The 57394-nt window shown below is 62.0% G+C and carries 50 protein-coding genes and 1 pseudogene (2 of these 51 running past the window's edge); 23 read left to right on the plus strand and 28 right to left on the minus strand.

The genetic code is table 11. The features are described 5' to 3' along the window. The 3 genes in view from DJ563_RS04055 to DJ563_RS04065 are tightly spaced (at most 10 nt apart) and all read right to left on the minus strand, a layout consistent with a single transcriptional unit that may run on beyond the window. Positions 1–592 carry the 5' end (the start) of an aldehyde dehydrogenase family protein gene (locus DJ563_RS04055; RefSeq protein WP_434518864.1) on the minus strand. The gene continues 860 nt to the left of window position 1, outside the view, so 592 of the gene's 1452 nt are visible here — the first part of the coding sequence; it begins with the start codon at positions 590–592; its stop codon lies off the left edge, out of view. After that, positions 589–1557: an NAD(P)-dependent oxidoreductase gene (locus DJ563_RS04060; RefSeq protein WP_434518865.1), complete on the minus strand. Its 969-nt coding sequence runs from the start codon at positions 1555–1557 to the stop codon at positions 589–591. Before DJ563_RS04060 ends, DJ563_RS04055 begins: the two co-directional genes overlap by 4 nt. A 10-nt stretch (positions 1558–1567) precedes the next feature. Further along, positions 1568–2959 (minus strand): NAD(P)/FAD-dependent oxidoreductase, encoded by a 1392-nt coding sequence (locus DJ563_RS04065; RefSeq protein ID WP_186661248.1) that lies wholly within the window; start codon positions 2957–2959, stop codon positions 1568–1570. A gap of 286 nt (positions 2960–3245) precedes the next feature. Here DJ563_RS04065 and DJ563_RS04070 point away from each other — a divergent pair, with 286 nt between their 5' ends. Next, complete coding sequence (locus DJ563_RS04070) at positions 3246–4307, plus strand: GlxA family transcriptional regulator (protein ID WP_434518866.1); 1062 nt, start codon at positions 3246–3248, stop codon at positions 4305–4307. Positions 4308–4413: 106 nt separating this feature from the next. On the opposite strand, the gene DJ563_RS04075 is transcribed toward DJ563_RS04070, so the two are convergent. Both DJ563_RS04075 and DJ563_RS04080 read right to left on the minus strand, forming a co-directional pair. Further along, positions 4414–4764 carry a cupin domain-containing protein gene (locus DJ563_RS04075; protein WP_033698785.1) on the minus strand — a complete coding sequence of 117 codons (351 nt, stop codon included), beginning with the start codon at positions 4762–4764 and terminating at the stop codon, positions 4414–4416. Between the two features lie 12 nt (positions 4765–4776). Continuing rightward, positions 4777–6156 carry an MFS transporter gene (locus DJ563_RS04080; RefSeq protein ID WP_274100611.1) on the minus strand — a complete coding sequence of 460 codons (1380 nt, stop codon included), beginning with the start codon at positions 6154–6156 and terminating at the stop codon, positions 4777–4779. Between the two features lie 456 nt (positions 6157–6612). On the opposite strand from DJ563_RS04080, the gene tnpB reads away from it, so the two are divergent. Next, positions 6613–6972, plus strand: a complete 360-nt coding sequence (gene tnpB / locus DJ563_RS04085; RefSeq protein ID WP_434518867.1) for an IS66 family insertion sequence element accessory protein TnpB — start codon at positions 6613–6615, stop codon at positions 6970–6972. An 18-nt stretch (positions 6973–6990) separates the two neighbouring features. Then, positions 6991–8547, plus strand: coding sequence for an IS66 family transposase (gene tnpC / locus DJ563_RS04090; RefSeq protein ID WP_434518868.1), 1557 nt, complete (start codon positions 6991–6993; stop codon positions 8545–8547). A gap of 183 nt (positions 8548–8730) precedes the next feature. Here tnpC and DJ563_RS04095 read toward each other — a convergent pair whose 3' ends face one another. The 15 genes and pseudogenes from DJ563_RS04095 to tssB form a co-directional block, all read right to left on the minus strand. Beyond that, on the minus strand, positions 8731–9015 hold the full coding sequence (locus tag DJ563_RS04095; RefSeq protein WP_434518869.1) for a hypothetical protein: 285 nt from the start codon (positions 9013–9015) through the stop codon (positions 8731–8733). After that, complete coding sequence (locus DJ563_RS04100; RefSeq protein WP_434518870.1) at positions 9015–10133, minus strand: hypothetical protein; 1119 nt, start codon at positions 10131–10133, stop codon at positions 9015–9017. Before DJ563_RS04100 ends, DJ563_RS04095 begins: the two co-directional genes overlap by 1 nt. 4 nt (positions 10134–10137) lie before the next feature. Beyond that, a complete protein-coding gene (locus DJ563_RS04105; RefSeq protein ID WP_274100690.1) occupies positions 10138–10494 on the minus strand; it encodes a DUF4150 domain-containing protein in 357 nt (118 codons plus the stop codon). Position 10495: 1 nt separating this feature from the next. Then, on the minus strand, positions 10496–11851 hold the full coding sequence (locus tag DJ563_RS04110) for a DUF2169 family type VI secretion system accessory protein (RefSeq protein ID WP_434518871.1): 1356 nt from the start codon (positions 11849–11851) through the stop codon (positions 10496–10498). A 14-nt stretch (positions 11852–11865) separates the two neighbouring features. Further along, entirely contained in the window at positions 11866–13836 is a 1971-nt protein-coding gene (locus DJ563_RS04115) for a type VI secretion system Vgr family protein (protein ID WP_434518872.1), read from the minus strand. A gap of 73 nt (positions 13837–13909) precedes the next feature. Then, positions 13910–14425 (minus strand): Hcp family type VI secretion system effector, encoded by a 516-nt coding sequence (locus DJ563_RS04120; protein WP_274097962.1) that lies wholly within the window; start codon positions 14423–14425, stop codon positions 13910–13912. A 133-nt stretch (positions 14426–14558) separates the two neighbouring features. Next, positions 14559–15275 (minus strand): annotated as a pseudogene (gene icmH / locus DJ563_RS04125) (type IVB secretion system protein IcmH/DotU); the annotation flags it as partial. 173 nt (positions 15276–15448) lie between these two features. Further along, a complete protein-coding gene (tssK, locus tag DJ563_RS04130; RefSeq protein ID WP_274097961.1) occupies positions 15449–16792 on the minus strand; it encodes a type VI secretion system baseplate subunit TssK in 1344 nt (447 codons plus the stop codon). A gap of 46 nt (positions 16793–16838) precedes the next feature. Further along, positions 16839–17633, minus strand: a complete 795-nt coding sequence (tssJ, locus tag DJ563_RS04135; protein ID WP_274097960.1) for a type VI secretion system lipoprotein TssJ — start codon at positions 17631–17633, stop codon at positions 16839–16841. Then, positions 17630–18187, minus strand: coding sequence for an FHA domain-containing protein (locus DJ563_RS04140; RefSeq protein WP_434518873.1), 558 nt, complete (start codon positions 18185–18187; stop codon positions 17630–17632). Before DJ563_RS04140 ends, tssJ begins: the two co-directional genes overlap by 4 nt. After that, positions 18184–19200, minus strand: a complete 1017-nt coding sequence (gene tssG, locus DJ563_RS04145) for a type VI secretion system baseplate subunit TssG (RefSeq protein ID WP_274097958.1) — start codon at positions 19198–19200, stop codon at positions 18184–18186. Before tssG ends, DJ563_RS04140 begins: the two co-directional genes overlap by 4 nt. Continuing rightward, a complete protein-coding gene (tssF, locus tag DJ563_RS04150; RefSeq protein WP_274097957.1) occupies positions 19164–20930 on the minus strand; it encodes a type VI secretion system baseplate subunit TssF in 1767 nt (588 codons plus the stop codon). The genes tssG and tssF overlap by 37 nt, the downstream gene beginning before the upstream one ends. Positions 20931–20933: 3 nt before the next feature. After that, positions 20934–21344 carry a type VI secretion system baseplate subunit TssE gene (gene tssE, locus DJ563_RS04155; RefSeq protein WP_033697204.1) on the minus strand — a complete coding sequence of 137 codons (411 nt, stop codon included), beginning with the start codon at positions 21342–21344 and terminating at the stop codon, positions 20934–20936. Then, positions 21341–22831, minus strand: a complete 1491-nt coding sequence (gene tssC / locus DJ563_RS04160; protein WP_274097956.1) for a type VI secretion system contractile sheath large subunit — start codon at positions 22829–22831, stop codon at positions 21341–21343. Before tssC ends, tssE begins: the two co-directional genes overlap by 4 nt. A 17-nt stretch (positions 22832–22848) precedes the next feature. Further along, positions 22849–23352, minus strand: coding sequence for a type VI secretion system contractile sheath small subunit (gene tssB / locus DJ563_RS04165; RefSeq protein WP_274097955.1), 504 nt, complete (start codon positions 23350–23352; stop codon positions 22849–22851). 342 nt (positions 23353–23694) lie between these two features. Here tssB and vasI point away from each other — a divergent pair, with 342 nt between their 5' ends. The 3 genes from vasI to tssM are packed head-to-tail and all read left to right on the plus strand — an operon-like array spanning position 23695 to position 29398. Beyond that, entirely contained in the window at positions 23695–24345 is a 651-nt protein-coding gene (vasI, locus tag DJ563_RS04170; RefSeq protein ID WP_274097954.1) for a type VI secretion system-associated protein VasI, read from the plus strand. Further along, on the plus strand, positions 24333–25802 hold the full coding sequence (tssA, locus tag DJ563_RS04175) for a type VI secretion system protein TssA (protein ID WP_274097953.1): 1470 nt from the start codon (positions 24333–24335) through the stop codon (positions 25800–25802). The genes vasI and tssA overlap by 13 nt, the downstream gene beginning before the upstream one ends. Then, a complete protein-coding gene (gene tssM, locus DJ563_RS04180; protein ID WP_434518874.1) occupies positions 25799–29398 on the plus strand; it encodes a type VI secretion system membrane subunit TssM in 3600 nt (1199 codons plus the stop codon). The genes tssA and tssM overlap by 4 nt, the downstream gene beginning before the upstream one ends. 7 nt (positions 29399–29405) lie before the next feature. On the opposite strand, the gene DJ563_RS04185 is transcribed toward tssM, so the two are convergent. Both DJ563_RS04185 and DJ563_RS04190 read right to left on the minus strand, forming a co-directional pair. Next, positions 29406–30176, minus strand: a complete 771-nt coding sequence (locus DJ563_RS04185) for an NAD(P)-binding domain-containing protein (protein ID WP_274097951.1) — start codon at positions 30174–30176, stop codon at positions 29406–29408. 12 nt (positions 30177–30188) lie between these two features. Then, complete coding sequence (locus DJ563_RS04190) at positions 30189–31508, minus strand: NAD(P)/FAD-dependent oxidoreductase (protein WP_274097950.1); 1320 nt, start codon at positions 31506–31508, stop codon at positions 30189–30191. A gap of 191 nt (positions 31509–31699) precedes the next feature. Here DJ563_RS04190 and DJ563_RS04195 point away from each other — a divergent pair, with 191 nt between their 5' ends. Beyond that, positions 31700–32329: a glutathione S-transferase family protein gene (locus DJ563_RS04195; protein ID WP_274097949.1), complete on the plus strand. Its 630-nt coding sequence runs from the start codon at positions 31700–31702 to the stop codon at positions 32327–32329. A 258-nt stretch (positions 32330–32587) separates the two neighbouring features. Here the strand turns inward: DJ563_RS04195 and DJ563_RS04200 are convergent, their stop codons facing one another. From DJ563_RS04200 to DJ563_RS04210, 3 genes are all read right to left on the minus strand, one after another. Continuing rightward, positions 32588–32809: a hypothetical protein gene (locus DJ563_RS04200; RefSeq protein ID WP_434518875.1), complete on the minus strand. Its 222-nt coding sequence runs from the start codon at positions 32807–32809 to the stop codon at positions 32588–32590. A 27-nt stretch (positions 32810–32836) separates the two neighbouring features. Continuing rightward, positions 32837–32983 carry a hypothetical protein gene (locus DJ563_RS04205; RefSeq protein ID WP_274097978.1) on the minus strand — a complete coding sequence of 49 codons (147 nt, stop codon included), beginning with the start codon at positions 32981–32983 and terminating at the stop codon, positions 32837–32839. Positions 32984–33181: 198 nt separating this feature from the next. Beyond that, the gene (locus tag DJ563_RS04210) at positions 33182–33790 is read right to left on the minus strand and encodes a TetR/AcrR family transcriptional regulator (protein WP_274097948.1); all 609 of its coding nucleotides are present in this window, start codon (positions 33788–33790) and stop codon (positions 33182–33184) included. A gap of 84 nt (positions 33791–33874) precedes the next feature. Between DJ563_RS04210 and DJ563_RS04215 the strand changes: the two genes are divergently transcribed. The 9 genes from DJ563_RS04215 (at position 33875) to DJ563_RS04255 (ending at position 45813) form a co-directional block, all read left to right on the plus strand. Then, the gene (locus tag DJ563_RS04215) at positions 33875–34624 is read left to right on the plus strand and encodes an SDR family NAD(P)-dependent oxidoreductase (RefSeq protein ID WP_274097947.1); all 750 of its coding nucleotides are present in this window, start codon (positions 33875–33877) and stop codon (positions 34622–34624) included. Continuing rightward, positions 34617–35372: an SDR family oxidoreductase gene (locus DJ563_RS04220; protein WP_274097946.1), complete on the plus strand. Its 756-nt coding sequence runs from the start codon at positions 34617–34619 to the stop codon at positions 35370–35372. The genes DJ563_RS04215 and DJ563_RS04220 overlap by 8 nt, the downstream gene beginning before the upstream one ends. A 187-nt stretch (positions 35373–35559) precedes the next feature. Further along, complete coding sequence (locus tag DJ563_RS04225; protein WP_434518876.1) at positions 35560–37635, plus strand: hydantoinase/oxoprolinase family protein; 2076 nt, start codon at positions 35560–35562, stop codon at positions 37633–37635. Positions 37636–37659: 24 nt separating this feature from the next. Then, positions 37660–39324, plus strand: coding sequence for a hydantoinase B/oxoprolinase family protein (locus tag DJ563_RS04230; RefSeq protein ID WP_274097944.1), 1665 nt, complete (start codon positions 37660–37662; stop codon positions 39322–39324). A 3-nt stretch (positions 39325–39327) separates the two neighbouring features. Beyond that, on the plus strand, positions 39328–40530 hold the full coding sequence (locus tag DJ563_RS04235; RefSeq protein ID WP_434518877.1) for a pyridoxal phosphate-dependent aminotransferase: 1203 nt from the start codon (positions 39328–39330) through the stop codon (positions 40528–40530). Between the two features lie 25 nt (positions 40531–40555). Further along, positions 40556–41368, plus strand: a complete 813-nt coding sequence (locus DJ563_RS04240) for an NAD-dependent epimerase/dehydratase family protein (protein WP_274100596.1) — start codon at positions 40556–40558, stop codon at positions 41366–41368. Positions 41369–41394: 26 nt separating this feature from the next. Next, positions 41395–42591, plus strand: coding sequence for an NAD(P)/FAD-dependent oxidoreductase (locus DJ563_RS04245; protein WP_274100595.1), 1197 nt, complete (start codon positions 41395–41397; stop codon positions 42589–42591). Between the two features lie 24 nt (positions 42592–42615). Next, on the plus strand, positions 42616–44301 hold the full coding sequence (locus DJ563_RS04250; protein WP_434518878.1) for a thiamine pyrophosphate-binding protein: 1686 nt from the start codon (positions 42616–42618) through the stop codon (positions 44299–44301). Between the two features lie 63 nt (positions 44302–44364). Then, the gene (locus tag DJ563_RS04255; protein ID WP_434518879.1) at positions 44365–45813 is read left to right on the plus strand and encodes an NAD-dependent succinate-semialdehyde dehydrogenase; all 1449 of its coding nucleotides are present in this window, start codon (positions 44365–44367) and stop codon (positions 45811–45813) included. A 79-nt stretch (positions 45814–45892) separates the two neighbouring features. On the opposite strand, the gene DJ563_RS04260 is transcribed toward DJ563_RS04255, so the two are convergent. Beyond that, positions 45893–46615: a FadR/GntR family transcriptional regulator gene (locus DJ563_RS04260; RefSeq protein ID WP_274100319.1), complete on the minus strand. Its 723-nt coding sequence runs from the start codon at positions 46613–46615 to the stop codon at positions 45893–45895. A gap of 330 nt (positions 46616–46945) precedes the next feature. On the opposite strand from DJ563_RS04260, the gene DJ563_RS04265 reads away from it, so the two are divergent. The 5 genes from DJ563_RS04265 to DJ563_RS04285 all read left to right on the plus strand — a co-directional run bounded on the left by DJ563_RS04265 (position 46946) and on the right by DJ563_RS04285 (position 51917). After that, positions 46946–48094, plus strand: a complete 1149-nt coding sequence (locus DJ563_RS04265; protein WP_274100318.1) for a branched-chain amino acid ABC transporter substrate-binding protein — start codon at positions 46946–46948, stop codon at positions 48092–48094. A 140-nt stretch (positions 48095–48234) separates the two neighbouring features. After that, on the plus strand, positions 48235–49173 hold the full coding sequence (locus tag DJ563_RS04270) for a branched-chain amino acid ABC transporter permease (RefSeq protein WP_274100317.1): 939 nt from the start codon (positions 48235–48237) through the stop codon (positions 49171–49173). 13 nt (positions 49174–49186) lie between these two features. After that, on the plus strand, positions 49187–50434 hold the full coding sequence (locus DJ563_RS04275) for an ABC transporter permease subunit (RefSeq protein WP_274100316.1): 1248 nt from the start codon (positions 49187–49189) through the stop codon (positions 50432–50434). Next, entirely contained in the window at positions 50431–51204 is a 774-nt protein-coding gene (locus DJ563_RS04280) for an ABC transporter ATP-binding protein (RefSeq protein WP_274100315.1), read from the plus strand. The genes DJ563_RS04275 and DJ563_RS04280 overlap by 4 nt, the downstream gene beginning before the upstream one ends. Then, positions 51201–51917, plus strand: a complete 717-nt coding sequence (locus DJ563_RS04285; RefSeq protein ID WP_274100314.1) for an ABC transporter ATP-binding protein — start codon at positions 51201–51203, stop codon at positions 51915–51917. Before DJ563_RS04280 ends, DJ563_RS04285 begins: the two co-directional genes overlap by 4 nt. A gap of 121 nt (positions 51918–52038) precedes the next feature. Here DJ563_RS04285 and mrdA read toward each other — a convergent pair whose 3' ends face one another. Further along, positions 52039–53931 (minus strand): penicillin-binding protein 2, encoded by a 1893-nt coding sequence (gene mrdA / locus DJ563_RS04290; RefSeq protein WP_434518880.1) that lies wholly within the window; start codon positions 53929–53931, stop codon positions 52039–52041. Between the two features lie 564 nt (positions 53932–54495). Here mrdA and DJ563_RS04295 point away from each other — a divergent pair. Continuing rightward, positions 54496–55827, plus strand: coding sequence for an MFS transporter (locus tag DJ563_RS04295; RefSeq protein ID WP_434518881.1), 1332 nt, complete (start codon positions 54496–54498; stop codon positions 55825–55827). On the opposite strand, the gene DJ563_RS04300 is transcribed toward DJ563_RS04295, so the two are convergent. Next, a complete protein-coding gene (locus tag DJ563_RS04300) occupies positions 55824–56720 on the minus strand; it encodes a LysR family transcriptional regulator (protein ID WP_186659959.1) in 897 nt (298 codons plus the stop codon). The genes DJ563_RS04295 and DJ563_RS04300 overlap by 4 nt on opposite strands. A gap of 126 nt (positions 56721–56846) precedes the next feature. Between DJ563_RS04300 and mdlC the strand changes: the two genes are divergently transcribed. Further along, on the plus strand, positions 56847–57394 hold the 5' end (the start) of the coding sequence (mdlC, locus tag DJ563_RS04305) for a benzoylformate decarboxylase (protein WP_434518882.1). Its footprint extends 1039 nt past the window's final position; the window shows 548 of its 1587 coding nt (coding positions 1–548); its start codon is at positions 56847–56849; its stop codon lies beyond the right edge, outside the window.

A 57394-nucleotide genomic window follows, 5' to 3' on the forward strand; every position in this document is an offset into this window, starting at 1 on the left:
AGCCGGCCCGCGAGATGATCTCGGCCAGCGCCCAGGCCGAGGAGGGCACCCGTTCGGCCGGCTTGAACACCACGCAGTTACCGAAACACAGCGCCGGGGCGATCTTCCACGCGGGGATGGCGATCGGAAAGTTCCACGGGGCGATGATGCCGACCACGCCCAGTGGCTGGGTGAACACATCGATGCCCACGTCCTGGCGCACCGATGGGTACTTTTCGCCTTCGGCACGCAGGGCTTCCTGGGCGTAGAACTTGAACGAACGGCCGGCCCGGTCGACCTCGCCCACTGCCTCACGCAAGACCTTGCCTTCCTCGCGCGACAGCAGCATGGCCAGTTCTTCGCGGCGGGCAAGTATTTCTGTGCCGATGAAGTCCAGCGCGTCGGCGCGTTGCTGCGGGTTGCTGCGGGCCCAGACGGGCGCGGCGCGGCGGGCAGCCAGCAGGGCCCGCTCGGTCAGCGCCTGGTCGGCACGCACGAAACGCTCGACCACCTCGCTGGGGTTGGACGGGTTGCGGTTTTCCAGCACATCATTGCTGCTGTCCAGCGCGACGAAGGCGCCATCGACATAGTTGCTCTTGGTGACCAGGGTCATGCGCTTCGGATCCTTTTTGCGTTGGCTTGGCGTGCGACAAAATCGCTGATGTTGTCCACGGCGCTGTCCATCAACTGCTGCATGGCATCTTCACTGCTCCAGGCGATGTGCGGGTTGAGCAAAAAGTCGTCGCGGTCGATCAACTGGAACAGTGGGTTGCTTGGGTGCAGCGGCTCCTGCTCGACCACGTCCAGTGCCACGCCGCCCAGGCGGCCTGCCTGCAGCGCCTGAATCAGCGCAGCCTCGTTGACCACGCCGCCACGGCCGGTGTTGACCACCACGGCATCGGGCTTCATCAGCGCCAACTGCGCCGCATCGATCAGGTTGTAGGTGGCCGGCGTCAGTGGGCAGTTGATCGACAGCACGTCGCAGCTGCGCAGCAATTCGGCCAGCGGCCGGCAGTCCGGGCCCTGACGCATGCCGCCGCGGTCTTCGAACAGCACCTGCATGCCGAAGGCTCGCGCCAGGTGCGCCAGGCGCAGGGCGATCGGGCCGCTGCCGATGATCGCCAGCTGCTTGTCGCGCACATCGCGAATGCGGTGGTTGAAGTAGATGTTCTGGTACGGTTTTTCGCCGGCATGCACCTGACGCATCAGCCGGGTGAACGCGGCCGGGCGGCGGAACAGTTCGAGGATCATCGCCAGGCTGTGCTCGGCCACGGTGTTGGCGGCATAGCCCGGCACGCTGGCGACCTCGATGCCATGGGCGTCGCAGTAATCGACGTCGACGATATCGCGGCCAGTGAGGGCCAGCGAGATCATCTTCAGCTTCGGCAACTGGCGCAGGTGTTCCTCACGCAGCGGCACGCTGCAGGTGAACGCGATGGTCGCGTCCTGCAGGTGGTCGAGCATCTGCTCGGGGCCGGTGTAGGCAAACTGCTGCCAGGTGTGCGCGCAGTCGGGGCGCTTGAGGCGGGTGGAGGGCGCCAGGCCCTCGTCGTCGAGCAGTACGATATGTTCGCTCACGGTCCGTTCCTTATTTTTTCTGGGCTGGCACGTAGCCGGCGGGGGCCATGGCCACCAGGCGGCGGGTGACGAAACCGGCATCCTGATCATGGTCTTCGAGGGTTTCCTTGCGAACCAGGGCGTCACGCACCAAGTGCGCGCCAAAGAAACGCAACGGCTCTGGCGGCAGCATTTTCATCTTCTGGTTGACCAAGCCACAGTTGGCCCATTCGTCATTGGCGTGCTCGACCAGCGACTTGATGATGCGGCTGGCAAACACGGTGGTCGCCACGCCGTTGCCGGAAAAACCAATGCCGTAGCTGATGTTCTGGTGGTGGTCGAGGTAGCCGAAGTTCGGCAAACCCTTCATGGCCCGGTCGATGGGGCCGGTCCAGCTGCTGACCACCGGCACGTCTTGCAGTTGCGGGTACAGGCGGCGCAGTTCGGCTGCGACCTTGTCGGCCGCCGGCGAGGGCTTTTCATACAGGTTGCCGATGCGCCCGGCGTAGGCGAACTGGCCCAGTGGCTTGCCGAACACCACGCGCCCGTCGGGGGTGTTGCGCCAGTAGTTGAGTACGGTGCGCGAGTCGGTCATGCATTCGCCGCCACTGAAGCCGATGGCATCGAGCTTGGCCTTGACCGGTGCCGTCGCCACCATGTCGCTGGACATGATCGCGATCATCCGGCGCAGCTCCGGGAACTGCGCGCCCCAGGCGTTGAGTGCCAGTACCACCTGTTTGGCTTTTACCTGGCCCTTGGCGGTGTGCACCACGGGGTTGGCGCCGCGCTGCAGGTGGGTGAACGGTGACTTCTCGAATATCTGCACGCCCAGCTTCAGCGCCACCCGGCGCAGGCCACGGGCGAGCATGGCGGGCTGCACGGTGGCGGCGTTGGGGTCGTAGATGCCGCCCAGCACCAGCGGCGAGCCGACCCGCCCGCGAATGGTCTGGCGGTCCAGTTCCTGGAAGGGGTTGACGTCGAGCTTCTGCAGGCCGTCGGTCAGCACTCGCCACGAATTCATCTGGCGCGGGTTGGTGGCAGTCCACAGCCAGCCGTCCTTGCGGTACTGGGCATCGATGCCGTGTTCCTGGCAGAAGCTGCCGATTTCGTCGATGGCCGACTCGGCGGCCTCGCAGATGCGCCTGGCTTCGGCGTCGCCGCAGATGGTGCGCACCGACAGGTACTTGCCCCACCAGTTGGTGGCAACGCCGCCGTTGCGTCCGCTGGCACCCGAGCCACAGCGGTCACGCTCGACGATGACGATGGTTTGTTCCGGGTGGGCCTGCTTCAGGCGGATAGCCGACCACAAGCCAAGGAAGCCGCCGCCGACGATACACACGTCGGCTTGAATCGAGTCCTGCAGGGCAGGGGCGAGGTCGTTGTCCAGGTCAAGCGCCTGGGCATACCAGAATCCACGGTACATGAGGGGTGCCTCTGAGCATGTTTGTCTTGTGCATACATGATGCTCAGCGCGGCCAGGGGGCGATATTACAGTCATGACAATTGATAGGAAGTAGGCGTTCGCTCAGCGAGGGACTGGCACCCTTGTCAGAGTAAGGAAGAGCGAGGCCTTGGCGGGGTATCTCGGCAGACAACCGTAGCGTCCTGCCTTGTCTGAGATCTTCTATTTATAGTGCTGAATATGATAGGGCGGACGCCGGTGTACGCTTAGAATGGCATTCACTTCGGATGTGATGAGAGCAGCGTCCATGGTCGCCGAACAATACCTACAACAACCGCAGGCCGCCGAAACCGTCTCGCAGATCAAGCCTGAACTGCGGGTCGGTTTCCTCCTTCTCAATCAGTTCACCTTGGTGCCCGTCGCCGGGCTGGTCGACTCGCTGCGTTTCGCCGCCGACAAGTCGTTCCGCAGCCAGCAGGTGTACTGCCAATGGGACTGGATGACCCTCGACGACCAGCCGATCACCGCCAGCTGTGGCATGCCCATTTCGCCAACCAAGCCGCTGAACCTGTTTGCCCAGTACGACTACATCGTGCTGGCGGGCGGGCTGTTGAGCGAAACGCGCAACCCGCCAGGCTGGCTGCTCGATGCGCTGCGTGAGGTGCATGCCGCGAACATCCCGATCATTGCCCTGTGTTCGGCGGCGTTCGTGCTGGGCAAGGCAGGCCTGCTCGACGGCCGGCGTTGCGCGTTGCATTTCACCTTGCGCGACGAGTTCAAGGAGCGCTTCCCGCTGTCCACCGCAGTGATCGACAAGAGCTATGTGGATGACCGTGGCATCATCACCTGCCCGGGCGGCACGGCGATCGACCTGGCGGCCAACCTGATCCGCAGGCATTGCGGTGCGGTGCGGGCACAGAAAGGGCTGGAGTACCTGCTGGTGGACGAGCGCGCCGACCAGCAGGAAGGCCAGGCCGCCAGTGATTCGGTGTATCAGAACGACCGCGTGCAGCGCGCCATTGCCTTCATGCGCGCCAACCTGGATGCATCGATGACGCTCAAGGCCGTGGCCGAGGCGGTGGGCACCCACCCTCGCCAGTTGCACCGCGAGTTCGTCGCCAACACCCAGGAACCACCGGCCAACTATTGGCGCAAGCTGCGCCTGGACCATGCGCGGCGGTTGCTGGTGAATACCAGCCAGAACATCACCACCATTGCCCTGGCGTGCGGGTTTTCCGATGCGTCGCACTTCATCTTGTGGTTCCGCAAGCAGTATGGCGAGACGCCGTACAGCTTCCGCAAGCGGCGCCACGAGGTGGAGCGGTTCGATTGGCATGGGGACAAGGTAGGGCTGGACCCGGAGTTGTAGGGTGTTGCTCAAGCTTTTTTGGGGCCGCAAACGGCCCCAAAATCTCAGTCAGATGCACTGTCAAAACCAGCCAAACGCCTGAGTCTCGATCCCAACTGTCTTACGCCTAGAACAACACGTAAGTCTTGCGCAGGGTCTCGTGGATGTCCCACACGCCTTCGCAGTTCTCCGGGAACAATACCGCGTCGCCCGCCCGCAGCTCGACCGGCTCGCCGCCGTCCGGGGTGAAGGTGCAGCTGCCGCTGACGATGTGGCTGAACTCACGGTTTTTCAGGTAGCGGCGGAACACCCCCGGGCTGCTTTCCCAGACGCCGATGCTGGCGCCGACCGCTTCATCGGTCTGCTCCTGCGCCGTGGCGGCCTGGGCAATCGGTTCGCCGATCGGCAGGCGGGCAGGGGCGGGTGCGCCCAAGGGCGAAGCAGCGGCATTGCGTACAACGGTAAGTACTTGAGTCATGGAAGGGCTCCTTCAGGCTTTACGAGCGACAGTTTTGTGAGACGGAGACGGTGCAGTACGGGTGCTGCCCAGCGCGGCGGCCTGTTGCAGGTCGAGCTTGCTGGTCTCTGGTGCCAGCCACCACGAGATCAGTGCACCGAACAGCGAGATCAAGGCGGCGGCGAACATGGTGTTGGCAATGCCGTAGGACACCAGCGAGATCGGCACCAGGTAGGTACCCACGGCCGCGCCAACACGCGACAGCGAAGTGGCCAGGCCCACGGCGGAGGCGCGGATTTCGGTGGGGAACAGTTCGTTGGGGTAGACGTATTCCAGCACCTGAGCACCGCCAATCAGCACCGCGTAGGCACCAAACAGCACCAGCACGGTGGTGGGTGATGCATCGGGGAACAGGCCCAGCAGCAACAGCGACATGCCCGACCAGAGGAAGCTGTGGATCAGCATCTTGCGCCGCCCCAGGCGGTTGATCAGCTTGGTGGCCACCAGGCAGCCCAGGGTGAACAGCAAGGTGATGGCGATCGAGCCATAGGCCGCCCAGTCACCGGTGAGTTTCAGCGCCTGCAGCACTTTCGGGGCGAACGCGTAGATGGCGAACAGCGGCACGATGGCGCACGTCCAGAACAGCGTGACGAAGGCCATGCGCTTGCCGTAGCCGGAGTGGAACAGCGACCACACCGATACGGGTTTGTCGCTGACTTGCTCCGGCAGGTCGGCAATGGAGTAGTCCGGGCCATAAACCCGCTTGATCACTGCATCCGCCTCGGCAGTGCGGCCTTTGCTCAGCAGCCAGCGTGGTGATTCCGGCGTGCCGCTACGGGCAATCAGGAACAAGGCACCCGGCACCAACGCACTGGCCAGTACCCAGCGCCAGCCGTCGTCGCCGCCGACACGCAGCAACAGCTCACCGACCATGTAGGCAGCGGCGGCCCCGGCGAACCACATCAGCACCATCGCGGCCAGCAGCGGCCCGCGTTGCTTGCGTGGCAGGAACTCGGCCAGCAGCGAGGTGGCGATGGGGTAGTCGGCGCCCACCGCGATACCGATCAACAGCCGCCAGGCAAACAACGCCCAGGCCGACTCCACCCAGAACTGCGCCACCGAAAACCCGACAATGGCGATCAGGTCGACCAGGTACAGCACCTTGCGCCCGTACTTGTCGGTGAACCACCCCCCCAGAAACCCCCCAAGGAACACCCCGATCAGCGCCGAGGCAGCAATCAGCCCCTCCCAGAAGGCGGACAGTTGCAGGGCATTGGTGATCTGCAGCATGGCCACGCCGATGATGCTCAGCACATAGCCGTCGAGGAACGGCCCGCCAGCGGAATAGACCGTCAGCTTGCGGTGGAACGCATTGAGTGGCGCATCTTCGACGGAGCGTTTCGATACGGACATTGGACTTACCTCTTGTTGTTATTCGACGCAGTAGCGCCGCCGCACTATCGCACCGGGCCGTAGAGGTTCCATATAACGGTTGGGACGGGTCATGGCATGCCCTTGCCGGGTGGCTTGGCACCTGCCGCTACGGCACTTCTTGAATTTCGTTGGCGCGCAGGACGGCGGCCACGCCTGTGCGGGTGTCCAGTTCAGTGGATGGAGCGCTATTCCTACCGCGACCCATTGACCCCGCGCGCCTGTTTTTTCTGTTAGGAACAACAGGGCATCCACTTGGTGTTTGCTTAGTCCGAATTTTCTTGAGCCTGATCCATTAAGATATTCTATTTTCCTAAGCTGCGAATTGCTAAGATGGCTGAGATCTTTGTAACGTATCCGCTCCATGAAGCCCACATTCCAAGCGACTACCTGAAACCCGATGCTGCGCTCCCGATTTCTTTCTGAAGCCGGTCCGCCATGATGCGTCCCGACAGCAAAGTCGAAAAGGTTTACCTCTACCCCAAGCCTGTGGATTTTCGAAAATCCATCGACGGCCTCACCGCCCTAGTCGAGCTGGACATCAAAGTCGCCGTGTTCGACCCCGTACTTTTCGTCTTCCTCAATAAAGCCCGTAACCGCATCAAGGTGTTGTACTGGGAGCGCAACGGCTTCTGCCTTTGGCTCAAGCGCCTCGAAGCCGAACGTTTCAAAACTTCCCCCGACGCCACCGACGAAGCCATCGTCCTGACCGTCCAGGAACTTAACTGGTTACTCGACGGCTTCGACCTCTGGCGCAACCCTCCACATCAGGTTCTGACACCCCGTTTCGTTGCCTGACCCGGTATAATCCGGGGCATGATTTCCTTGCCCGCCAACCTTCCAGACGATCCCGTACTACTCAAGCAGATGCTGCTTGAGGCCTACGAAGCACGCTTGCGCGAGCAGGAAGTCAACGAAGCCTATGCCACCCACATCGTCGACCTGAAAGAACAGATCAAGCTGCTGCGTGATCGCCTGTTCAACCGCAAATCCGAGCAGACGGTCGATCCCAATACACCGCAACTGGCAATGTTCAACGAGCCGGAAAGCGAGCCGTTGCTGGCCGTGGTTGAGGATGCGGACGAAGAAGTCGTTGCCCCAGTCAAACGTCGTGGCAAGCGCACACCGTTGTCGGCTGAACTGCCACGTGTCGAAGTCATCCACGACTTGCCCGAGCACGAGCTGACCTGTGCCTGCGGTTGCCGCAAGCATGTGGTTGGCGAGGAAACCAGCGAGCAGCTCGATATCGTGCCGATGCAGATCCGTGTGCTCAAACATGTGCGCAAGGTCTACGGCTGCCGTGGGTGTGAAAGCGCGCCATTCACAGCCGACAAGCCAGCCCAGTTGATCGAAAAGAGCATGGCCAGCCCCAGCGTACTGGCCATGCTGCTGACCACCAAGTATGTCGATGGTCTGCTGCTACACCGTTTTGAAAGCGTACTGTCCCGGCATGGCATCGAAATCCCCCGGAAAACCTTGGCCCGCTGGGTAATCCAGTGCAGCGAACACTTCCAGCCGCTGCTGAACCTGATGCGTGAGCGGTTGTTGGAAAACCCAGTGATTCACTGCGATGAAACGCGGGTGCAGGTGCTCAAGGAACCGGATCGCGACCCGACCAGCCAGTCCTGGATGTGGGTGCAGGCCAGCGGCCCACCTGATCGACAAGTCGTGTTGTTCGACTACACCACCAGCCGTGCGCAGGAGGTACCGTTGCGCCTGCTGGAGGGCTATCGCGGTTATGTCATGACCGATGATTACGCCGGTTACAACGCGTTGGCATTACAGCCCGGTGTCGAACGGTTGGCGTGCATGGTTCATGCACGCCGCAAGTTTGTCGAGGCGCAGCAGGTGCAGCCCAAAGGCAAGACGGGACGTGCCGATGTGGCGCTGGCGATGATCAACAAGCTGTATGGCATCGAGCGTGAACTCAAGGATGTCAGCGATGACCAGCGGTTCATCGGTCGCCAGGAAAGAAGCCTGCCGATCCTCGGCCAGTTGAAAAGCTGGCTGGACAAGACGCAGTCCCAAGTCACACCGCAAAGCGTGCTGGGTAAGGCGGTGCATTACCTGGCGAGCAACTGGAACCGGCTGGAACGCTATGTCGAGGCCGGCCATTTGCCGATCGACAATAACCTGGCAGAGCGTGCGATAAAGCCGTTTGTCATCGGGCGCAAGGCCTGGTTGTTCAGCGACACGCCCAAGGGTGCTACGGCCAGTGCACAGATCTACAGCCTGGTCGAGACCGCGAAGGCCAACGGCCAAGAGCCCTATACGTGGCTGCGCCACGTACTGGAGCGGTTGACGCATGCCTCGTCGGTAGAGGACTACGAAGCGCTGCTGCCGTGGAACTGCTCACCGGAAATGCAACGGTAAATCGAAGCTCCATCTGGCGGTAGGTGGGGGTCATGGATCGCACTCGATCTACCGGCTGATCATCATCGTAGGTAAGCAGATAAAACAACACCGGCGCGAGGCCGGTGCAATTCCAATCACTTTTACAGAAAATGCCAGTGCGAGTTCTGCTATCGGGGCCAAGCAAAATATCTGAATACCAAGTTATGGATATATGCCGAGCCGCTCAAGCTCAGAGAAAAAATATTCCATGCCTTTCCGTATGCTATCTGTATCTTTTCTTATTACAACATCGTTACTTGTCGACATATTTAAAATAAAAGTATAAATATTACGCTCTCTTTCACCATCCACCTTAAAGATGAAAAAACCCTTACTTTTCATCGCCACCAACTCTAGTATTTGAATAAACTCCTCTAGCCCGACGCTATTCATGCTTGGCGAACCGAAACGAGCCGCATACTTTTCAGAAAGCTCATTGAAAGACATTAATCCAGTCCTCTTAATGCTTTTGAAATGTCTTGGACATTAGTTAGCTTTCCCGTCGCAACCTTATCCACAATATTCCAGATAATTTGTTTTGGCGGACCATCCACGCCGTTTTTTATAATCAACTGCTCAACCACCTCAACAGCAGTCCGCTTGTTCCCATTATCAAACAGATGCCCGCCTGCAATATCCCTGATCAATGAGCCAGCCTTATTATAAAAACCATCATAATTAGCGGCATTTGCAATAGCCGTATCTACTTCTCTGAATGAAGCCGAACCGCCAAACTTTGAATTTATAGCAGTGATATCGTCTGCACTTAAGCCGACCTTGAAACCACCAAGACCTGTTCCACCAGTTACTTTTGCTCCATCCTTGCTTTTGGATGCCACATCATCTGCGCGTTTTATAGCATGTTTGGAGCCTTCCTTGGCTGTCTTTTCAGCGGCTTCCTTAGCGGCTCGATCTGCCATCTGCTTGGCAGCCTTGGTCGAAGCTTCCGCGGCTGCCTTAGCGCTATACCGACCGACTTTGCCTGCTGTGCCGAGATAGCCCACGAAAGGGATCGCCGAAAGCAACGATAAGGCCGCTCCAGCATAGTCTCCACGTGCAAGGCTGATGCCGGCGTTGGCTACGTCGGCGAACTCGCCAAACACCGGGATCAGACCCACAACGTCCAATCCTAGCTGAAGGCCATCCAGTATTTCATCGCCTGTAATACCTTCTGCCGGTGTTTCGCTTTCTACCTCCGGGTTGGAGTAATCCGCAGCATCACCGGTCGCCGGCGTTTCACCGTTGACGCGTCCCAAAGTGTTGCCATTCGGCGTGGTGATCGCGCCGCTGTTCTTCGATGATGGATAGAGTTGAGTGTAGGACGGTATGTCCTCCAAGTCAGCCAGTTCCCTGCGGAACGCTTCCTGGCGCAACCCCTCGTACTCGGCTTCATTCAACTCAAGGGGCTTGCCCCATTCGTCCAGGCCATCGGCAAAGTCGACAAGCACGTTGCCGGTGCCATCGGTCTGCACGAATATCCTGTCCGGGCCGCCAGGCACCTTGCGTAACGGCACTTCATGAACCTGCACCACAAGCGTGTCCAGTTGAACGGGCTGCTCGCTCATGGCATCAACTTCCATTCATCCAGAACAGGTCCCCATGGCGAACCAGGTGACGGCCTTCCGCACGCACAGAACTGCTGTGCTCCAACGGGTGGCATTTGCCCTCGACGGTACCGCTCTTGACGCCTTTGGCTTGGCCGGCGGCGTCACCGACGGTCTTGGGTGTGAAGCTGCGCTTGTAGACGACTACCGGATGGCCATTAGCGCGCACGCTTTTCGCCACACCGGTGCTGGTATCCAGCTCTGCCGTGACCGGATAGGGCACGGGTGGCATGCTGCTGCCCATCGGCGTTTTGCAAACATCGGGCGCGATGCTGATGACCGTCCATTTCGTCTGTTGCCGAGCCATTACGTTATCGGCCATATCAAGCGTGCTCCCTGCTGCGGAGCGGGGCGCGACGAATGATGGGAGCGTCGGGATTGGTTTCGAAACGCGCTTCGAGCACGCGAATATCAAGCGAATTGGGCAGGCTGATGCGGTGCGTCATCGACAGGGTCATGGCATCGGTGTCGATGCGCAATGTATCGGTGAGCATCGGCAGCGGCAGCATCACGCCGTTGGCCATGCGCATGAGCACGAACGGCCGGTGGCCTGGAAGCTGGACTTCACATTGCCCATCTTGGCTCAGGGATGGATCAGTCAGGTTGAACAGCGCAATGTGTGCATCTGGTGTAGGAAAAGCAGTCTGCTGGTCAACCGGGGCTCCATTCCAATAACCAAAATCAAAGTCCTGCGGCAGACCTGGCCACTGGTTGTCCTCCCAGCTTTCGTCATAAGTGCCCGCCAGCGCCAGGCGCGGTGCCCAAGCTCGGCCAACGATGCTGAAGCCGGCCGGTCTGCAGCCATAGGAGGCCGCCACCTCCGCCATAGCAGGGGCATTGAGTGGGCCATCTGGATGTCGCGAGCGCAGCAAGCGCTCGATGGGCTCGTGCAGATGCTCGATCTGAGGCGCAGGCAGGCAAGCGAGCTTTTCGCCGCTCTGCTGGTAGTGCAGTTTTTCATGGCGGTGCTCCAACCAGCCACAGCCCAGTGGATTACTGAAGCAGACTTCGTTGAGGAGGAACTCGGGAGCGTCAGGGTGATGCCCATATTCGGGATTGGCGAACTGGCTGGCGCCTCCGAAAGCATGTTCCCAGCGCAGAGGAGCACGTGTGGCCGGCTCAGGGTCGGTGAGATACCAGCCGAAGAAGTTGCGATGAAACGCTCGTGGGCCGGTGAAGCGAAGGGCCTTGTCCAGCAGCAGTAGCGGCGTGCGCTGTTCACGGGCGCGGCGCCGGGCTTCCTGCACCTGGGCCTGGTGCGCGTACAGTTCATCGGCGGTCAGGCAAACACCGGGTGCTCGCTTGGGCGGCGGCGGATCAACAATCTCCAGCCTTGGACGGGTGGAGGTGATCCGCAGGCCGGCTTCCCAGGAGCGTGCGGGTTGCCCGGCAGGTGCATGGGCATGGCCGACAACAATGACATCGCAGCGTGGCTTGAATGGAGCGAGGTCGCTTTCTTCGAGTAGGGAGCCGTTACCGGGCTCACCAAAGTAGGTATCGGCCATACACAGCGGCAGTGGGTCTTTATCGATGACGACGGCTCGACACTGGCCGGGACGGTCCCGGATCGGTTCGAGCCGGTAGCCAACCTTCATGGCGATGACAGGATGTTCCTGGCCGTCGGGCGCGACAGCACTGAAGCACATGACGTCAAATGGCGTCAGGTTGCGAAATTCCATCTTGGGTTACCCCTTCAGTTGAGATCGACATCCTTGCCGCTGATTTGCACAGGCCCTGTGGCACTGAAGTCAAAGTTGCTGCCGTTGATCAGCACGGTGCCGTCGGCCTTCATCACCAGCGTGGATTTGCCCACCGTGATGCTCAGTTCATCGCCGGCCGTGATGCTGAACCGGTTGCCGACTATCACCGACTTGTGAATGCCCACCTGCTCGCTTTGGCTGAGCCCGACGGTGGTATTCATTGCCGCGCCGACGCTGGTCTGGTACCCGGCCCCAATGGTCAGGGCCTTGGCCAGCGTGATGGTTTCCGTCTTGTTGGCGCCGATACTGATGGACTCGTTGTGGTCGACCCGTTCGCTGCGGTCATTGCCGACGAAGGTGGTCTCGTTATGCTTGACGACGTTGTTCTGGTCTTTCTCGGCGTGGATGAACACCTCTTGCCGCCCCAGCTCATCCTCAAACCGCAGCTCGTTGAACCCATCCCCCTTGTGGGTCTGGCTTTTGATGGTCATGCGGGTCTTGTGGTCGGGCAGGTCGTAGGGCGGCAGCTGGTTGCCGCAGTAGGTTCGCCCGGTGATCATCGGTTGGTCGGGGTCGCCGTTGACGTACTGGATGATCACGTCCTGGCCGATGCGCGGGATGGCCATCGCGCCCCAACTGCCGCCGGCCCAGCCTTGCGACACGCGTACCCAGCAGGAACTGAACTCATTGTTCAGGCTTTCGCGGTCCCAGGGAAAGCTGACTTTCACCCGGCCCCACTCATCGCAATAGATCTCTTCTCCCTTCGGGCCGACCACGGTAGCCATGTGTGGGCCGTCAACGCGTGGTTTTGGCAGTGGGGTAGGGCGCCATTCAGTGCGACCGGGGATCAGCACTGCGGTCTGTTCGTAGCGCGTGCTTACATCGGAGCCGGTAGCTTCTTCCTGCAGGCTGGTGAACTGGCTCCCTTTATGGGTAACGGTGTTCACCCGCCAATGCGCATTGAGGTCGTCTCGGGGGTGTCCGGTCAGCGTGAAGCTCAGCCCTGGTTGTAGGCGAACATCGTCACCCTCAACTTCGGCGACTCGCACATCGTGGCGCAGCGCGGTGATGCGGTTTTCAGTGAACGGCTTGCCCACGGCATCGCGTTTATAGCGGCCGGGGTAATCGAAATATTCGTATTCTTTGGACTGATGTTCCAAGAAAGGCCCGGCGGCTCTGTGCTCTTGGCGATAGGCTGGGTTGGTGAAGGTGTAGTCGCGTTGCACCTGGCGTGCAGTGCGCACCTGCTCGCTGTAGTTCAAGCGGCGCAAACAAGGCTTTGGCTGGTCGCCGCCACTGTTTGACTGGTACAGGACGGTGTTGGGATCTACCGGCTGATCATCATCGTAGAAACCCTCGTCCTCATCCTCGGCCTTGATGGCCCCATGGCTGATCAGCCCGAATGATTGCAGCCGATCGGTGATGATCAGCTTGTGCAGCTTTTTACTATATGCAAAGCGGTAGACGAAACCTTCTTCAGCAGCCAGGCGCGCGATGAACGCCAGGTCCGTCTCGCCGGCCTGTACGCAGAACTCGCGGACCTGATGGTCCATGCTGGCGCGCAGTTCGTACTGGTCGATGTCTTGTCGCTTGAGCATCAGCTCAAGAATCTGCGGCACGGTCTTCTGCTGGAAGATGCGCCAGTTCGAGCGCAGGCCGGCACGGGCCAGCTGTGGCTCGACCAGCGCGTGGTAGTAGGTGCGGTAGAAGCCACTTTCCGCCTGGCTGAAACGACTGACCAGACCGTGCACGTAGCGCACTGGGCGTTCGCCATCCCAGATGGTGAACAGCACGGGCTTGTCGAGCAGATGACCGAAGTCGATATCATTTTCGAAGCTGATCAGTGTCAGCTCCAATTCGAAGGGCATGCTGATCCCCTCACGGAGTTCGAACGACACCACTTCGAATTCAGCTTGGCCAACCAGGGGTTGGAAGCTGTAACGCAAGTCAGATTGGCTAGGCATGAGAAGTCCTTGTCCGCCGTCTGAGGTGACACAAAGTCCGGGCAGGTAACCCCGCCCGGAGCATTCGCAACTGTCAGGCGGCTGGTGCGCGCCAGTCATCCGAGCCAGCGGTACCGGCTACACCGTGTTCCCACATGATCTTCCTGTAGGCCAGTGCCACCTCGATCAGCTGCGTATAGTTTTCGTTCTCCTTGTCTTGAGCGTGGGGCAGGACGGTATTGATGCTAACGATGGTTGCATCCTCAAGCTTTGTCGTGAAAAAGTGCTCTTGTTTGCCTTCCGTCGAGGTGCGGTACCAATTGACTTCGACGGTCGGCAGCATTTCGCCGGTGGCCAGCGCTTGATACATCAGCGGCGTGGCTTTGTTGAGCGAACTGGTGAACTTGAACGGCTTGTGTACGCGCTGACCGCTGGGTTGGCCGCTTTGTGGATCCGTGGGCGTAGTGACCTCATGATTGATTTCCTGCACGAGGATTTCATCCTCATGGCCTTGTTGGTAAACATTACCAACGGAGTCGGCGGTGAATGCGCCAGCGGTAATGTTGCCTTGAGTTTGGCCAATGATCTTGATGTAAGCGGGTGTTGGCATGGCAGTCTCTCCTGCGTCCATGTGGATAAATCACGCGCACTCGGGGTGGCGTGGCCATCGGGAACGATGGGCTTGTCAACGAAGCAAATGCCTCGTCAATTCGTTGAATTCAATTGCATCGGTTGCCGGCTGTTTACTGCTGCAAAATGCCGTTGAGCGACTCCAGCACTTCGGTGGTAATCAGGTGCAGGCGGTAGCTGTAGATGCCGTAGGCCACCGCCAGGGCAATGGCGGAAATCACCAGCGGGCTCCACCACGGCCATTGCCGGTTCATGCGGAAATTGCGTGGGGCGACGTTGGTGTAGGGATCGCCGACCGATTCCGGCACTGGGCCGCGCAGTTCGCGGATGATCCCGTGAAGTTGGTGAATAAGCCCATTCAGTGACTCTTCGCCTTTCGGCGCGATGGCGTACTTGCCCTTCAGGCCCAGGCATAACGCGAAGTACATGAACTCCAGCACGTCCTGGTAACGCTTGGGCTCCTGCATCAGGCGCGAGAGCACCGTGAAGATCTTCTCCCCACCCCAGGTTTCGTCGTGGAAGATGCTGAGCAGCGGTACCTGGCTCCAGCAGCTGGCCTTGCCCCAGGGCCTGTCCATGACTGCTTCATCGATGAACAGACACAGGCCGTAGGAATAGGCCAGCAACTGAGTGGGTTCGTAACCGTGCTGGCGTATCTCCTCGCGAATGATGTCGATCTGGTTGCGTACCTGTTGGTGCACGTCCTTGATGTTGGGCAACGCGTCCAGGGTACGTAGGCGCATCACCAGGCCGAACAAAGGGGCTGCAGCATCCAGCATCAGGTTTGCAAAGCCGCCTCGCAGCTGGAAGTCTGGGTCGGCCGCATACCCTAGAAATTCGTTCTTTCCATTGCTGGCATTCTCATTGGCTTCCTCGTTTCTCCTCCCACTTTCTTCTGACTCAGAATGAGTGCGTGCTTGCGCTTCCTGAGCCTTGCTCTTGGCTCGTCGAATCGACGCCACGATGTTTTGACTGATATCGTCCTCATTGGCGTGGCCCTCTATCATTTTTGTTCCCCTCTAATTGCCCAGAACTGCAGCTCAAGCCCAGGGAACTCACCCGCAACATGGATACCGAAGCCATTGGAGGTCTTCATGCCTGCCCAGGTCGGGTCACGACGGTCCAGCTCGAAGTAGATGAAGCCTGCATGGAAAGGCAGGTCCCGCGGCGCCACAGGCAGCGGCACCAGCGGAATACCTGGCAGTTGCAGCGGCACGGCCTCGTTCAACGATTCCAGCGCAACGATCTTGCCCTTCTGCACGAACATCTGGCGCAACGTTTGCGGTGGCAGATTGGCGCGCACGGCCAGGATGAAATCGGCTTGGTCGATCAGGCGACGGTCTTCCAGTGTGGTCGTCATCACCCCGTACTCCAGCGTCTCCAGTGGCAGCGAAACGGCGCGGGGTTGCAGGACCGTGCTCAGTGCCCGGCGCAGGGTGTCTTCCAACGGCTTGAACGACGTGCGCAACGCCGTGTGGTGATAGGCAGGGTATTCCTGCGCCAGCCGGCTTTCGTCGGTAAACGTCACGAACTCGCCACAGGCTTGACTCATGCACAGATAAAGCTGCTCGGGGTGCGTTTGCCCCTGCCTGGCCAGGTGCTGGAAGCACGGCCACCAGCGGTTCATGGCCTGCAGCAGGTTGAAGTCGCGGATGTCGGCGATGCCGGATTGTCCTGAGGCGCCAATCCGGGCGGCGAGGTTGCGCGCCCGCTCGCGCAGGGAGTTGGTGATCTCCTCCAGAAAGCGTTGCAGCGCCGGCACGGCACGCACTGAAACACTGGTGGGATAAAACCCTTCATCCAGCTGCAAGCTGCCATCGGGGCGGCGCTCCAATATGCGTGCCATGGCCAGCCGTGTGTAAGCGCTGCTATCGTCAGCCTTGCGTTTGAGCTGCAGGTTTGGCACTGCCAAGTCAACCTGCACCAGGTCGCCGTCGGCGCTGTGAGTGTCCTTGATTTCCTCTGCGTGTGCGCGGTAACGGAAGTTGGCGGCATTGTCGGGCCAGCTCACCTCGCGGCCACCTTCGGTACGCAGCGGCAGGCACAGGAAAATCTCGCTGTCTTTGGCGCCGTCGTCCTCGATTTCCAGCGGTGGAGGGGGCGGCAGGTCAGCAGGAATATCAAACACCGTGCCGTCCGGCATGATGCCCCGCGCACGGGTGATGGCGATCTTGCCCAGGCTCAGGTACTCGTCATTCAACTGCAGTTCGCTGAAACCGTAAAAGGCGGCATTCAGGCTACCGAGGCGTTGGTGCAGGGCCGCTTCGCTGGCTCTGGCTGCTTGTTGGAAATGCTGCGGTTTGACGAACAGGCCTTCAGGCCACAAAACGGGATTACGTGAACTCATGAGCGCTCCGTGTCAGCGTGAGTAAGTGAGAAGGACTGGGTTGCCATCAGTCTTCTTCCTTGAGCAGGACCTGCGTGTCGTTGAGCAACACCGACAGGATGATCTGGTGGCCGCGAGGTGGTATGCGCAGCACCTGGCTCCAGGTGGCGTTTTCCTGGGTGCGGTAGTCGGCGATCACCGCAACGAAGCGCGTTTCGGGCTCGAGGGGCGCAAAGGGGATGAACTTGAACTGGCCAGGTCGCAGCAGGTAGTCGTCATCGCGGATGTAGGTGCTGCGCAGCGCCTTCGCCGGGTCCTTGTCCAGCAGTGCGTAGACGCTGTTGCGCAGCAGGGAGTCGTCGCGCAGCTGCAGGATCTTGATGGCCATGGGCGTAGCGACAGGCTCGCTGGCTACAGTGGTGGTATGGGGTAGGGTCAACACCACGGTCGGGTCTTCGTAGCGGCCGGGCGTACTTTCCTCCATGGGCGAACGCGCCAGCTCAGTGTCCTCGTCCACTGGCATTGCGACGGGCGACATTGCCGGGAACTGTTCCTGGAGGTATTCGAGCAGCGTCCCGACTTTCTCGGTCAAAGCGTAAGGGTCGCCAGCGCTTAAGCTGACGGCGTAGGGACTGGGTTCCAGAACGCCAGGCTGCTCAACTGGCACTTCGACGCTGTGAGGGTTGCCGTTGAGCGTCGGGCTGGCGTTGATGCTGAACGCGACTTGGGTGGGATGCTCTTTGATCGCCCCGACGGGCACCGAGGGATCCTTGATCACTTGGCCGATTTTGCTCAGAGCAGTGCAGCCCGAGAGTCCGATCAGTGCCGTCAGTAGAACGACCACGAATGAATGACGCATCATGGGCGTTCTCCTGCAATCAGCTGTTCCAGCGGGTCTTCCTGGGCAGGTCCTGTCACTGTGTTCAGTGCCGCCAAGGGATCGTTGCCGATACCTGGCGCGAAGGCCGAGCAGATGTCTGCGACAACCTGCGTGGCGCCTGAAGTCGGTTGCCGGGCGTTGGCTGGAACCTCTACTAGCCAGTGATCAAGGGTTCGCTGTTCAGGACTGAACAGGTCCTCCAGAGAGCGTGCATCGGCCTGCGCAAGTTGAACCTGTAGTCGATAGGCGCCAACGCGCAGTTGGTCACCCTCCAGCAGTCGCCTGGGGGCGAGCGCTCCCAAGCTGTCGTGGCTGTCGTTCAGGTAGGTCCGCTGACAGCGGTCAATGACGCAGAAGCTGCCCTCGATCCAGCGAATCTCGCAGTGAATCGGTGCAACGGTCTGCTCCCGATCGTTGATCCGCCAAGTGGCGCTGGCGCTGCCGATGGTGCCGCCTGTGCAATCGAACTGGTGTCGGCCAGTGACGTTGTGTTGCAACTGATCAAGGTTGGTGATGCTCAAGGTCAATGTGCTCATGAGCGCCCCCGGAATCGCACGACAGGGCTGATCTGGCCGTGGCGATCATCGACAAAGCTGGTCCAGCCCAAGTAGGCGCCTTTGGTAGGGTGCAGGCAGAAGGGCGACAATGCGTTCTGCTTCAGGCGCAGTTCCAGGTCGTAGGCCAGACCATCACGCAGTAGGAAGTCGATCAGAGCACGCAAGCGATTGAAGTTGATGCCGCTGGGCAACAGGTCACGCAACTGTTCCTGATCAAGCTCGCTGATCACGATGGTGAACTTGCTGCTGCGGGTTCGCGTGCGGCTGCCGACCATGAACGAGCTGCCCAGTTCGCCGTTGCTGCGGCCAAGGCTCACCCGTTGCGTGACCATGGTAGGGACGGAGCGTGTTTCGAACTCGCGGATGTGCACCTGCTTCAAGTCGAAACAGTGGGCAATGATGCCGGCGACCGTGCCCGGTGCACGGCTGCGGCTGGCGATGACCCCAGCGAAACTGAGCAACCGGCTCCAGGGCAGCGGGGTGTCGCCGCGCAGCTGTTTGTCGTTCAAGCCGAGCAGGGCAAAGATGTACTGCGAGAAGCCATCGGTCGCGCCCGGCTGGAAGCGGATGTAATAGCGGTACTTGCGCCAGATGCGGTGCAACAGGCTCAGCAGGTAGTGGTTGAAGAAGTCGAAGAAGGCTGGCCGCACACCGATGCCGTGGGCATGCTCGTACGACACTTCTTCCAGGTAATAGGTTGGCAAGGGCGAGTCTGTGCCGTGCAGCCCCATGAACGTGGTGCACACGCGGTAGCGGTCTTCTGCTCCAGGCATGCGTTCGGCCTTGTACACGTCGGACACGGGAAAGGTCAGCCGCGGGTCGCTGGCAAGCCGCACGCGCCGGCGTACGGTGGGGGCTGGCCAACGCGGTTCCAGGTCATCCCCGTGCAAGCCGTGCAGGCGTTCCAGCAACTGGAAGAAGTTGTACTGGTGCGCCTCGGCGAGCAGCTTGTCGGCTAGATCAGCGGTTGTTTGCCGGTCTGGATGGGCCATGTGTAGTGCTCGTTATTGGTGGTGTTGATCACTTCCAGTTGGTGGAAGGAGTTGATGCTGGCGTACAGGGCAAAAAAGTGTGCGAGCACGCAACCGAACAGGTACAGGTCGCCTTCGCAGAGGAATGCGCTTTGATCCAGCTTCAGCCGTGTGCGCAAGCCGCGAATGGGCTGGCCCTTGATCAGCCAATCCAGGGGTTCTGTTTGAACATCGCGGATGCCATCGAGGCGTTTGCGGGTGGTGCGGGTTTGCTGAATGTCATGCAGGGCAGCGAAGTCATAGGCGTTGATGACCGCTTTCAGCGGCTCGGCCGAGAGCAGCGACAGGTAGTTGAGCGACATGTTGGAAATCAGGGCCCACTGCAACTGGCCGTCCAGTACCGGCCGGTAGGGGCGGGTGGGAGGACAGAGGTTGGTGTAGGTGGCCAAGGGCGGCGTGACCTCGGAAGTCACATTGATGTCGTCGACGGTTAACGCCAGCGGCAGGTCGCGGTTAGTACAGGTCAGGTCGATGGACGCAGTTTCCAGCTCGCCGATGTAGGCATTGGCGTCGGCACGTACAAATGCGATGCGGTGCGTGACGCTATCGCCCCGCAATGAGTCTTCGATGCTGTAGCGGTAGTACAGCGCGGTGCGACCTTGCACATGCTCGATTTCATGGGCGAACGACTCGAACGGGCGGAAGGTTCGCAGGTGCTGGCCGGTGCTGCCGTCGGTCGTGGAGCGGGTGCTGATGACCTGATCGACACTGAAGATTTCATAGGCGTGCGGCTGCTCGCCTCGGGGTATAAGCTCGACCTGGGCGTGCCGGCTGGACAGGTCGATAGGCTCTGCGCTGTGGCTGAACAGGTTTACCGCAGGGGTGCAGAACAGGCTGAAGTCGGTGCTGCCGACACGCAGTGAATCAGGTAACTGGCGGGTGAAGTGAAATTCGAGGACGACCTGCTGAGTCGCCTGGTCGGGCCAGACCTTCTCCAGCCCGGTTACGTTGAAGAAGTGGAAACGCTCGGGAAATATGAAGTACTCCTGCAGAATCCGGTAGCCGTCGAAGACGTTCTGTGGGTAAGGCAGCAGCGCTTCGTCTGGATTGAAGCCGGGGAAGACGATGCTGTCGGCCGGCAGCCGGCGGACCTCGCCATTGACTGTCACTGCTACATGCTTGAGGTATTGAGCGATCCACAGGTACAGCGTGCGGGCAGTCTGGATATCACCGCTCAGATGAAACTCAAGGCTCGCGCAGTCCAGGGTGTTCAATGGGCGCTCGACCAAGGTTCGCAAGTCGAGCCGAACCACCGAACTGTCCAGTGTCTGGGTTGCACCCACCGCGTCGATCTCGAATGGATGGATGTCCACCGCCGTGCAGGTGCGAAACTCGCAGGGCACTCCGTCCACGGGTTTGGAAAAGAGCCGTGAACCCCGTGGGATACGATGCGACTGGCTGAGGGACTGCTTGCGCGGCGTAAACTGAATGATCGTGGCGCTTGGCAGAGGCCGCAGGTAATTGGGCCAGAGTAGCTGCAGCATCGGGTGCGTCAGCTCCGGCAGATCGTCTTCCAGCTTGAGCCGCAGCTTGGCCGTGAGGAACGCAAAGGCTTCCATCAGGCGTTCGACATCCGGGTCGCTGCCACCCTTGCCGAGCAGCCGGGCAAGCTGTGGGTTGTCCTGCGCGAAGTCGTTCCCCAATTCATGCAGGTAACGCAACTCTTCGCTGAATCGATCCTTGAGTGACATGGTTCACCTTACGCGGGTGTGGCGGGTGTGGCCGTTGACCAGCAGCTCCAGCTGCAGCTGCTCCGTGTGGTTGTTGACCTGCACGAGGCAGTCCAGCCTGAAATGCAGTTCCAGCGGGGCATGACAATCGGGCATGGCCTTGAGCGTTCGCACGTGCACACGCGGCTCAAAGCGCTGAAGGGTGCGGCGGATGTCTGCGCCCACTTGCTTCAGGAGGTCGCCACTGCTGACGTCGTGCCCGTTGAAGTCACGCAGGCCCAGCTCAGGGCTGCTTTGTGAGCAACCCTGGCGAGCGTTGAGCAACGTTTCCAGGTGGCACTTGATGGCGGCGAACTTCTGGGAAGCGTTCTCCTGCAGGGAGGGTTCGCGGCTAACTGACTGATCCACCTTCAAACGACTGAAAAGACCACTCATTGCGTGTCGAGCCGCCCGACCAGGGAGATCTCGAAGTTGGCACCCATGTATTTGAAGTGTGGGCGCACGGCGAGCGAGACCTGGTACCAGCCCGGGTCACCGGCGACATCCGAGACTTCAACCCTGGCTGCACGCAGCGGGCGGCGGCTGCGCACATCGGCGGAAGGGTTTTCCTGGTCGGCGACGTATTGCTTGATCCATTTGTTGAGCTCGGATTCAAGGTCCCGCCGTTCCTTCCAGCTGCCGATCTGTTCGCGCTGCAGCACCTTGATGTAATGGGCAAGCCGGTTGACGATGAACAGGTAGGGCAACTGGGTGCCAAGCTTGTAGTTGGTCTGGGCCTGCAAGCCCTCAGCGGTTTTCGGAAAGTGCTTGGGTTTCTGCACCGAGTTGGCGGAGAAGAACGCCGCGTTATCGCTGTCTTTGCGCATGGTCAGGGCGATGAAGCCTTCTTCAGCCAGCTCGAATTCCTTGCGATCGGAGATCAGCACTTCGGTCGGGATCTTGGCCTGCAACTGGCCCAGGGATTCGTACAAATGAACCGGCAGGTCTTCGACGGCGCCACCCGACTGTGGGCCGATGATATTCGGGCACCAGCGGTAGCGGGCAAAGCTGTCGTTGATACAACTGGCCAGCAGGAACGCGGAACTGCCCCAGAGATAGTTATCATGCCGGCCGTCGATGTTCTCGTCGTAGTTGAAGCTGCTGATCGGCTGGTCCTGATGGTGGTAGACGGAGCGAAGCATGAACCGCGGCCCGGTCAGGGCCACGTGACGAGCGTCCTCGCTTTCACGGAAAGCCCGCCACTTGGCATGCCGAGGCCCTGCAAAAATATCTTTGATTTCCTTGAGATTGGGCAGCTCTTCGAAACTGCTCAAGTTAAAGAATTCGGGGGACGGCGCTGCGAGAAAGGGCGCATGTGACATGGCGCCCACCGAGGCCATGTAGCTCAGCAGTTTGATGTCCGGTGAGGACGGGCCGAAGTTATAGTCACTCACCATGGCCGCAACCGGTTCGCCACCGAATTGCCCGTAACCGGCGGTGTAAACGTGTTTGTACATGCCACTGGATGTGATATCAGCCGCATGTTCGAAGTCATCGAGCAAATCGGCTTTGCTGACATGCAACACTTCGAGCTTGATGTTTTCGCGGAAGTCCGTGCGGTCGACCAGAAGTTTCAGGCCGCGCCATGAAGACTCAAGCTGCTGGAACGCGGGCTGATGCACGATGGCGTCCATCTGCTTGCTGAGCACCCGGTCCAGTTCCGCAATCATCTGGTCGACGCGGTGCTTATTGATAAGTTGCTCTGGGTCATGGTTTTTGAGGATGTCGGCAATAAAGGCAGATACACCCTGCCGGGCGACCTGATAGCCCTCTTGCGCAGGCACCAGTTTGGTTTGCGCCATGATCTGGTCGAGCAGCGTGGTAGGGCTCAATGTTTCTGCAGGGGTATCAACGGCGACAGTAGTGCTGTTGTGCTTTGGCATGGGTTCGCTCCGTTGTCTCAGTCTTCTTTTGGCGCCTCAAGCACCAGGTCCAGTTCTTTGGCGAGCTGCTTGCGGGTTTGCTCATTGCTCAACAGGTGTTGCAGTTGCTTGCGGAATGTCGGCACGTTGCCCAGCGGGCCCTTCAGGGCGACCAGCGCCTCGCGCAGCTCCAATAGCTTGTTCAGTTCGGGTACCTGTCGAGCGATCTGGTCCGGCCCGAAGTCATGGATGGACTTGAACTGCAGGCTGACCGCCAGCTCGGCGTCGGGGGCGGTGCTGAGCAGGGAGGGCACTGACATATCCAGGCGCACATCGGCGTCGCTCAGGACGTTGTTGAAGCTGTGTTTATCAATGCGCATGACCGCGCGGTCTTCTAGCGCCCGGCTGTCATCCAAGCCGAAATCGCCCAGTACGAGCATCTTGTGGGGCAGCTCTACTTCGGCCTGTTCGTCACCGGTGGCAGGAACATACTTGATGTTTATGCGCTCTTTAGGCGCTACAGAGCCTTTATTTTTTGACATTGGCGTTTAACTCGCTGGTTGTTTTTGATCGTTTTTCGCAAGGTCCGTATTGTTACGCGTTTAATCGCGATACTTATTTTGTAGGAAATTTCCCAAGTTTCAATGGTTGGCTCTTGTATAGTTGTTGGTGGCTTATAAAAACCATGCAATAAATAATGTCTCTTGGTCGAGCAGGAAAATGTAAGCGAATATTTGTTTGTATGCAGTTGGTTCTATGTACTAGGCTCGTGGTGATTTTATTTGGGTTGGCTGTGTGTGAGTGCGTTTATTGGTGCGTGCTTGTAGGAAAAGTGTGCGCGGCCATGTAGGGCATTTGTACTGTTTGTAGAGAGTGAACTTGGAATGATAATTCGCTGTGCATATGTCGCCGGTCTTTCGTTTGTGTTTTTTCTGCAGCCGGTGCTGGCAAGCCCTATTCAGGACTGCCCCGCGATCGTGTCTAACATCGAGCGGTTGGCCTGTTTCGACCAGGCTGCCGGCACACCTGCGCACAAGGCGAAAAAACAGTGGTCAGCACCGGAGCTGGAGGCAACCAGCGTGTTACGGGTGATGGCAAATGAGGCCACACGTACGGCAGATGACCTGACGTTTCGCATTGGCAGCCAAAGCGAGGGCAGTGAACGCGCACCTGAATGGGTCATTTCGGCCCCCGCCATTGCCTCAGGCGATGACCCTTCCTATCTGGCCATCAGTTGCATACAGAACATCTCCCGCCTGCAGTTGATTGCCAGGCAGCCCATCGGCGCCAGCTGGGTGACTGTGCGGCTGAAGGGGGAAGGCGGGTCTACGAATGCGACGCCCTGGCAGGTGATGGAGAACGGGCAAGTGCTCGACGCGGGGCGAGGTTTGCCGGCGATCGAGCAGATCAAGCAGCTGATAGGGGCGCAGCGCATCGAAGTTGTGAGTGATCTCAACGAAGTCGATGGGCTGATTTTTGATGCGCAAGGCCTGGACCCTTTGATCCGCCAGGTGCGAAGCACATGCCGGTGGTAGCGCAGGTGCCTGCGCAGCACATCACTGGGTTGCTCGCACCGATTGATCCGGCGGTCCCTGCTGGGCTGTTCGATGTGGAGGACGAAACCTACCAGGCCATTGACCAGGAGATGGTCAAGCTGGGCGGGCTGCAGGAAGCCTCGATCGACTGGGTTTACATTGAAGAGGCGTCCCGGCTTTACCTGAGCCAGCAATGCAAGCACCTGCGCATCGTCTCTCACCTCAGTGTTGCGTGGTTGCGCAGTGGCTGCTGGGAGCGCTGGGGCTACACGTTGGCGTTGTTGGCCGGCATGGTCGAACACTACTGGGAACCCGCCCATCCAAAGCCCGGCCCTAAGGGTTTCCTGGGCAAACGCAAGCTGGCGGCCTTGATGCTCAACCGCTTGATCGAAGCGTTGCCGCGCCTTGACCGCTTCACCTATACGCCGGCGCATGCGGCGGCGGCGCAGCAAGCGTTGACGTGCCTGCAACAGCAGCAGGGCGTCGCCCAACTGGACGCGAGCCTGCTGGGCGACCTGCAGCGCTTGCTTGGTAAACACTCGGCGCTTGCCGACGGCGTCGGCGAGCCTGCTGCGCCCAAGGCGCCTGCGGCAAGCATTGATGTTGCGCCGCTGGCCGAAGTCATCGCCACGCCCATGCCGCGTGTGTCGATGGGCAACGAACGAGAGACACGGCGGGCCGTGTTGACCATGGCCGAGCTCATCAATCAACAGGACCCGTACGACCCTACCGGTTATCAGTTACGTCGTTTTGGCTTGTGGGCGCACCTCCAGGCAGCACCCCAAGCGAGGCAGGGCGGCAACCGTACTGAACTGATGGCGGTTCCGGTGGATATAGCAGGGGCCTACGAAGACGCTATCGCCGGCACGGTGATTGACCCGGGGTTGCTGCAGCGGATCGAAAAGAGTGTGGCGGCATGCCCCTTCTGGATTCGCGGCAGTTTTCTGGCCGCGACTACCGCTTCGCGGCTGGCGATGGGCGAGGTCGCTGAGGCGATCCGCGCGACCACCGCGCGGTTCGTACAGCGTATGCCCGCCCTGCAGCAGTTGGGCTTCAGCGACGGCAGGGTATTTGTCGATGACCAATGCCTGGCTTGGCTCAAGGGCGGTCAGGGGCAGGGCGAGCAGGGTGCCCCCACTCATGAGTTCAGCGGCTTGCGCGAGGAGTTGGTCAGCCAACTGGAAAGCGGCGGCGTAGAGCCGGTTCTGCTCCGCTTGCAAGCGCTGCAGGCGGATTTTCGTGCCCCTCGTGATCGCTGCCATACCACCGTGATTGCTGCTGACTTGCTGGCGGCGCGGGGCGTGTCCTGGCTGGCCCAGGACCTGTGCGCCGGTGTGGCCCGCACGATGCAGCAAACCACCGCCGACGCCTGGGAGCCCGAGGTGTTCCAGCGGCTCCAGCAGTACGCCACAGCCCCAGCGTTGGCCAACCAGAACAAGGACCAGGAGCCCTCATGAATCAACTATGGAAGCAACTCAAACGCTGGGGCTTGCCGGTGGCTACGCGCATTGGCCTGGCACTGCCGCTGCTGTTGGCTATTGGCGCTGCGCTGATGTTGGTTGCCATCTGGTGGCTTGGCCCGCACTGGACATGGCGTGAACAACAGCCACTGGCGAGCGTGGCCCATCGCAGTCTGGCGAGCCTGGTGCTCGTGCTGGTGCCCTTGGTGTGCTGGCTGGTCATACTGCGTGCGCGCTTTCGCCGTCTGCAAGCTGAGCAGGCTCTGGCAATGGCTGCCGAGTCGGACCCTGCGCTGCCCTTCGTCCACGCCCAAGAGAAGGCGTTGAACCAGGGCCTTGCACGGTATCTGGACAATGCAGGCGGTCGACGGGGTTTGTATCGGTTGCCGTGGTATCTGGTGCTGGGCGATGAGCATGCCGGGAAAAGCAGCTTCATCGATTGCACCGATCAGAGTTTTTCCCTGACGCGTATCGACAAGGCCCAGGCACGCGGCCGGCAGGCTGAAACGCTTGCTTACCCGGTGGGGTGGTGGATCAGTAATGACGCGGTGATCATCGACCCACCCGGCGCCTTCATCAGTCAGGGCGCGCTGGCAAGCTCACCGAACAGTGAGCCCGCGGTATCTGAAGGCACCCAGGGCAAGTTGTGGAGCCATCTGCTGGGCTGGTTGCTGCGCAATAGAAGCCAGAGAGCGCTCAATGGCTTGTTGCTGGTTGTCGACCTGCCCGGGCTGTTGCATGGGTCACCTGAGCAACGCACGGCATTGGCCCATGTGTTGCGCACACGCTTGCACGAGGTAAGCAGTCAGCTGGGTTCGCGCTTGCCACTGTATGTGGTACTCAGCAAATTCGATCTGCTCGATGGTTTTGATCCTTTCTACAGCAAGCTCTCAGCGGCCAGCCGCGCAAACATGTTGGGGGTCACGTTCAAGCTGGATGCGGTCGAAGCGTTCGACGCCTGGCTGGACGAATACGCTGAACACTACGATCGCTTGATTTGCCAGTTGTTCGAGCAGGTCGTGGACCGTATCGATTCAGTGGGCAGTGCACCCCTGCGCGCTCGGCTGTTTTCCTTGCATGCGCAGTTGATCGGGCTGCGGCCGATATTGCTAGGGTTTCTACGCGAGGCCTTGGCAAGTGACCGTTTCACCACCCCGGCCTTGGTCCGTGGTGTGTATTGGTCATCCGTCACGCAGCAAGGCGAAATGCGTAACGCATTCATCCGAGAAGCGGCTCAGCCCTATAAAACGAAGCTTCCCTTGCGTGAAGGTAAGGCGCCAGGCAAGGCGCTGGTCTACTTCGTCCAACGGGCTTTTGCGCGGGTGATCTACCAGGAGGCCGGCCTTGCCGGGGACAATGTCAAGGTGGCTCGCAGCAAGCGCCAATTGCTGTGGGTGGGTTCTGGCGTAGGCCTGCTTGCGTTCTGCATCGCCATTGCCAGTTGGCAACGCTACTTCGATATCAATGGCACCAAGGCCGCCGGGGTGCTTGCCAAGAGCCAGGAGTACAGCCATCACGAAGTGGATCAGCGCCTGGACCCGACCGGCCGCAATTTGCTGGAGCCACTGGACCAGATCCGTGACGCGGTATCGGTGTTTGGCGATTACCGTGCTGCGTGGCCTGGTGTGGCGGATTTGGGCCTTTATCAGGGCCGCGCCATCGGGCCCCGGGTGGACGAAGCCTACCTGAGCTTGCTCTCCAAGCGCTTCTTGCCGGCCTTGGCCAGCGGCGTGGTCGATGCCATGAACGCGGCGCCCCCCGGCAGCGAGCAGCAAATGGCGGCGCTCAGGGTTTACCGTATGCTCGAAGACCGCAAGAGCCGCCGGCCTGAATGGGTCGAGGAGTGGATGGCACGGCAGTGGCAACAGGCGTTTCCCGGCCAGGGGCAGCTGCAGCGCGACCTCATGCAGCACCTGGAATATGCCTTGGCGTATGCCGATGCAGATCTGCCGCAGTTCCGCCAGCGGGTCAGTGAAGTGCAGCAGGCATTGCGCAAGGTGCCATTGCCACAGCGGGTGTATGCGGGCCTCAAGCAACAGGCCCAGGAGCAGCTACACACCGGCTTGGACCTGCGTCACCAGGTGGGCCCGGCGTTCGATGTGGTTTACCAGCCGTCTGCAGGGGCCGGACGGGAGGATAACCTTCTGCTGGCCCCCATGCTGACCGCCAAAGGCTACACGGCGTATTTTGAACCGCGCAGCCAGCGGTTCGCCGAGATGGCGATGATCGACCAGTGGGCACTCGGCGAACGCGCTCAACTTGACTATTCGGACGCCGACCGGGAGGCGCTGAGCGAACGCTTGCGCAATCTGTACAGCACCGACTACATCGACAGCTGGCGGCGTGCCCTGAATGCGTTTGCGGTGGCTGACTTTCGCGACCTGGATCATGCTGTCGCGATCCTGCAACAGCTGACCGGGCCTGCGGCGCCGCTGCAGCGGCTGCTGGATACCGTGCGCGAAAACACGTCGCTGGCCTCGGCAGCAGGCATTGAAGCGCCGAGTGAGGCTGCTGCGCTGCGGCCTGCAAGTCGCCCACCCGCGCAACAACAGACGTTAGCGATTCAGCGGGCATTCGCGGGCCTCAGTGCCATGTTGCAGGCAACAGGCGATAAACCGAGTTACTACGATGAAACGCTCGCCGCCATTGCCGCCGTCCACGACTATGCCAAGGCGGTGCAGGACAGCCCCGACCGAGGTAAGGCAGCCCTGCAAGCGGTGCATCAGCGCTTCTCGATGACGGGGCATGACCCGATCGGTACCTTGCAGCGTGTTGCTACGGGGTTGCCGGAACCCCTCAACTTCCAGGTAAGAAAAGTCGCGGATCAAACCGCGCGGGTGTTGAACGTGGAAGCGTTGCGTGAACTGGAGCGACGCTGGGACGTTGAAGTGTACAGCTTCTTCCAGCAACGCCTGGCGGGGCGCTACCCCTTCGTGGTGAAAGCGCCCGATGCCTCTCTGGAAGACTTCGAGGCGTTCTTTGGGCCGAAGGGTCGCCTGCAACAGTTCAATGATCAGTACCTGAAGGTGTTCCTGAACGACAACCTCGAAGCCCTGCAGTCAGGTCAGGGGCAGTCCTTGATCCGCAGCGACGTGATCGAACAGTTGGCGCTGGCAGACCGCATCCGCGAGACCTTCTTCGACCAGCGCGGCAACCTGAGTGTGCAATTCAGCATCGAGCCGTTGGGGCTCAGCGCCAATCAGCGCACCAGTCTGCTGGACCTGGATGGCCAGTTGATTGCTTACACCCATGGTCCAAGCCAGATCAGCGGGGTTGTCTGGCCCAATACCCTGGGGCGCAAAGTGCGCAGCAACCTTACGTTGCTCCGGCAGAACGGCAATAGCAGCAGCCTGGAGTACCGCGGGCCTTGGTCGATGTTCCGCTTGCTTAGCCGCGGCTCGCTCAATGGGCGCACCGCAACCAGCGTGGACCTGAGCTTCAGGACCGGAGACGGCGTGATGCGCTATCGGCTGAATGCTGAAAAAGCCTTCAACCCGATTACCCAACAGCCTTTCAAAGGCTTCCGCTTGCCGCGTGGCTTGTTGCAGCTGCAACCCAAGGTTGCACTGGTCGGGCAAGCGGACGGTACGTAAGAGGACGTTACCTAGACCGCGTCAACAACCCATCCAGCACCACCTCGCAGGCCGCGCCCCAGCTGGCACTCACTGGCTGATGCATCAGTACCGCCAGCCCATCGGCGGTAAAGGTGCCTGGCGTGGCAATCGCCTGCCCCAACGCCTTCAGCGTGTGCTCGGGCTGGCGCTGGGCACTGGTCACACAGTCGTGCAGGTTGCCCAGCACCAGAGCACGCGCTTCGGCAGCCGGCAGACCCTTGTCGGTCAGCCACTGCTGCAAATCGTGCAACAGGAAGTAGAACCAGCCATTCATGCACGCGGCAACCGTGGCCAGCTCGAACGCGGCTTCATCCTGCAGCACCACCAGGTTGCCCAGCGCGCCCAGGCCCTGCTCGGTAGGCACGTCCGGCGGGCAGACCACCACGGTGGCCTGGTTGTGTTGCGCCGCGTAAGACAGCATCACGCGCACGCAGTGGGCCGCAGGGAAGGCCGCTTGCAACTGTGCCAGGCCCACACCCGCCGCCAACGACAGCAAGCGTTGCCCGCGGCGCAGGCGCACCTCGCTGGCGATTTGTGCCAGCGCTGCCGGGCGCACGCCCAGCATCACCAGCTCGGCCTGATCGACCACCGCCTGGTTGCTCGGCAGTACCTGGCAACCTTGCGTGTGGGCCAGCGCTTCGGCGCGCTGGGCGTTGCGTGGCGACAGCAGGATCGCGCCGTCGAAACCACTGCGGCGCAGGCCCATCACCACTTTTTCGGTCAGCTCGCCGACCCCGAGAATACCCAGACTATGCATGATGCCTCCTTGTCAGCTTTCCAGGCCGGCACGGCGCTGGCCCCAGTGCAGGTTCAGGTTCACGCCCATGCTCAGCAGCGGCTCCGGTGGGTTGCGGTTAGGCCCCGCCGAGCCCAGCAGGAAGTCGATCAGTTCGTCGCGCTCACCGCTCAGCCAGTCGGCCAGCAAGGTACCGGTAGCGGTGCCCCGGGTAATCCCCAGGCCGTTGCAGCACAGCGCGGCATGGACATTGGGTGCCAGTGTGCCGAAGTGCGACAGGTGGTTGCGCGACAGGCACATCGCGCCGCCCCAGGTGAACTCGAACGGCGTACCCGAGAGCATCGGGAAGCGCCGTTCGAACGACGCCCGGTGCTGCCGAACGGCCCGCTGCAAGTGGCGCTGACTGGCACGGCCATCGGCGTTGAAGCTGAAGCTGTTGCGCACCAGCAGGCGCTGGTCCGGGGTGCGCCGCAGGGTGCTGCCGAACGGGTCGGCGGGGATGATGCCCCAGCTTGCCTTGCCGCCCAGGCGTGCTTGCTCGTCGTCGCTCAGGGGGCGGGTCATGCTGGCGTAGGTGAAGATCGGCAGCAGCCGGCCCGGCAAAAAGCCGAAGTACGAGGCGAAGGCGTTGTTGGTCAGCAGCAATTGGTCGGCAACAATTTCGCCGTGGGCGTGCTTGAGGGTGATGCGCGAGCCCTGTTCAAGGCGGGTGATGGTGGTGTGTTCGTACAGCGTCACGTTGCCGGGCAGGCTTTGCGCCAGGCCTTTGGCCAGGGCGGCCGGCTGCAGCAACTGGGTGCCGGGCGTGTACAGCGCCTTGCGGTAGAACGACGTGCCGAAGTGTGCCGGCAGGTCACGGGCATCGATCATCTGGTAGGGCTGGCCGAGTTTTTCCAGGCCGCTGCGGTAGGCCTCCAGCACGGCCAAGCCCTTGTCTTCGACGGCGGCCTGGTACTTGCCGTCCGGGCGTAACTGGCAGTCGATGCCGTGTTGGCCGATCAGCTTGTGCAGTATCGACTGCGCGCGCAGGTTCAGCTTGAGGTTCATTCGCGCAGTGGCCAGCTCACCGATGTAGTCAGGCGCACCGATGTCGTGGGGCAGGTCGATGGCAAAGCCCGAATTGCGTCCCGAGGCGCCGAAGCCGACTTCCTGGGCTTCCACCAGGATGATCTCGTCGTCGGGGTGATGCAGCGCCAGTTGCCGTGCTGCCGCAAGGCCGGTGAAGCCGGCACCGAGCACCACCCAGCGCGCTTCGCTCCGCCCCCGATGCGCGGCGCAGGGCTGGCGCCGGGGGCTGAGGTGGAACCAGCCGCAACCGTTGTCGTCCGCAGGGGTAGAGGTGTTTCTGTACATGGGGTTTATCCGTGTTGTTTTCCTCACTGTCGCACGACGCACGCGGCGGGCATATAACGGGAGTGACGGGTCGTGGGAGGTTTTGAATTGACCTTTGCGCGTTGCTCGTGATTTGCTCGGTTGGCCGGTGATTGGCCGGTGCAACGGCCCCCAGCAGCCAACGATCATTCAAAGGAAACTGAAGGTCTGCCATGTCCGAATACAAACTTCACTGCTTCGCAGAATCCGGTAATGCCTACAAAGCCGCCCTCATGCTCGAACTCACCGGCCAGGCCTGGCAGCCGGTGTTCGTCGACTTCTTCAACGGCCAGACCCGCGAGCAATCCTGGCGCGATGACGTGAACGAGCAGGGCGAGGTGCCGGTGCTGGAGCACGCTGGCAAGTCGCTCACCCAATCTGCGCTGATCCTCGAATACCTGGCCGAACAGACCGGCCAGTTTGGCCCGCGTGATGAGGACGAGAAACGTGAAATCTGGCGCTGGATGCTGTTCGACAACCACAAGTTCACCAGCTACTACGCGGCGCTGCGGTTCATCTACTGCTTGAAAAAGATGGGCGAAACGGAGGTGACCAAGTTCTTGCGTGATCGCGCCACGGCGGCCTATCGCATCGTCGATGCGCACTTGGCCAAAACCCCCTTCATGGTCGGCGGGCGGTTGACCATCGCCGACCTGTCGCTGGCGGGGTATGTGTTCATGCCTGAAGACACCGGTATCGCGCTGGCCGAATTCACCCATATCGAGGCCTGGAAAGCGCGTATCAAGGGCACACCCGGTTGGAAGCACCCGTACGACCTGATGCCGCGCACAGCGACCGTTTAGGCGCCATTCGGATGACCGGTCGGCGACAAGCCGGGCGGCATGACTACGCTCAGGACGTAAGAAACATTTTGCAATAACTGGCCAGCTGGCCCTGAAGGACCTCGTTCATCCGCTGCAGATGGAAGGCCGCACTGGTTGCAGGTCGCCCCACGGGGGGCCGGAACTCACGGGGTGCCCTGTGCAACCCCGTGCTACTCCAAGCGGAGGCACATCATGCTCAAGAAATGCTTGTTGGCTTTGGCGATCGGCGCGGTTTTGTCAGCGTCGGCAGTTTTGGTGCCGGACTCCATGGGCGGTGCGTCCAGTGCGTATGCGAAGGATGGCGGCGGTGGAGGTGGCGGTCATGGTGGCGGTGGCGGTGGCGGTGGCCATGGCGGCGGCAGTGGTGGCGGTGGCCATGGCGGCGGAGGCGGAGGTCACGGTGGTGGAGGTGGCGGCGGCAGTGGCGGCGGTGGCCATGGCGGCAGTGGCAGTGGACACAGTGGCGACGGCGGCGGGCATGCCAGCTCAGGTCGCGGTGACAGCGGACGGAACGGGGCCGATGATGGGGCTAACCATGAGGCCAACCATGAGGCCAACCACAATGTGGGTGAGGCCCACGGTGTAGGGCATGGCGCGGACGACGGTCCCGACCATGATGTCGGAGACGATCATGGAGGTGACCGCACGTAGCTTTTGAGTTGCCAGTACTGGCCTCTTCGCGGGTACTGGCAACGCACCTCTCAGATCGACAGCCGCACCACCCTGTTATCCATGCACCTGGTTGTAATGGCAGAACCGGTAAGCCGAACGCAGCAAGGCGTTTTCGACCCTTTCGTACAAATCCCCCTCACTCGGGGCGACCTCCATTGTTTATTGGTTTGTGTGCAGGAGCACATGCTTGGGCTGTTTACCGGTACCGACAATGCCCTGCACGAACGTCACCAGTTGCTCGCGCGCCATCATCACGGCGCCCCATTGCGCCTGCCCGCACAGCAAGCCCAGCACCGCATGCGCGATCGACCGTGCGCGCGGTGCAGGCAAGCCGCATTCGGCGGCGACAATGTCGCTGAGCAGCCCGCAATATTCAGCCTTCAATTGTTCCACCAGCAACACCTGCTCTTCGCTCAGGTTGACCGCCTCTCGCGTCAGTAGCACCAGTTTGTCAGGGTTCACCTGGCTGTAGGCGATGAATGCCTGGACGAAACACTGCAAGTGTTCACTGGTGGTGCGGGCACCTTTGAGGCACTGTCGGGTTTCGTACAGCAGGTCGGTCAGGCTCGACTCGATCAACTCGAACAGCAGCCCTTGCTTGCTCTCGATATGGTGGTAGAGCGACCCGGCACGCAAGCCCAGGTGGCTGGCCAGGTCGCGCAGGCCGATGGCCTGGTAGCCACGGCTTGCGAACAACGTGCTGGCCGCCTCCAGCAGGCGATCCCGTGCGTGCGGGGCGTGAATGTGCGAGAGGCTGGAGGTGGGCATGGCGGGACCTTTCGGCGAATTGATGTTTGACCAAATGTAAGACAACAGGCATCTTACGTAAAGACTCAATCACGGAGGTGTTTTGTGGATAATCAAACGGTGGTGATCGTAGGTGGCGCTTCGGGTCTGGGCCTGGAAACAGCCCGGCTGATGGTCAAGCGTGGCGCCGGCAAGATCGGCCTGATCGACCGCAATGAGCAACTGTTGGTACAAGCAGCCGAGGTGTTGCGTGGGCAGGGTGTAGAGGTGGCGATCGCGGTCGGTGACATTGCCCGCAAGGACACTGCCCATGCCGCGTTTGCCGAGATTGTCGCAGGCCTGGGCCGGGTCCATTGCCTGGTCAACAGCGCGGCCATCTACCCGCGCCAGGACATCTTCGAAATTACCGACGACGAGTGGGACCTGGAGAACGCCGTCAACATCAAGGGCACCTACCACATGATGGTCGCCGCCGTGCGCCACATGCAGCAGTACGTCCAGGCGCCGGCGGTGACCGGGCGCATCGTCAACGTCACCTCCGTGGACGCCTTCAAGGCACACCCACAAAACGCCCATTACGCGGCAACCAAGGCGGCGGTGGTGAGCCTGACCAAATCCTTCGCCCAGGCCTGCGCCAAGGACCAGATCCTGGTCAACTCGGTGGCCCCGGCCGGCTTTGCCACCGAGCGCGCCAAGCAGCTGGGCTTCCTCGGTGAGCTGGCCGCCGCCAACCCGCTGGGCCGGGCTGCGGAGCCGGCAGAGATCGCCGAATGGATCGTGATGATGGGCAGCAGCCGCAACAGCTATGCCACCGGCGAAAACGTGATTGTCAGCGGGGGTTACATTTATGCCTGAAGTCGCTTTCCCCGAGGGCTACCAGCGCGCGCTGGTGACCGGGGCCACCAGTGGTATCGGCAAAGCGATCGTGCTGGCGCTGCGCGATGCCGGCCTGCAGGTGATCGCAGTGGGGCGCAGCCCCGAAGCATTGGCCGAACTTGCCAGCGAGCCGGGCGTGACGACCCTGCAGGCGGATGTGCGTGACTATCGGGCGTTGAGCGCTGCGCTGGGGGGGCAGGCGGTGGATGTACTGGTGAACAACGCCGGCATTCTCTCGACCCGCGCTGCGTTCCAGGCGATTGACGAGGCCGAGATCGACAACATGCTCGACATCAACCTGAAGGCGCCGCTGCACCTGACGCGTCAGGTGTTGCCGGGCATGCTCGGGCGGGGCAGGGGGCATCTGTTTTTCATCGGCTCCAGCGCAGGCCGCGCACCGCACCCGGGGGCGGCGGTGTATGGCGCTTCCAAGGCCGGGGTGAGTCTGTTCTGCGATGCCTTGCGTTGCGACCTGTTGGGCAGCGGGGTACGGGTGACCGAGATTGCCCCGGGGCGGGTGCAGACCCAGCTGTACAAGACGGCGATGGGCATGCAGGCGGCTGGCAGCGAGTTATATGAAGGTTATGAGTCGATTCAGCCGGAGGATATCGCCCAGTTGCTGCTGGCGGCATTGAAGATGCCGCGTCAGGTGGATGTGTCGCGGCTTGAGGTGTTCCCCACGGCGCAGGCGGTGGGTGGCGGGCGGATGGTCAAGACTGCGGGTTGAGTGCAGGGATGGATTAGGGTTTTGGCACTCGATCTCCCAGGCGCCAAAACCCCCAAACCCTGCACCTCACACCAGCAGAAAAATTCAGACATACAGATGCTTGACCACATGTAAGACAACATATAACTTACATCAAGACCGCTTCAGCAGGTCGAGACAACTACAAAGCATTGCAGGGGATATGACGATGACTGCGACATCATGCCGGGTCGGCGTGGACATAGGCGGGACCTTCACCGATATCGCGCTGGATGTGAACGGCGTGCTGCATTCGACCAAGATCCTGACCGACTACGAGCTGCCCGAGCGGGCCATCCTCACCGGCGTGCGCCAGGTGGTGGAGCAGGCGGGCCTTGCACTTTCGGACATCGATCAGCTGATCCATGGCACCACCCTGGCCACCAACGCCCTGATTGAACGCCGCGGCGCACGCACTGCCTTCATCACCACCGAAGGCTTTCGCGACACCCTGGAGATGCGTACCGAAAACCGTTTCGAGCAGTACGACATCAACATCGTCCTGCCACCGCCGCTGATCGACCGTCAACACCGCTATACCCTGCGCGAACGCCTGGACGTCAAAGGCCGGGTGCTGATCGCCCCCGAGGAGGCCGAAATCGACACGCTGGTCGAGCGCATCGCCGAAGGCAACTACGAAAGCGTCGCCATCGGCTTCATCCACAGCTACGTCAATGGCGCCCACGAGCGGCAATTGCGCGATGCCCTGCAGGCGCGCCTGCCACAGGTATCGATCTCGATCTCCAGCGAAGTCTCGCCACAGATGCGCGAGTTCGAGCGCTTCAACACCGTCTGTGCCAACGCCTACGTCAAACCGCTGATCAAGTCGTACCTGGACCGCCTGGTGGTCACCCTCAAGCAACAGGGTGCCCACTGCCCGGTGTTCATGATCCACTCCGGCGGCGGCATCATCTCGGTACAGAGCGCGGCCGAGTTCCCGGTGCGCCTGGTCGAATCCGGCCCTGCTGGCGGGGCGATCTTCGCCGCTGACATCGCCCGCCGCTATCAGCTGCAAAACGTGCTGTCGTTCGACATGGGCGGCACCACAGCGAAGATCTGCCTGATCGAAGACCAGGTGCCGAAAACCGCCAAAACCTTCGAAGTGGCGCGTACCTACCGCTTCAAGAAGGGCAGTGGCATGCCGATTTCCATCCCGGTGGTGGAGATGGTCGAGATCGGTGCCGGCGGTGGCTCGATCGCCAGTATCGACAGCATGCGCCAGATTCGCGTGGGCCCGCACAGTGCGGCCTCCGAACCAGGGCCTGCCTGCTACAACCGTGGCGGCCTGGCGCCGACCATCACTGACGCCAACCTGCTGCTGGGGCGCCTTGATGGCGACAACTTCGCCGGCGGCGCGCTGCGCCTTTCCAGCGAAAAGGCCGCCGAGGCGATGGCGCGAGTGATCGGCAACCCGCTGAGCATGAGTGCCAATACCGCAGCCTTTGGCGTCTGCGAAGTGGTCGATGAAAACATGGCCAATGCTGGCCGTGTGCATGCGGTAGAGAGCGGCAAGGATATCGCCGACTACACCATGATCACCTTTGGCGGTGGCGGCCCGCTGCACGCGGCGCGCCTCTGCGAGAAAATGGGCGTATCGCGCTTCATCGTACCGGCTGGCGCCGGCGTGGGTTCGGCCATTGGCTTCCTGCGTGCGCCGTTCGGCTACGAGGCGGTGCGCAGTGCGTTCGTGCGCCTGTCCGAGTTCGACGCTACGGCAGTCAACGGCCTGATCGAAGAAATGAAGGCCGAGTCGCTGAGTTTCCTGCGCCAGGGCATGCCCGAGGGCGAGCCTGAAATGGACTGCACAGCGTTCATGCGCTACGTTGGCCAGGGCTGGGAAATCCCCGTGGCGCTGCCGTTCAAGGCTTTCACAGCAGCTGACACTGCCCAGTTCAAGGCCTTGTTCGAAGAGGCCTACACGCGCTTCTTCGGTCGCCCGATCGAAGGCCCGGATATCGAGATCGTCAGCTGGTCGGTCCGCGCCAGTTCGCCGCTGCCACCGGTGGCCCGTATCGAAGAAGTCGGCGCTGCCTACCGCGCCACTGAGGTGTCACGCCGCGAAGTGTTCGATGTCGCGGCGGGTGGCTTGGTCGAGGCGAGCATCTACCCGCGCGAAGCACTGCAAGTCGGCGCTCGCGTCGATGGCCCGGCGATCATCGTCGAGCGCGAGACCTCGACCTTCGTCACCTCCCAATTCATCGCCACGGTCCAGCCCGACGGCTGCCTGCTGGTTGCCCGTCGCTAACGCCCTATATCGGAGGCAAGCACCATGAGCGAAACCCTGATCGACATTCAAATGCAGGTGATGTGGAACCGCCTGGTCTCGGTGGTCGAAGAGCAGGCCCTGACCCTGATCCGCACCGCATTCTCCACCAGTGTGCGCGAGGCGGGCGACTTGTCTGCCGGCGTCTTCGACCGCGCCGGCAACATGCTGGCCCAGGCGGTCACTGGTACGCCCGGCCACGTCAACACCATGGCCGAGGCCGTGGTGCACTTCATCAACGATATCGGCGAGGACAACATCTTCGAGGGCGACGTCTACGTGACCAACGACCCGTGGAAGGGTACCGGCCACCTGCACGACATCACCATTGTTTCGCCGTCCTTTTACAAGGGCCGGCTGATCGGCTACTTCGCCAGCACCGCCCACGTGGTCGACATCGGTGGCCGCGGCTTCGGCCCGGACGCCCGCGAGGTGTACGAGGAAGGCCTGTTCATCCCGATCATGAAGCTGTTCGAGCGCGGCAAGGTCAACCGTGACCTGATCAACATCCTGCGTAACAACGTGCGCGAGAACGATCGCGTGGTGGGTGACTTCTACGCCCTGTCGGCGTGCAACGAAACCGGCCACAAGCGCCTGCTCGACATGCTCGACGAGTTCAAGCTCGACGACCTGGAGCACATTGGCGGCTTCATTCTCGAACACAGCCGCCGTGCCACCCTGGCGTGCTTCAAGTCGCTGCCCCATGGCACCTACAGCAACAGCATGATCCTCGATGGCTACGACGTACCGGTGACCCTCGCGGTGACTCTCACCGTCGGCCCTGATGGCATCAAGAGTGACTTCACCGGCACCTCGGGCATGAGCCAGTTCGGCATCAACGTGCCGCTGGGCTATGCCAAAGCCTACGCCTGCTATGGCCTGAAGTGCATCGTCGCGCCGGAAATCCCCAACAACACAGCTTCGCTGGCGCCGTTCGAGGTCACCGCCCCCGAGGGCTGCATCCTCAATGCCAAGCACCCGGCGCCGGTGTCCGTGCGCCACGTGCTCGGCCACTTCGTGCCCGACCTGGTGCTGGGTGCGCTGCACAAGTGCCTGCCTGGCCAAGTACCGGCCGAGGGCGCCAGTGCGCTGTGGAACCTGCACCTGAGCGTGCGCCCACTGCCGGGCAACCCGAAGGGCCGCAACGCCGAAATGCTGATGTTCAACAGCGGCGGCATGGGTGCCCGCTCGGCGATGGATGGCCTGAGTGCCACGGCGTTCCCCAGCGGCGTGCACACCATGCCGGTGGAAGCCACCGAGCATGCAGGGCCCGTGGTGGTCTGGCGCAAGGAGTTGCGCGAAGGCTCCGGCGGTGCCGGCCAGCTGCGCGGCGGCCTGGGCCAGGAAATTGAAGTGTCGGCGGCAGACGGCTACAGCTTCCGTTTCAGCGCCATGTTCGACCGTATCCAGCATGCCGCCCGTGGCCTTGAAGGTGGCCAAGCCGGTGCCGAAGGTTTCGTCGGCCTGGATGACGGCACCCTGTTGCGCGGCAAGGGCCAGCAATTTGTCCCGGCTGAGCGCCGCCTGGTGCTGCGCCTGCCCGGTGGCGGCGGTTACGGCGACCCACGCCAGCGCGACCGTCAGCAGGTCGAGCGTGACGTGCGTTTTGGCTACATAAGCGCCGAGCAGGCGCGCAACGACTACGGCTTCGACGCCGCACAGGAGCGCTAGACAATGGACGTGCAAAGCAGCCGCGTACGCGCCGTCAAGAGTTCGCCGAGCATGGCCGTGTCGGTACTGGCCAAGCAGATGCTGGCCAACGGCGAGCCGGTGATCAACCTCAGCCTCGGCGAGCCGGACTACAACGTACCGGCCCATGTCATCGAGGCCGCGCACCAGGCGATGCTGGCAGGCAACAACCACTACACCGGGCCCAATGGCCTGGAGGCGTTGCGCCAGGCGATCGTCGACAAATTCGCCCGGGAAAACCAGCTGGTCTACGGCTTGGACGAGATCTGCGTGGGCAACGGCGCCAAGCAGCTGTTGTTCAACGCCTTCCTTGCCACCCTGGAGCCGGGTGACGAGGTGATCACCCCGGCGCCGTACTGGGTGTCGTACACCGACATGGCGATGCTCAACGGCGGCGTGCCCAAGGTTATCCCGTGCGATGCCGGGCAGGGTTTCAAGCTCAAACCCGAGCAGCTGGAGGCAGCCATCACCCCGCGCACCCGCTGGCTGATGCTGAATTCGCCGAACAACCCCAGCGGGGCGATCTTCACCCGTGAGGAATTCGCGGCGCTGGGCCAGGTACTGGCGCGTCACCCGCACGTGCTGGTGATATCCGATGAGATCTACGAACACATCGTGCTCGGTGAGCAGCCCTTCGTGTCGTTCGTCACGGCGTGCCCGCAGCTGCGTGAGCGCACCTTGCTGATCAACGGGGTGTCCAAGGCCTATGCCATGACCGGCTACCGCCTGGGCTATGCAGCAGGCCCCAAGGACCTGATCGTGGCGATGAACAAGACCCAGTCGCAGACCACCACCTGCCCGTCGAGTATCTCCCAGCTGGCGGCGGTGGCGGCCCTCAACGGCCCGCAGGATTTTGTCCGCGAAGCCAACCGTGAGTACCAGGGGCGCGGCGCGCTGGTGGTGCGTGGCCTGGCCGACATCCAGGGGCTGAGCCTTGAGATGCCGCAGGGGGCGTTCTACGCCTTTCCCAATGTTGCGGCCTTCATCGGCAGGCACACCCCGGATGGCCAGGTGATCGCCAACGATGCCGACCTTTCGGCCTACCTGCTGCGGGTCGGCAAGGTGGCTACCGTGCCGGGCTCGGCCTTTGGCCTGGAACCCTACATACGTCTGTCGTTCGCCACGTCGCGGCAGGAACTGGAACAAGCCCTGGGGCAACTGCGCGATGCGTTCGCGGCCTTGTCCTGAGCCACTGCATCAATCGAGGTAACCCATGAGCAAGCCTTTCAAACGACTGCTGATCACCGGTGCCGCCGGGCGCCTGGGCAGCGTGCTGCGCAAGCATCTGGCCGCCTTTGCCGATGAGCTGCGCCTGACCGATATCGCTGACATGGGCCAGGCTGCACCCCATGAGCAACTGGTGCGCTGCGACCTGGCCAACTTCAACGATGTGCTGCCGCTGACCGAAGGCGTCGACGCCATCGTGCATGCCGGCGGCGTGCCGCTCGAAGACACCTTCGAGAAGATACTCAACGGCAATATCGTCGGCACCTACAACATCTACGAAGCGGCCCGGCGTAACGGCGTCAAGCGGGTGGTGTATACCAGCTCCAATCACGCCATCGGTTTCTACGACCGCACCGAGACCCTCGATGCGACCGCCGCCCACCGCCCCGACAGCCTGTATGGCGTCAGCAAGTGCTTCGCAGAGGACCTGGGGCGCTACTACTGGGACAAGTTCGCCATCGAGTCGGTCAACCTGCGCATCGGCTCGTCGTTCCCCGAGCCTCTGGACCGGCGCATGCTCGCCACCTGGCTGTCGTTCGATGACTTCGCCCAGCTCACCGAGCGTGCGCTGCTGGCGCCACGGGTCGGGCACATGATCGTCTACGGCATGTCGGCCAACCGCGAAAGCCTGTGGGACAACCGCCTGGCCTCATCGCTTGGCTACGTCCCCAAGGACAGCGCCGACAGCTACCGCGACAAGGTGCTGGCCGAGCACCCGCCGCTTGATCCGAACGCGCCTGCGGCGCGCTACCACGGCGGCAATTTCGCCGGTGCCGGGCACTTCGAAGACCCGAAATAACGCCCACATCAGAAGAGACCTTTTCCATGGCTTCTAGCGCTAAACAACACAACTACGATGTGGTGATCGTCGGCGGCGCGGTCAACGGCAGTGCCACCGCGTACTTCCTGGCCAACAACCCGGACTTCAAGGGCTCGGTACTGGTCATCGAGCGCGACTGGACCTACAACAAGTCGGCCACTGCGCTGTCGAGCAGCTCGATCCGCCAGCAGTTCTCCAACCCGATCAACATCGAGATCTCCAAATTCGGCGCCGAATTCGTGCGCAACTTCCCCGAGGTGATGGAAGTGGACGGCGATCGCCCAGACCTCGCGTTCCACGAGAACGGTTACCTGTTCCTCGGTGATGACAAGGGCTACGAGGTGCTGCGCCGCCTGCACGACACCCAGGTGTCGCATGGTGCCGACGTGCACCTGCTCGACCCCGAGCAACTGGCGCGCAAGTTCCCTTGGGTCAACATCGACAGCCTGGCCGGGGCCAGTTATGGCCAGAGCGGCGAGGGCTGGTTCGACAGCCTCGGCATGCTCAACGGTTTCCGCCGCAAGGCGCGTTCGATGGGTATCGAGTACATCGAAAACGAGGTGGTCGGCATCCAGCGTGAAGGCGATCGCATCACCGCTGTGCGACTGGCCAGTGGTGAGCGCATCGGCTGCGGCCTGCTGGTCAACTGCGCCGGCACCCGCGGCACGCAGGTGGCGCGCATGGCTGGCCTGGACATCCCGGTCGAGCCACGCCGTCGCTCGCTGTTCGTGTTCGACTGCCGCACCCCGCTCGAAGGCACCGTGCCGCTGACTATCGACCCGACCGGCGTGTTCTTCCGCCCTGAGGGCAAGTTCTACCTGGGCGGCACCTACCCGAAAAACGACCCGGAAGTGGACTTCGAGGACTTCGATGTGCTGCACGAGGAGTTCGACGAAGAGGTCTGGCCGATTCTGGCTGAACGCGTGCCTGCATTCGAAGGCATCAAGGTGGTCAACTTCTGGGCCGGGCACTACGACTTCTGTGTGCTCGACCACAATGCCATCGTGGGGCCGCACAACGAAGTGAGCAACTTCCTGTTCTGCAACGGCTTCAGCGGCCATGGCCTGCAGCAGGCGCCGGCCATTGGCCGTGGCTTGTCCGAGCTGATCACCTATGGTGGCTACCGCTCGTTGGACCTGGGCGCGCTGTCCTATCAGCGGGTCATCGACAACAAGCCGTTCCTGGAAGATTCGGTCATCTGACTGCAGCGCCTGAGGAGAACAACAATGAGTAACGCTGAATTGAAGCGCAGTGGCGGTCAGGTACTGGTCGATGCATTGCGGGTGAATGGCGTGGAGCGCGCGTTCTGCGTGCCGGGTGAAAGCTACCTGGCGGTGCTCGACGCGCTGCACGACGTGCAGGACCAGATCGACCTCATCGTTTGCCGCCAGGAGGGCGGTGCGGCGTACATGGCCGAGGCTTATGGCAAGCTGACCGGCAAACCGGGTATCTGCTTCGTCACCCGTGGCCCCGGTGCGACCAACGCCTCGGTCGGTGTGCACACCGCATTCCAGGACTCCACGCCGATGCTGCTGTTCATCGGCCAGGTGGCCCGCGACCAGATAGAGCGTGAAGCCTTCCAGGAAGTGGATTACCGGCGCATGTTCGGCCAGATGGCCAAGTGGGTGGTGCAGATCGACGATGCGGCGCGCATCCCCGAGCTGGTCAACCAGGCCTTCCAGCGCGCCATCAGTGGCCGCCCGGGGCCGGTGGTGATCGCGCTGCCGGAAGACATGCTCACCGACCTGGTGCAGGTTGCCGATGCGCGCCCGGCGCAACGGGTGGAGGCCGCCCCGGCGCCTGCCGCGCTGAATGAGCTGCAGACGTTGCTGGCCAAGGCGAGCAAGCCCCTGGTGATTGCCGGTGGGGGCGGTTGGAACGACCAGGCAGTGGCCGATCTCAAGCGTTTCGTGCAGGCGCAGAACCTGCCGCTGGCGGCGTCTTTCCGTTGCCAGGACCTGTTCGACAACACCGACCCGCACTACGCCGGTGACCTTGGCCTGGCGGCGGGGCCGGTGCTGGTCGATGCCGTCAAGCAATCGGACCTGCTGATTGTGGTGGGTGCGCGCCTGGGTGAGATGACCACCGGCGGTTACGCCCTGGTCGATATCCCGACGCCTAAGCAAGCATTGGTGCATGTGCATGCCAGCGCGGAGGAAATCGGCCGTGTCTATCAGCCGACCTTGGGTGTCAACGCCGGCCCGGCCAGTTTCCTGAGCCAGGCCGCCGGGCTGCCGGCCGTGCAGCCGCAGGCCTTCGGTGGCTGGGTCGCCAGCCTCAACAGCGGCTATCTCGGTAACTTCGAGACGCCACGCTCGCCAGGCAATGTGCAGATGAGCGAGGTGATCGCCTGGCTGAACAAGACTCTGCCCGCCGACAGCATCCTCACCTGCGGTGCCGGCAACTACACCGGCTGGGTACACCGTGGCTACCAGCACCGCGTATTCCGCACCTTGCTCGGGCCAACCAATGGCTCCATGGGGTACGGCGTGCCGGCGGCGGTGGCGGCCAAGCTGACTTATCCGCAGCGTACGGTGGTGGCGTTCGCCGGTGACGGCTGCTTCCTGATGAACGGCCAGGAGCTGGCCACGGCGGCCCACTATGACGCGCGGGTGATCACCGTGGTCGTCAACAACGGCATGTACGGCACTATCCGCATGCACCAGGAGCGCAGTTATCCCGGCCGCGTCAGTGGCACCGAGCTGCACAACCCCGACTTCGCCGCCTTGGCCCGGGCCTATGGCCTGCATGGCGAAACCGTCACCCGCACCGAGGATTTCGCTGCAGCCTTCGAGCGTTGCCAGGCTGCTGGCAAGCCGGCACTGATCGAGGTGCAGGTCGACCCTGAAGCCTTGACCCCGCGCATGACCCTCAGCCAGATCCGCGACCAGGCACTGCAAGCCAAGCGCTGATTTCGCCTCAGGTGGGGCGCAGTATGGCCCTACCTCTTTCCTCCTCCGAACGAGCCAATCGACATGAAACTTGCCGATCGCGATCTGCTGCGTGAAATGTGCTACATCGACGGAAAATGGCAGGCTGCCGACAGCGGCCAGCGCATTGCCGTGACCAACCCCGCCAACGGTGAAGTGCTCGGTTATGTGCCGCGCATGGGCGCGGACGAAACCCACCGCGCCATCGCCGCTGCCGAGCGCGCCTTGCCGGCCTGGCGGGCACTCACCGCCAAGGCGCGCGCTGCAAAGCTGCAGGCCTGGTTCCGTGAGATCCTTGCGCACCAGGAAGACCTGGCGCGCATCATGACCGCCGAACAGGGCAAACCACTGGCCGAGTCCCGTGGTGAAATCGCCTTTGCCGCAGCCTATGTGGAGTTCTATGCCGAGGAGGGCAAGCGTATCTATGGCGATGTCATTCCTTCGCCGAGTGCCGACCGCCGGCTGATCGTGACCAAGGAGCCGATCGGCGTCTGCGCAGCGATCACACCGTGGAACTTCCCCGCCGCCATGATCACCCGCAAGGCGGCGCCGGCGCTGGCGGCGGGTTGTACACTGGTGCTCAAACCCGCCTCGCAGACTCCCTTCAGTGCCCTGGCGCTTTGCGTTCTGGCCGAGCGCGCGGGTATTCCTGCCGGTGTGCTGAGTGTGGTCACCGGCGATTCGTCGGCCATTGGCGGCGCGCTCACGGCCAGCCCGGTAGTGCGCAAGTTGTCATTCACCGGCTCGACGCCGATCGGCATCCAGCTGCTGCAGCAGTCGGCAGCGACGGTGAAGAAAGTGACCATGGAACTGGGTGGCAACGCGCCCTTCATCGTGTTTGATGATGCCGACCTTGAAAAGGCGGTTGAAGGCGCATTGATCGCCAAGTTCCGCAACAGCGGGCAGACCTGCGTGTGCGCCAACCGGTTCTATATCCAGGATGGGATCTACGCGCGTTTTGTCGAGCGCTTTGCCGAACGCGTGCGAGAACTGGTGGTGGGGCAGGGTGATGACCCGAATACCCAGGTTGGGCCGATGATCGATGAGCGTGCCGCCAGGGGGGGCGAACAACGGGTGGGCGAGGCGCTGGAGGCTGGCGCGCGGGTGGTGACCGGCGGGCGGCGGCATGCATTGGGCGAGGCGTTTTTCGAGCCGACCTTGCTGGCTGATGTGACGCCCGGCATGCGGGTGGTGCGCGAGGAGATTTTCGGGCCGGTGGCGCCGATCATGCGCTTTAGCACCGAGGAGCAGGTGATTGCCTTGGCCAATGACACCGAGTTCGGTCTGGCCTGCTACCTGTATGCACGCGATGTCGGGCGGGTGTGGCGGGTGTCCGAGGCGCTGGAGTACGGGATGGTCGGGGTCAATGTCGGGGTGGTGGCGACAGAGGTGGCACCGTTTGGCGGGGTCAAGGCTTCCGGGCTGGGCAGGGAAGGTTCGCGCTATGGGATCGAGGATTACCTGGAGATCAAGTACGTCTGCCTGGGCCTCTGAACCCTGCCGAATGCGCACTGTGTAGGAGCGGCCTTGCGTCGCGATAGGGCTGCAAGGCCGCTCCTGCCAGGGTGCGCAGTTACTTGCTGTCGAGCAGCCGCTGGTAGCGCGACAGGCTTTCTTCGAGGTGTTTGCGCAGTGCCGTACGCGCGCTGTTCACATCACCCATGCTGATCGCCGAGAGGATCGCACCATGCTCGCGGCCGATCTTCTTGATGTGCGCCTGGCGGTTCTTGCCGGTCACCTGGCCGTGCTTTAGGTTGAGGTCAAGGATGATGTCCGGCCCCAGCGCTTCCAGCAGTTGGGTGAAGTGCGGGTTGTTGGTGGCGCGCGCGATCGCCAGATGGAACTCGAAATCGGCCTTGGCCTCTTCCTCCTCCGTCGCCCCATCCAGCGAGTTGAAGCGGTCGAACGCTTCGGTAATCGCTGCCATGCTGGCCGGGCTGCGACGCTCGGCGGCACGGGCCACCGATTCGGTCTCGATGCCTAGGCGCAGTTCGAGGATCTGCGCCGCAGCGCGTACGTCATCGACCACGCTGTCGATGGCAAAGCCGATGCGTTTGACGTCCTGTTCGACCACGAACACGCCCACGCCCTGGCGGGCGATCAGGCGCCCGCCCAGGCGCAGGGAGGCCACCGCCTCGCGGACCACTGGGCGGCTGACATTGAATTCCTTGCACAGCTCTTGTTCGGAGGGCAGCTTGGCGCCCGGGCCGTAGGTGCCGTTGTCGATCCGGCTGGACAGCTCCTGGATCACGGTTTCCGCCAGATTGGCGCGACGTGTGCCTAACGACGCATTCATAAAAGAGTTGCTCCTGAAACTGATTGGCTCATCACGGTTGATTCTCCGGCAGGTAGCGCGCAGCCCGTAAACCTCTCACGGCGGGATCCGTAGCCAACCAGCGGTGATGTTGTCGCCATATGTTATCAAACATCTGACCACGTGGTCAGGCGACCCTGTTTTCGGGCGGCGAATCGCTCGTCGTTGGAGACATTATTTTACCCACTCCCGAAGCATACACCCATTGACAGTTGCCTGCTGACTGTTATCTTACAAGTGCGATGGCGATCTGGCCAAATCGCATGCGCTGAACGATGTCGAGGTTCGTCCAATTTCAACTGGGAGCTGAGCATGAATAAGAATAAGGGAGGGCGTACTGCCCTCGCGACCGCAGTAACGGTGCTGATGGCCATGGGGACGGCGAACGCAGCAGACAGTGAAATCGTCAGGATCGGCTTCGCCGGCCCCCTGACCGGGCCTTCTGCGCACCAGGGACAGGACGTCGAGCATGGTATCCAGATTGCGCTGGAAGAGGCCAACCAGCAGCAACTGAAAATCGGTGACAAAGTCGCCCAGTTCAAGCTGGTCTCCGAAGATGACGTGGCCGACCCACGCACCGGCACCGCAGTGGCCCAGCGCCTGGTGGACTCGAAAGTGGCGGTGGTGATCGGCCACTACAACTCCGGCACCAGTATTCCCGCCTCGAAGATCTACGCCGCCGCCGGCATCCCGCAGATCTCGCCCTCCGCCACCAACCCGGCGCTGACCCGCCAGGGCATCCCTTCGGTGTTCCGCGTGGTCAACGACGACGCCACCCTCGGCCGCTACGCCGGCAACTACTTGGTCGGCAAGCTCGAGGCCAAGCGTATCGCCATCTTCGATGACCGCACCGCCTATGGTCAGGGCCTGGCCGACGAGGTGACCAAGGCGGTCAAGGCGGCAGGCGGCAACGTGGTGGTGCGCGAGTACACCAACGACAAGTCCACCGACTTCAACGCCATCCTCACCACCGCCAAGGCGCAGAAGGCCGATGCGGTGTTCTTCGCCGCGCTCGACTACCAGGCGGCGCCCATGGCCAAGCAGATGAAGAACCTGGGCCTGAAGGCGCGCTTCATGAACATCGGCAACCTGCCCAACGACTCGTTCAAGCAGATGGCCGGCAGTGCCGCCGAGGGCACCTACGCCTGGAACTACGGCACACCGCTGCTGGAAATGCCCAAGGGCGCGGCCTTCGAGCAGAAGCTCAAGGACAAGTTCGGAGTGGGCGTGGTGCAGTCGTCGCCGGCCGCCTACGACGCCACCTGGGCGGCAATCAACGCCATGGTCAAGGCTGGCTCCGCCGAGCCGAAAACCTACCTCCCCGTGCTCAAGCGCGAAAGCTACGAAGGGGTGACCGGCACCATCGCCTTCGACGACCAGGGCAACCTCAAGAGCCCGGCCGCGACCGTGTTCCAGTTCGCCGAAGGCGGCTGGAAGACCCTCTCGGTCGAGCGCGACTGACCCCGGCCGCAGCACACGAATAACAAGCAGGCCCACGCCTGCGACATAACAACAAGACTTTTTCCACCTGCCAGGCCAGTCGGTCGCGTGGCGCTGTACCGCCACGCGCCGACGTCAACGCAGTTTCGAGGATTCAGCTCGTGGACGGTAATTTCGATATCTTGTTGCAACAGGTCCTCAACGGCCTGGTGCTGGGCAGCATCTACGCTCTGGTAGCCCTGGGCTACACCATGGTCTACGGCATCATCGGCCTGATCAACTTCGCCCACGGCGAGGTGGTGATGGTCGGGGCCATGGTCACCATTTCGGTACTGACGATGCTGGCGGGCGCAGGTTTCGCCCCGGGCATCATCACCTTGCTACTGGCGATCATGGCCGCGGTGGTGGTGTGCATGCTGCTGGCCCAGGGCATGGAAAAGTACGCCTACCGGCCGCTGCGCAAAGCGCCCCGGCTGACCCCGCTGATCCTCGCCATCGGTATCTCCATTGTCCTGCAGAACCTGGCGATGATGATCTGGGGGCGCGGCTACAAGACCTTCCCTGAAGTGGTCGAGACCCGGCCGGTCGAGGTGTTTGGCGCCACCGTCACCAATGTGCAGCTGTCGATCATGCTGATCGCCGTGGTGATCATGCTTGGCCTCTGGCTGCTGGTGGACAAGACCCGCCTGGGCAAGGCCATGCGCGCCACCGCGCAAAACCAGGAAGTGGCCGGGCTGATGGGCATCAACATCAACCGGGTGATCAGTGCGACCTTCCTGATCGGTGCCAGCCTGGGGGCAATCGCTGGGGTGATGCGCGCCATCAACTATGGCCAGGCTGACGCCTACATGGGCTTGCTGCTGGGCCTCAAGGCCTTCTCGGCGGCGGTGCTCGGGGGTATCGGCAACCTGTTCGGGGCCATGGCCGGCGGCCTGTTGCTGGGGCTGATCGAGTCGCTCGCAGCGGGTTACACCGGGCAGATCACCGGCGGTTTTCTGGGCGCCAACTACCAGGACATCTTTGCCTTCGCGGTGCTGATCCTGGTGCTGTTGTTCCGCCCCAACGGGCTGCTTGGCGAACGCCAGGCCGACCGGGCGTGAGGAGGTGTACCCCATGAAAAACCTCAAGACCCAATACCTGCTGCTGATCCTCGCTTTCGTGGCACTGCCGTTCCTGGTCGAAGCCATCCCGATGCTGGGCCCCACTTGGGTGCGCATCCTGGGCTTCGCCATGCTCTATGTGCTACTGGCGTTGGGGCTGAACATCGTCATCGGCTATGCCGGCCTGCTCGACATGGGCTACATCGGCTTCTACGCCATCGGTGCCTACCTGTATGCCTTGCTGGCCTCGCCGCATCTGCACATGGCGGGGCTGGTGGACGGCGTGCTGGACTGGCCGCTGTGGGTGATCATCCCGCTGGCCGCGATCGCCGCTGCAATCTGCGGCGTGCTGATCGGCGCCCCGGTGCTGAAGCTGCGCGGCGACTACCTGGCAATCGTGACCCTGGGTTTCGGCGAGATCATCCGCATCTTCATGAACAACCTGGACCAGCCGGTGAACCTCACCAACGGCCCCCAAGGCATCAGCAACATCGCGCCACTGCACATGGACGCCGGGCCCTGGATGCATGCCGTGGGTGAGGCGCCCGCGCCCTTGCTGTCGTTGCAGCAGAGCTGGAGCCTGTTCGGCCTGAATGTCTCGCCGGTGGTCAGCTACTACCTGTTCTTCCTGTTCATCGTCATCCTCTGCATCGTGCTGTCCAAGCGCCTTGAAGTCTCGCGCATCGGCCGTGCCTGGATGGCCTTGCGCGAAGACGAAGTGGCTGCCGAAGCCATGGGCCTGAACAAGCGCAACCTGAAGTTGCTGGCGTTCGCCATGGGCGCGACCTTTGGGGGTGTGTCCGGGGTGCTGTTCTCCAGTTACCAGGGCTTTGTCAGCCCCGAGTCGTTCACCCTGATGGAGTCGATCATGGTGCTGGCCATGGTCGTGCTCGGCGGTATGGGTTCGATTCGCGGCGTGGTGCTGGGGGCGCTGATTCTCTCGGTGATGCCCGAGCTGTTCCGCGACCTGGTCAACTGGGTCCAGCCGTGGGTCATGGACAACGTCACCTTCATCAGCCGCGACATCCTGCGCAACGTGCTGGATGCCTCGACCTTGCGCATGCTGGTGTTCGGCCTGGCGCTGATCCTGGTGATGCGTTTTCGCCCCGAGGGCCTGTGGCCGTCCAACCGGCGCGCCGCCGAGTTGCACGATACCGACCCGGAGCTTGCGCCGCTGCCGGCGGCGCTCACTACTGCGGTGCATGCGCCCGCGACTGAAGCTTCTTTCGAACTCCCGGCCAAAGAGGTGGGCAAGGCATGAGCGACGTACTTCTCGAACTGCACCAGGTGAGCAAATTCTTTGGTGGCCTGCAGGCGTTGCACGGCATCGACCTGAGCATCCGCCGGGGTGAGATCCGTGGCCTGCTGGGCCCCAACGGTGCCGGCAAGACCACCCTGTTCAACGTGCTTACCGGGTTGTACCGGGCCGAGCAGGGGCGGGTGATGTTCGACGGCAAGCCGTTGCGCATCAGCAAGCCGCACAAGGTGGTGGAGGCGGGTATTTCGCGCACCTTCCAGAACATCCGCCTGTTCCACAACATGACCGCGCTGGAGAACGTCATGATCGGCCGCCACGTGCGCACCCGCAGCGGTGTGTTCGGGGCCATCCTGCGGACCCCGGCCTGCGTGCGCGAAGAGCGTGAGATCCGCCAGGCTGCGCGGCACTGGTTGAACTACGTGGGCATTGCCCACCTGGCCGGCGAGCTGGCCAAGAGCCTGTCGTATGGCGACCAGCGTCGCCTGGAAATCGCTCGGGCCTTGGCCACCGAGCCCAAGCTGATTGCCCTGGACGAGCCGGCCGCAGGCATGAACGCCTCGGAAACCGAAGGCCTGCGCCAGCTGATGTGCAAGATGCAGGCGGATGGCAAGACCGTGCTGTTGATCGAGCACGATGTGAAATTGGTCATGGGCCTGTGCGACCACATTACCGTGCTGGAATTCGGCCGCAAGATTGCTGACGGCCTGCCGGCGGACGTGCGCAGGGACCCACGGGTGATCGAGGCGTACCTTGGTGCGGAGGCGGTAGCATGAAACCTATTCTGGAAGTGAACGACCTCAAGGTCAGCTATGGCGCCATCCAGGCGATCAAGGGGATCAACCTGCGGGTGGGCGAGGGCGAAATGGTTGCCTTGATCGGTGCCAACGGCGCCGGCAAGACCACCACCTTGAAGACCCTGGCGGGCTTGTTGAAACCCAGCGACGGCAAGATCACCTTTGACGGCAAAGCCCATGCATCGATCAAGGGCCATGACCTGATCCGCGAAGGGTTGGCCTTAGTGCCCGAAGGGCGGGGGATCTTCCCCAAGCTGACGGTGCACGAGAACCTGGAGATGGGCGCCTTTACCCGGCGCGATGGCAAGGATGCGATCGGCGCCGATATCGAGCGCATGTATGGCGTTTTTCCGCGGCTCAAGGAGCGGGCTCACCAGCTGGCCGGGACGATGTCGGGCGGTGAACAGCAAATGTTGGCCATCTCCCGCGCGCTGATGGGGCGGCCCAAGCTGTTGCTGCTGGACGAACCGTCCATGGGGTTGGCGCCGATCATCGTGCAGAAGATTTTCGAGACCATTGTCGAGGTGGTCAAGGGTGGGGTGACGCTGTTGCTGGTGGAGCAGAACGCCCGGCTGGCCTTGCAGACCTGCCAGCGCGCCTATGTGATCGACGGCGGGCGCATCAGCCTTGAAGGGTGCGCCAAGGAGCTGCTGCATGATGACCAGGTGAAGCGGGCTTACCTTGGGGAATGAGCCGCTTTTCGGGGGAGGGGTGAGTCGACCAGGTGCATGGGTTGGGTTTTGACGTGGTGCGGAAATCGAGCGCCGCCCGCGCGGCGCTCGATCTCATAGGCGCTGAAAATGCTGCGGCGAATCAACCATGCGGCACCGCCTTGCTCGCCACATTCCCCGCATACTCCGGCTTCAGATGCCCCTGCTCATCCAGCAGGTAGGCATCCATCACCTCACGCACCACAGGCCCCGCCACGCGCCCGCCCGCTTCACCATTCTCGATCATCACCGCCACCACCACACTCGGGTGATCAGCCGGGGCAAAGCCGACGAACAGGGCGTTGTCGCGGTGCCGCTCCAGGGTCTTGTTGCGGTTGTAGCGCTCGCCCTGCTTGATCGCCACCACCTGCGCCGTGCCGCTCTTGCCGGCGATGCGGTACTGGGCGCCGGCCGCCGAAGCGCGGGCGATGCCGCGTGGGTCGTGCATGACCATCTGCATGCCCTGGCTGACCTGGTCCCAGGCGTGCTTGTCGTGCAGCACGATGTCGGGCATGGGGTTGGGGTCGACCGGCGTCTCGCCGCCCACGGTCATGGCCAGGTGCGGGCGGTGCCACACGCCCTTGCTCGCCAGCAGGCTGGTGGCCTGGGCCAACTGCAGCGGGGTGACCTGCATGTAGCCCTGGCCGATACCCAAAATCAACGTCTCGCCGGGGAACCAGGCCTGGCGCCGCGTGGCACGCTTCCACTCGGCGGACGGCATCAGCCCGGACGCTTCTTCGAACATGTCCAGCGACACCTTCTGCCCCAGGCCGAACTCGGCCATGTAATCGTGCAGGCGCTCGATCCCCAGCTTGTGCGCCAGGTCATAGAAGTAGGTGTCGTTGGACCGCATGATCGCGGTGTACATGTCCACCCAGCCGTCGCCGCTGCGGTTCCAGTTGCGGTACTTGTGCGCGTAGTTGGGCAGTTCGTAGTAGCCCGGGTCGAACACCCGGCTGCCAGGGGTGATCACGCCGCTGTCGAGGCCGGCGATGGCCACTTCCGGTTTTACCGTCGAACCCGGCGCATACAGGCCGCGCAATACGCGGTTGAACAGCGGACGGTCGATCGAGTCGCGCAGGGCGGCGTACTGCTTGAAGCTGATGCCCTTGACGAACAGGTTGGGGTCGAAGCTTGGGTTGCTGACCATCGCCAGCACGTCGCCGTTGGCCGGGTCCAGTACCACCACCGAGCCGCGTCGATCGCCCAGGGCCTTTTCGGCGGCCAGTTGCAGGTGGGCATCCAGGCTCAGGGTGATGTCCTTGCCGGGGGTCGGTGCCTTGTGGTTGAGCACACGCATGACCCGGCCCTGGGCGTTGGTTTCGACTTCTTCGTAGCCCACCTGGCCGTGCAGCTGGCTTTCGTAAAAGTGCTCGATGCCGGTCTTGCCGATCGACTGGGTGCCCCGGTACTCGGTGCTGTCGAGGGTCTTGGCTTCTCTTTCGTTGATGCGCCCGACATACCCCACCGAATGGGCGAAATGCTCGGCCAGGGGGTATTCGCGGATGAACTGCGGCTCTACATCAAGGCCTGGCAGGCGGAACTGGTTGACCGCAATCAGGGCGATCTGTTCTTCGTTCAGGCCGACCAGCAGGGTGACCGGCTCGAACGGTTTGCGGCCGCGGCGCAGGTCCTTGTCGAACTGTTTACGGTCATCCTCGGTCAGGCTCAGGACCTGCGCCAGGGTATCGAGCACTTTGGCCGAATCGCCTGCCCGTTCACGGGTCATGGTCAGGTCGAAACTGGGTTTGTTGTCTGCCAGCACCACGCCGTTGCGGTCGTAGATCAGCCCGCGCTCGGGGGCGATGGGCAGCACGTGCACGCGGTTGTTTTCCGACACGGCGCTTTGCTGGTCATGCTGCACGACCTGAAGCACATAGAGGCGGCCCACCAGGACGGCGACCAGGCTGAAGACCAGGGCAGCGCAGGCCAGTAGCCGGCGATTGACCAGGTGCTTTTCCTTTTCGTGGTCCTTGAGGGGGATGGGTTGGGGCATGGGGAACTCTGAGGGGTAGCGGTGTGGCCGGGCAGCGGCCCCAGGGCCGGCGATGCTACGCAACGCGTCCTTTTCCCTCAAGGCAGGCGGGTGTTGGCAGGGGCTGGCGATCGGCCGTTGGCCCCCGTGATCAGGGTGCTTACGGGCAACATGAAGATTTGTTCATGGCTGCGCTCGTTGGCGTGATGAATGACTCGCAGAAAGGTGCTTTGTGGATCCATAAAAACGGATGTGCGGTAACCGAACGGAAAAACTAGAAATTGATAAATTCATAACTTATTGAAAATAGTGATAAAAATAATCAATTATCTTGGTTGTCTGCCAATTTCTGTGCCATCTGATTGTTTCACCAAAACTCACCATATTGTCTATGGATCCATTATCTGGTTGATTAGCGCCTGACGACGGCCAGAGCCCTCCGGCCGTGCGCGACAACAATTACAAGAAGGGTCCAGTCATGAATGGCTTATCACGGGCGTGGAACCGTCACGGTTCCTGCTGCTCGCCTTGCGTGTGCACGTCTTTTCTCTCGTCTGTGGTCAGCATCGGCCGGCAGGTGACCCCATGAACACCGACCTCAAGCAGCGTCTGGACAATGACCCGATGGGCCGATTCCAGTGCCTGGCCATTGGTATCTGCATCGTGCTGAACATGATCGATGGCTTCGATGTGCTGGTGATGGCCTTCACGGCGGCTTCGGTTTCTGCAGAGTGGGGCCTGAGCGGGGCGCAGGTGGGGCTGTTGCTCAGCGCCGGCCTGTTCGGCATGGCGGCCGGGTCGCTGTTCATCGCGCCGTGGGCTGACCGTTTCGGCCGGCGCCCGCTGATTCTGTTCTGCCTGGCGCTTTCTGGCGTTGGCATGCTGCTCTCGGCCTTGAGCCAGAGCCCGTTGCAACTGGCGCTGCTGCGCGGCCTGACCGGGCTTGGCATTGGCGGCATTCTGGCCAGCAGCAATGTGATTGCCAGCGAATATGCCAGCAAACGCTGGCGCGGCCTGGCGGTGAGCCTGCAGTCCACCGGTTATGCCTTGGGCGCCACGCTTGGCGGCTTGCTGGCGGTATGGTTGCTGGGCCATTGGGGCTGGCGCTCGGTGTTTCTGTTCGGTGGCATCGTCACCGTGCTGGTGATCCCCCTGGTGCTGTTGTGGCTGCCGGAATCGCTGGACTTCTTGTTGGCGCGTCGCCCGCGTAATGCCCTGGCGCGGGTCAACCGCCTGGCGGCCAAACTGGGGCAGCCGGCACTGTCAGCATTGCCGGCGCCACAGCTCAAGGTGCCAGGCGCTGCCACCGGGTTCAGGCAGCTGCTGACACCCGACATGCGCCGCACCACCCTGGTGATCTGGTTGCTGTTCTTCCTGGTGATGTTCGGGTTCTATTTCGTCATGAGCTGGACGCCAAAACTGCTGGTTGCCGCAGGCCTGTCGGCGCAGCAGGGCATCACCGGCGGGGTGCTGCTGAGCGTTGGCGGCATCCTCGGGGCGGCGCTGATTGGTGGCTTGTCGTCGCGCTGGCCACTGAGCCGCGTGTTGTCGATGTTCATGCTGATCACCGCCGGGCTGCTGGTGCTGTTCGTGGCGAGCGGTTCATCGGTCAGCGCAGCGCTGGCGCTGGGGCTGCTGATCGGGCTGTTCTCCAACGGCTGCGTGGCGGGGCTGTATGCCCTGTCGCCGGTGGTTTATGACGCTTCGGTGCGCGCCACCGGGGTGGGCTGGGGCATCGGCATCGGCCGGATCGGCGCCATCCTGTCGCCGACCGTGGCCGGCGTGTTGCTCGATGGTGGCTGGCAACCGCTGCACCTGTACGGGGTGTTCGCCATTGTCTTCGTACTGGCCGCAGGTTGCCTGATGTTGCTCAGGCCAGCGGCAAGGCCGGCGCAGCCCGCCATGGTCGACGCCTAGGCCTGGCCATCGATGATCGCCTCGGCGACCGTCGCGCAAAACCATTGCAGGGCGGCAGAGTTGTCGCTGTTGGGGTGCCAGTTTAGCGAGACATCGAACGCGGCCACCTGGAAGGGCAATTCGAGCATCTTCAAGCCGCCGTCCTGCATGAACAGCCTGGCGATCTGGGCCGGCAATACCGCCAGCAGGTCGGTGCCGGGGATGATCTTGGGCAGCACCGAGAAGTGCGGCACGTGCAGGCTGATGCGGCGCTGCACCTGCATGCTGTTCAGCACATCCTCGACGCTGCCGTGGCCGGTGGTGCGGGTGACGGTGATGTGGCGCTCGGCAACGAACTGCTCAAGGCTGAGGCTGTCGCCGATGCGCGGGTGAGCGCTGCTCAGCAGGCAGACGTAGCGCTCGTGCATCAGCACCTGGCTGCGGGTGCCGGGCACGGGTGGGCGGCAAATCGCAGCGTCGATCTTGCCACTGGCCAGCCACTCGCCCACCTGGTCGACCTGCAAGGGCAGCACTTCGACCTCGGCCTGCGGTGCCTCGCGGTTCAGGCGCGCCAGAATCAGCGGCAAAAAGCCCATTTCGCCAAGGTCGGAGAGGGCGATGCGAAACCTGCGCTCGGTGCTGGCAGGGTCGAACTGTCGGGTGCTCTGCACGGCGCTTTCGATGCGCGTCAGTGCGTCGCGCAGCGTCGCGTACAGCTGGTCGGCAACGAACGTCGGCTGGATGCCGTCACGGGTGCGGCTGAACAGGGCGTCGTCGAACAGCTCGCGCAGGCGCGCCAGGCCATAGCTCACCGAAGGTTGGGTGACGAACAAACGCTCGGCGGCGAGGGTGACGCTGCGGGCTTCGTAAAGGGTGACGAAGGTGCGGATCAGGTTCAGGTCAATGTGGCTCATGGGCACTCGCGTCGTGCGTAGTCATATAGATCAGTTTTATTTTTGCCAAAGATAGTATCGATTTGATCAATTTGGTAGCGGCTGCAAAAGTAACCCAAATTCTAAAAACGAGCTGCAAGGGTCTTTATGAAAACTGTTCACAGCGCCGCCTACGACATCCTCCGCCAGCATGGCCTGACCACCATGTTTGGTAACCCTGGCTCCAACGAGCTGCCGTTTCTCAAGGGCTTCCCAGAAGATTTTCGCTATGTCCTGGGCTTGCATGAAGGGGCGGTAGTGGGCATGGCCGACGGCTATGCGCTTGCCAGCGGCCAGCCGACGTTCGTCAACCTGCATGCCGCGGCCGGCACCGGCAATGGCATGGGCGCACTGACCAACGCCTGGTACTCCCACAGCCCGCTGGTGATCACCGCCGGCCAGCAGGTACGCAGCATGATCGGCGTGGAAGCCATGCTGGCCAATGTGGACGCGGCGCAGTTGCCCAAGCCGCTGGTCAAGTGGAGCCACGAACCGGCCTCGGCGCAGGATGTGCCGCGTGCCCTCAGCCATGCGATCCATGCTGCCAGCCTGCCGCCACGCGGCCCTGTGTATGTATCGATCCCTTATGACGACTGGGCCTGCGAAGCACCGAAGGGCGTCGAGCATCTGGCCCGTCGGCAGGTAGCCAGTGCCGG

This window comes from Pseudomonas sp. NFX1 (assembly GCF_051123555.1).
GTDB lineage: Bacteria > Pseudomonadota > Gammaproteobacteria > Pseudomonadales > Pseudomonadaceae > Aquipseudomonas > Aquipseudomonas capeferrum.

Coding starts and splice junctions, on each gene's coding strand:
- DJ563_RS04065 (WP_186661248.1), bottom strand. CDS start 2,959: ATGTACCGTGGATTCTGGTATGCCCAGGCGCTTGACCTGGACAACGAC.
- DJ563_RS04070 (WP_434518866.1), top strand. CDS start 3,246: ATGGTCGCCGAACAATACCTACAACAACCGCAGGCCGCCGAAACCGTC.
- DJ563_RS04075 (WP_033698785.1), bottom strand. CDS start 4,764: ATGACTCAAGTACTTACCGTTGTACGCAATGCCGCTGCTTCGCCCTTG.
- DJ563_RS04080 (WP_274100611.1), bottom strand. CDS start 6,156: ATGTCCGTATCGAAACGCTCCGTCGAAGATGCGCCACTCAATGCGTTC.
- tnpB (WP_434518867.1), top strand. CDS start 6,613: ATGATGCGTCCCGACAGCAAAGTCGAAAAGGTTTACCTCTACCCCAAG.
- tnpC (WP_434518868.1), top strand. CDS start 6,991: ATGATTTCCTTGCCCGCCAACCTTCCAGACGATCCCGTACTACTCAAG.
- DJ563_RS04095 (WP_434518869.1), bottom strand. CDS start 9,015: ATGTCTTTCAATGAGCTTTCTGAAAAGTATGCGGCTCGTTTCGGTTCG.
- DJ563_RS04100 (WP_434518870.1), bottom strand. CDS start 10,133: ATGAGCGAGCAGCCCGTTCAACTGGACACGCTTGTGGTGCAGGTTCAT.
- DJ563_RS04105 (WP_274100690.1), bottom strand. CDS start 10,494: ATGGCCGATAACGTAATGGCTCGGCAACAGACGAAATGGACGGTCATC.
- DJ563_RS04110 (WP_434518871.1), bottom strand. CDS start 11,851: ATGGAATTTCGCAACCTGACGCCATTTGACGTCATGTGCTTCAGTGCT.
- DJ563_RS04115 (WP_434518872.1), bottom strand. CDS start 13,836: ATGCCTAGCCAATCTGACTTGCGTTACAGCTTCCAACCCCTGGTTGGC.
- DJ563_RS04120 (WP_274097962.1), bottom strand. CDS start 14,425: ATGCCAACACCCGCTTACATCAAGATCATTGGCCAAACTCAAGGCAAC.
- tssK (WP_274097961.1), bottom strand. CDS start 16,792: ATGAGTTCACGTAATCCCGTTTTGTGGCCTGAAGGCCTGTTCGTCAAA.
- tssJ (WP_274097960.1), bottom strand. CDS start 17,633: ATGATGCGTCATTCATTCGTGGTCGTTCTACTGACGGCACTGATCGGA.
- DJ563_RS04140 (WP_434518873.1), bottom strand. CDS start 18,187: ATGAGCACATTGACCTTGAGCATCACCAACCTTGATCAGTTGCAACAC.
- tssG (WP_274097958.1), bottom strand. CDS start 19,200: ATGGCCCATCCAGACCGGCAAACAACCGCTGATCTAGCCGACAAGCTG.
- tssF (WP_274097957.1), bottom strand. CDS start 20,930: ATGTCACTCAAGGATCGATTCAGCGAAGAGTTGCGTTACCTGCATGAA.
- tssE (WP_033697204.1), bottom strand. CDS start 21,344: ATGAGTGGTCTTTTCAGTCGTTTGAAGGTGGATCAGTCAGTTAGCCGC.
- tssC (WP_274097956.1), bottom strand. CDS start 22,831: ATGCCAAAGCACAACAGCACTACTGTCGCCGTTGATACCCCTGCAGAA.
- tssB (WP_274097955.1), bottom strand. CDS start 23,352: ATGTCAAAAAATAAAGGCTCTGTAGCGCCTAAAGAGCGCATAAACATC.
- vasI (WP_274097954.1), top strand. CDS start 23,695: ATGATAATTCGCTGTGCATATGTCGCCGGTCTTTCGTTTGTGTTTTTT.
- tssA (WP_274097953.1), top strand. CDS start 24,333: ATGCCGGTGGTAGCGCAGGTGCCTGCGCAGCACATCACTGGGTTGCTC.
- tssM (WP_434518874.1), top strand. CDS start 25,799: ATGAATCAACTATGGAAGCAACTCAAACGCTGGGGCTTGCCGGTGGCT.
- DJ563_RS04185 (WP_274097951.1), bottom strand. CDS start 30,176: ATGCATAGTCTGGGTATTCTCGGGGTCGGCGAGCTGACCGAAAAAGTG.
- DJ563_RS04190 (WP_274097950.1), bottom strand. CDS start 31,508: ATGTACAGAAACACCTCTACCCCTGCGGACGACAACGGTTGCGGCTGG.
- DJ563_RS04195 (WP_274097949.1), top strand. CDS start 31,700: ATGTCCGAATACAAACTTCACTGCTTCGCAGAATCCGGTAATGCCTAC.
- DJ563_RS04205 (WP_274097978.1), bottom strand. CDS start 32,983: ATGATCGTCTCCGACATCATGGTCGGGACCGTCGTCCGCGCCATGCCC.
- DJ563_RS04210 (WP_274097948.1), bottom strand. CDS start 33,790: ATGCCCACCTCCAGCCTCTCGCACATTCACGCCCCGCACGCACGGGAT.
- DJ563_RS04220 (WP_274097946.1), top strand. CDS start 34,617: ATGCCTGAAGTCGCTTTCCCCGAGGGCTACCAGCGCGCGCTGGTGACC.
- DJ563_RS04225 (WP_434518876.1), top strand. CDS start 35,560: ATGACTGCGACATCATGCCGGGTCGGCGTGGACATAGGCGGGACCTTC.
- DJ563_RS04230 (WP_274097944.1), top strand. CDS start 37,660: ATGAGCGAAACCCTGATCGACATTCAAATGCAGGTGATGTGGAACCGC.
- DJ563_RS04235 (WP_434518877.1), top strand. CDS start 39,328: ATGGACGTGCAAAGCAGCCGCGTACGCGCCGTCAAGAGTTCGCCGAGC.
- DJ563_RS04240 (WP_274100596.1), top strand. CDS start 40,556: ATGAGCAAGCCTTTCAAACGACTGCTGATCACCGGTGCCGCCGGGCGC.
- DJ563_RS04245 (WP_274100595.1), top strand. CDS start 41,395: ATGGCTTCTAGCGCTAAACAACACAACTACGATGTGGTGATCGTCGGC.
- DJ563_RS04250 (WP_434518878.1), top strand. CDS start 42,616: ATGAGTAACGCTGAATTGAAGCGCAGTGGCGGTCAGGTACTGGTCGAT.
- DJ563_RS04255 (WP_434518879.1), top strand. CDS start 44,365: ATGAAACTTGCCGATCGCGATCTGCTGCGTGAAATGTGCTACATCGAC.
- DJ563_RS04260 (WP_274100319.1), bottom strand. CDS start 46,615: ATGAATGCGTCGTTAGGCACACGTCGCGCCAATCTGGCGGAAACCGTG.
- DJ563_RS04265 (WP_274100318.1), top strand. CDS start 46,946: ATGAATAAGAATAAGGGAGGGCGTACTGCCCTCGCGACCGCAGTAACG.
- DJ563_RS04275 (WP_274100316.1), top strand. CDS start 49,187: ATGAAAAACCTCAAGACCCAATACCTGCTGCTGATCCTCGCTTTCGTG.
- DJ563_RS04280 (WP_274100315.1), top strand. CDS start 50,431: ATGAGCGACGTACTTCTCGAACTGCACCAGGTGAGCAAATTCTTTGGT.
- DJ563_RS04285 (WP_274100314.1), top strand. CDS start 51,201: ATGAAACCTATTCTGGAAGTGAACGACCTCAAGGTCAGCTATGGCGCC.
- mrdA (WP_434518880.1), bottom strand. CDS start 53,931: ATGCCCCAACCCATCCCCCTCAAGGACCACGAAAAGGAAAAGCACCTG.
- DJ563_RS04295 (WP_434518881.1), top strand. CDS start 54,496: ATGAACACCGACCTCAAGCAGCGTCTGGACAATGACCCGATGGGCCGA.
- DJ563_RS04300 (WP_186659959.1), bottom strand. CDS start 56,720: ATGAGCCACATTGACCTGAACCTGATCCGCACCTTCGTCACCCTTTAC.